The sequence below is a fragment of the Streptomyces sp. NPDC091387 genome, from assembly GCF_044756945.1.
In the GTDB taxonomy this organism is placed as follows: domain Bacteria; phylum Actinomycetota; class Actinomycetes; order Streptomycetales; family Streptomycetaceae; genus Streptomyces.
Genome location: NZ_JBIVTZ010000005.1, coordinates 1 through 57,205, shown reverse-complemented (window position 1 = coordinate 57,205; position 57,205 = coordinate 1). Strand labels below are relative to the sequence as shown.

51 protein-coding genes and 2 pseudogenes (1 of these 53 cut by a window edge) are annotated in these 57,205 nt (G+C 71.0%); 36 read left to right on the top strand and 17 right to left on the bottom strand.

All coding sequences use genetic code 11. From position 1 onward, the window contains the following. The 9 genes from carB to ACIQM0_RS11805 form a co-directional block, all read left to right on the top strand. Positions 1–1,421, top strand: partial view of a carbamoyl-phosphate synthase large subunit gene (gene carB, locus ACIQM0_RS11845; protein ID WP_401285851.1) — the final stretch only. 1,888 nt of this gene lie to the left of the window's left edge; only the last 1,421 of its 3,309 coding nucleotides appear in the window; its start codon lies beyond the left edge, outside the window; its stop codon occupies positions 1,419–1,421. 70 nt (positions 1,422–1,491) lie between these two features. Continuing rightward, positions 1,492–2,601 carry a quinone-dependent dihydroorotate dehydrogenase gene (locus ACIQM0_RS11840; protein ID WP_401285850.1) on the top strand — a complete coding sequence of 370 codons (1,110 nt, stop codon included), beginning with the start codon at positions 1,492–1,494 and terminating at the stop codon, positions 2,599–2,601. Beyond that, a complete protein-coding gene (gene pyrF, locus ACIQM0_RS11835) occupies positions 2,598–3,437 on the top strand; it encodes an orotidine-5'-phosphate decarboxylase (protein WP_401285849.1) in 840 nt (279 codons plus the stop codon). Before ACIQM0_RS11840 ends, pyrF begins: the two co-directional genes overlap by 4 nt. A 245-nt stretch (positions 3,438–3,682) precedes the next feature. After that, complete coding sequence (locus ACIQM0_RS11830; protein ID WP_018524251.1) at positions 3,683–4,006, top strand: integration host factor; 324 nt, start codon at positions 3,683–3,685, stop codon at positions 4,004–4,006. 38 nt (positions 4,007–4,044) lie between these two features. Further along, positions 4,045–4,662: a guanylate kinase gene (gene gmk, locus ACIQM0_RS11825; RefSeq protein WP_401285848.1), complete on the top strand. Its 618-nt coding sequence runs from the start codon at positions 4,045–4,047 to the stop codon at positions 4,660–4,662. A gap of 90 nt (positions 4,663–4,752) precedes the next feature. Then, a complete protein-coding gene (gene rpoZ, locus ACIQM0_RS11820; RefSeq protein ID WP_003970369.1) occupies positions 4,753–5,025 on the top strand; it encodes a DNA-directed RNA polymerase subunit omega in 273 nt (90 codons plus the stop codon). A gap of 146 nt (positions 5,026–5,171) precedes the next feature. Continuing rightward, the gene (coaBC, locus tag ACIQM0_RS11815; RefSeq protein ID WP_401285847.1) at positions 5,172–6,374 is read left to right on the top strand and encodes a bifunctional phosphopantothenoylcysteine decarboxylase/phosphopantothenate--cysteine ligase CoaBC; all 1,203 of its coding nucleotides are present in this window, start codon (positions 5,172–5,174) and stop codon (positions 6,372–6,374) included. Positions 6,375–6,616: 242 nt separating this feature from the next. Then, positions 6,617–7,825 (top strand): methionine adenosyltransferase, encoded by a 1,209-nt coding sequence (metK, locus tag ACIQM0_RS11810; RefSeq protein ID WP_363027765.1) that lies wholly within the window; start codon positions 6,617–6,619, stop codon positions 7,823–7,825. Positions 7,826–7,988: 163 nt separating this feature from the next. Further along, on the top strand, positions 7,989–10,133 hold the full coding sequence (locus ACIQM0_RS11805; protein WP_401285846.1) for a primosomal protein N': 2,145 nt from the start codon (positions 7,989–7,991) through the stop codon (positions 10,131–10,133). 83 nt (positions 10,134–10,216) lie between these two features. On the opposite strand, the gene ACIQM0_RS11800 is transcribed toward ACIQM0_RS11805, so the two are convergent. Beyond that, positions 10,217–10,762: a hypothetical protein gene (locus tag ACIQM0_RS11800; RefSeq protein ID WP_401285845.1), complete on the bottom strand. Its 546-nt coding sequence runs from the start codon at positions 10,760–10,762 to the stop codon at positions 10,217–10,219. 230 nt (positions 10,763–10,992) lie between these two features. Between ACIQM0_RS11800 and fmt the strand changes: the two genes are divergently transcribed. From fmt to ACIQM0_RS11750, 10 genes are all read left to right on the top strand, one after another. After that, positions 10,993–11,925 carry a methionyl-tRNA formyltransferase gene (fmt, locus tag ACIQM0_RS11795; protein ID WP_363027771.1) on the top strand — a complete coding sequence of 311 codons (933 nt, stop codon included), beginning with the start codon at positions 10,993–10,995 and terminating at the stop codon, positions 11,923–11,925. 95 nt (positions 11,926–12,020) lie between these two features. Beyond that, on the top strand, positions 12,021–13,454 hold the full coding sequence (locus tag ACIQM0_RS11790) for an RsmB/NOP family class I SAM-dependent RNA methyltransferase (RefSeq protein WP_401285844.1): 1,434 nt from the start codon (positions 12,021–12,023) through the stop codon (positions 13,452–13,454). Positions 13,455–13,651: 197 nt separating this feature from the next. After that, a complete protein-coding gene (queC, locus tag ACIQM0_RS11785) occupies positions 13,652–14,353 on the top strand; it encodes a 7-cyano-7-deazaguanine synthase QueC (RefSeq protein WP_401285843.1) in 702 nt (233 codons plus the stop codon). After that, complete coding sequence (gene queE, locus ACIQM0_RS11780) at positions 14,350–14,985, top strand: 7-carboxy-7-deazaguanine synthase (RefSeq protein WP_401285842.1); 636 nt, start codon at positions 14,350–14,352, stop codon at positions 14,983–14,985. The genes queC and queE overlap by 4 nt, the downstream gene beginning before the upstream one ends. Next, positions 14,985–15,503 carry a 6-pyruvoyl trahydropterin synthase family protein gene (locus tag ACIQM0_RS11775; protein ID WP_401285841.1) on the top strand — a complete coding sequence of 173 codons (519 nt, stop codon included), beginning with the start codon at positions 14,985–14,987 and terminating at the stop codon, positions 15,501–15,503. The genes queE and ACIQM0_RS11775 overlap by 1 nt, the downstream gene beginning before the upstream one ends. A 48-nt stretch (positions 15,504–15,551) precedes the next feature. Further along, positions 15,552–16,202: a GTP cyclohydrolase I gene (gene folE, locus ACIQM0_RS11770; protein WP_401285840.1), complete on the top strand. Its 651-nt coding sequence runs from the start codon at positions 15,552–15,554 to the stop codon at positions 16,200–16,202. Positions 16,203–16,318: 116 nt separating this feature from the next. After that, positions 16,319–17,206, top strand: coding sequence for a class I SAM-dependent methyltransferase (locus ACIQM0_RS11765; protein ID WP_401285839.1), 888 nt, complete (start codon positions 16,319–16,321; stop codon positions 17,204–17,206). Between the two features lie 88 nt (positions 17,207–17,294). Further along, the gene (locus ACIQM0_RS11760; protein WP_401285838.1) at positions 17,295–18,392 is read left to right on the top strand and encodes a glycosyltransferase family 4 protein; all 1,098 of its coding nucleotides are present in this window, start codon (positions 17,295–17,297) and stop codon (positions 18,390–18,392) included. Positions 18,393–18,573: 181 nt separating this feature from the next. Then, a complete protein-coding gene (gene rpe / locus ACIQM0_RS11755) occupies positions 18,574–19,257 on the top strand; it encodes a ribulose-phosphate 3-epimerase (RefSeq protein ID WP_363027787.1) in 684 nt (227 codons plus the stop codon). 164 nt (positions 19,258–19,421) lie between these two features. Next, positions 19,422–20,438: a sugar-binding domain-containing protein gene (locus ACIQM0_RS11750; protein ID WP_363027812.1), complete on the top strand. Its 1,017-nt coding sequence runs from the start codon at positions 19,422–19,424 to the stop codon at positions 20,436–20,438. 69 nt (positions 20,439–20,507) lie between these two features. Here ACIQM0_RS11750 and ACIQM0_RS11745 read toward each other — a convergent pair whose 3' ends face one another. Continuing rightward, positions 20,508–21,524 carry a terpene cyclase gene (locus ACIQM0_RS11745; protein ID WP_401286122.1) on the bottom strand — a complete coding sequence of 339 codons (1,017 nt, stop codon included), beginning with the start codon at positions 21,522–21,524 and terminating at the stop codon, positions 20,508–20,510. A gap of 307 nt (positions 21,525–21,831) precedes the next feature. Between ACIQM0_RS11745 and ACIQM0_RS11740 the strand changes: the two genes are divergently transcribed. The 5 genes from ACIQM0_RS11740 (at position 21,832) to ACIQM0_RS11720 (ending at position 28,312) form a co-directional block, all read left to right on the top strand. After that, complete coding sequence (locus ACIQM0_RS11740; protein WP_363027788.1) at positions 21,832–23,298, top strand: GuaB1 family IMP dehydrogenase-related protein; 1,467 nt, start codon at positions 21,832–21,834, stop codon at positions 23,296–23,298. Between the two features lie 220 nt (positions 23,299–23,518). Then, on the top strand, positions 23,519–24,976 hold the full coding sequence (locus tag ACIQM0_RS11735; RefSeq protein ID WP_401285837.1) for an aldehyde dehydrogenase family protein: 1,458 nt from the start codon (positions 23,519–23,521) through the stop codon (positions 24,974–24,976). Between the two features lie 138 nt (positions 24,977–25,114). Next, positions 25,115–25,570, top strand: a complete 456-nt coding sequence (locus ACIQM0_RS11730; protein WP_363078040.1) for an Lrp/AsnC family transcriptional regulator — start codon at positions 25,115–25,117, stop codon at positions 25,568–25,570. A 196-nt stretch (positions 25,571–25,766) separates the two neighbouring features. Then, the gene (locus ACIQM0_RS11725) at positions 25,767–26,564 is read left to right on the top strand and encodes a carbon-nitrogen hydrolase family protein (RefSeq protein WP_401285836.1); all 798 of its coding nucleotides are present in this window, start codon (positions 25,767–25,769) and stop codon (positions 26,562–26,564) included. A 47-nt stretch (positions 26,565–26,611) separates the two neighbouring features. Continuing rightward, positions 26,612–28,312 (top strand): flavin monoamine oxidase family protein, encoded by a 1,701-nt coding sequence (locus ACIQM0_RS11720; RefSeq protein WP_401285835.1) that lies wholly within the window; start codon positions 26,612–26,614, stop codon positions 28,310–28,312. 6 nt (positions 28,313–28,318) lie between these two features. Here the strand turns inward: ACIQM0_RS11720 and ACIQM0_RS11715 are convergent, their stop codons facing one another. From ACIQM0_RS11715 to ACIQM0_RS11670, 10 genes are all read right to left on the bottom strand, one after another. Then, positions 28,319–29,167, bottom strand: a complete 849-nt coding sequence (locus tag ACIQM0_RS11715; protein WP_401285834.1) for a fumarylacetoacetate hydrolase family protein — start codon at positions 29,165–29,167, stop codon at positions 28,319–28,321. Positions 29,168–29,224: 57 nt separating this feature from the next. Next, the gene (locus ACIQM0_RS11710; RefSeq protein WP_401285833.1) at positions 29,225–30,250 is read right to left on the bottom strand and encodes a hydroxyacid dehydrogenase; all 1,026 of its coding nucleotides are present in this window, start codon (positions 30,248–30,250) and stop codon (positions 29,225–29,227) included. Beyond that, a complete protein-coding gene (locus ACIQM0_RS11705; RefSeq protein ID WP_401285832.1) occupies positions 30,234–31,289 on the bottom strand; it encodes a dihydrodipicolinate synthase family protein in 1,056 nt (351 codons plus the stop codon). Before ACIQM0_RS11705 ends, ACIQM0_RS11710 begins: the two co-directional genes overlap by 17 nt. Positions 31,290–31,297: 8 nt before the next feature. Beyond that, entirely contained in the window at positions 31,298–32,326 is a 1,029-nt protein-coding gene (locus ACIQM0_RS11700; protein ID WP_401285831.1) for an NAD-dependent epimerase/dehydratase family protein, read from the bottom strand. Between the two features lie 8 nt (positions 32,327–32,334). Next, on the bottom strand, positions 32,335–33,282 hold the full coding sequence (locus tag ACIQM0_RS11695) for a carbohydrate ABC transporter permease (RefSeq protein WP_401285830.1): 948 nt from the start codon (positions 33,280–33,282) through the stop codon (positions 32,335–32,337). 2 nt (positions 33,283–33,284) lie between these two features. Continuing rightward, positions 33,285–34,190, bottom strand: a complete 906-nt coding sequence (locus tag ACIQM0_RS11690) for a sugar ABC transporter permease (protein ID WP_363027803.1) — start codon at positions 34,188–34,190, stop codon at positions 33,285–33,287. Positions 34,191–34,296: 106 nt separating this feature from the next. Next, the gene (locus ACIQM0_RS11685; RefSeq protein WP_401285829.1) at positions 34,297–35,553 is read right to left on the bottom strand and encodes an ABC transporter substrate-binding protein; all 1,257 of its coding nucleotides are present in this window, start codon (positions 35,551–35,553) and stop codon (positions 34,297–34,299) included. Between the two features lie 47 nt (positions 35,554–35,600). Then, positions 35,601–36,857, bottom strand: a complete 1,257-nt coding sequence (locus tag ACIQM0_RS11680) for a Gfo/Idh/MocA family protein (protein ID WP_401285828.1) — start codon at positions 36,855–36,857, stop codon at positions 35,601–35,603. A 32-nt stretch (positions 36,858–36,889) separates the two neighbouring features. Continuing rightward, a complete protein-coding gene (locus ACIQM0_RS11675) occupies positions 36,890–39,037 on the bottom strand; it encodes a peptidase C14 (protein WP_401285827.1) in 2,148 nt (715 codons plus the stop codon). Between the two features lie 208 nt (positions 39,038–39,245). Next, on the bottom strand, positions 39,246–40,103 hold the full coding sequence (locus ACIQM0_RS11670) for an IclR family transcriptional regulator (protein WP_401285826.1): 858 nt from the start codon (positions 40,101–40,103) through the stop codon (positions 39,246–39,248). Between the two features lie 288 nt (positions 40,104–40,391). Between ACIQM0_RS11670 and ACIQM0_RS11665 the strand changes: the two genes are divergently transcribed. The 7 genes from ACIQM0_RS11665 to ACIQM0_RS11635 all read left to right on the top strand — a co-directional run bounded on the left by ACIQM0_RS11665 (position 40,392) and on the right by ACIQM0_RS11635 (position 49,311). Continuing rightward, positions 40,392–41,762 carry an aspartate aminotransferase family protein gene (locus ACIQM0_RS11665; protein WP_401285825.1) on the top strand — a complete coding sequence of 457 codons (1,371 nt, stop codon included), beginning with the start codon at positions 40,392–40,394 and terminating at the stop codon, positions 41,760–41,762. Next, positions 41,762–42,949, top strand: coding sequence for a mandelate racemase/muconate lactonizing enzyme family protein (locus ACIQM0_RS11660; RefSeq protein WP_401285824.1), 1,188 nt, complete (start codon positions 41,762–41,764; stop codon positions 42,947–42,949). The genes ACIQM0_RS11665 and ACIQM0_RS11660 overlap by 1 nt, the downstream gene beginning before the upstream one ends. After that, entirely contained in the window at positions 42,946–43,791 is an 846-nt protein-coding gene (locus tag ACIQM0_RS11655; protein ID WP_401285823.1) for an amidohydrolase family protein, read from the top strand. The genes ACIQM0_RS11660 and ACIQM0_RS11655 overlap by 4 nt, the downstream gene beginning before the upstream one ends. 221 nt (positions 43,792–44,012) lie before the next feature. Beyond that, entirely contained in the window at positions 44,013–44,852 is an 840-nt protein-coding gene (locus tag ACIQM0_RS11650; RefSeq protein WP_401285822.1) for an SDR family NAD(P)-dependent oxidoreductase, read from the top strand. 74 nt (positions 44,853–44,926) lie between these two features. Then, positions 44,927–47,062 (top strand): peptidase C14, encoded by a 2,136-nt coding sequence (locus ACIQM0_RS11645; protein ID WP_401285821.1) that lies wholly within the window; start codon positions 44,927–44,929, stop codon positions 47,060–47,062. After that, positions 47,059–47,991, top strand: coding sequence for a GNAT family N-acetyltransferase (locus ACIQM0_RS11640; RefSeq protein ID WP_401285820.1), 933 nt, complete (start codon positions 47,059–47,061; stop codon positions 47,989–47,991). The genes ACIQM0_RS11645 and ACIQM0_RS11640 overlap by 4 nt, the downstream gene beginning before the upstream one ends. A gap of 204 nt (positions 47,992–48,195) precedes the next feature. Then, complete coding sequence (locus ACIQM0_RS11635; protein WP_401285819.1) at positions 48,196–49,311, top strand: glycoside hydrolase family 6 protein; 1,116 nt, start codon at positions 48,196–48,198, stop codon at positions 49,309–49,311. A gap of 4 nt (positions 49,312–49,315) precedes the next feature. Here the strand turns inward: ACIQM0_RS11635 and ACIQM0_RS11630 are convergent. Beyond that, a pseudogene (locus ACIQM0_RS11630) lies at positions 49,316–49,510 on the bottom strand (nitrate reductase); the annotation flags it as partial. A gap of 197 nt (positions 49,511–49,707) precedes the next feature. Here ACIQM0_RS11630 and ACIQM0_RS11625 point away from each other — a divergent pair. Then, the gene (locus ACIQM0_RS11625; RefSeq protein ID WP_401285818.1) at positions 49,708–50,667 is read left to right on the top strand and encodes an MBL fold metallo-hydrolase; all 960 of its coding nucleotides are present in this window, start codon (positions 49,708–49,710) and stop codon (positions 50,665–50,667) included. A 174-nt stretch (positions 50,668–50,841) separates the two neighbouring features. Here the strand turns inward: ACIQM0_RS11625 and ACIQM0_RS11620 are convergent. Next, positions 50,842–51,135: pseudogene (locus tag ACIQM0_RS11620) on the bottom strand (IS630 family transposase); the annotation flags it as partial. On the opposite strand from ACIQM0_RS11620, the gene ACIQM0_RS11615 reads away from it, so the two are divergent. The 3 genes from ACIQM0_RS11615 to ACIQM0_RS11605 are packed head-to-tail and all read left to right on the top strand — an operon-like array spanning position 51,094 to position 52,448. Further along, positions 51,094–51,330, top strand: a complete 237-nt coding sequence (locus tag ACIQM0_RS11615) for a hypothetical protein (RefSeq protein WP_401285817.1) — start codon at positions 51,094–51,096, stop codon at positions 51,328–51,330. The pseudogene ACIQM0_RS11620 and the gene ACIQM0_RS11615 sit on opposite strands and share 42 nt — an antisense overlap. Next, positions 51,324–52,163 carry a hypothetical protein gene (locus ACIQM0_RS11610; protein WP_401285816.1) on the top strand — a complete coding sequence of 280 codons (840 nt, stop codon included), beginning with the start codon at positions 51,324–51,326 and terminating at the stop codon, positions 52,161–52,163. Before ACIQM0_RS11615 ends, ACIQM0_RS11610 begins: the two co-directional genes overlap by 7 nt. A 27-nt stretch (positions 52,164–52,190) precedes the next feature. Continuing rightward, the gene (locus tag ACIQM0_RS11605; protein WP_401286121.1) at positions 52,191–52,448 is read left to right on the top strand and encodes a tyrosine-type recombinase/integrase; all 258 of its coding nucleotides are present in this window, start codon (positions 52,191–52,193) and stop codon (positions 52,446–52,448) included. 159 nt (positions 52,449–52,607) lie between these two features. Here ACIQM0_RS11605 and ACIQM0_RS11600 read toward each other — a convergent pair whose 3' ends face one another. The 3 genes from ACIQM0_RS11600 to ACIQM0_RS11590 all read right to left on the bottom strand — a co-directional run bounded on the left by ACIQM0_RS11600 (position 52,608) and on the right by ACIQM0_RS11590 (position 55,748). Continuing rightward, entirely contained in the window at positions 52,608–53,993 is a 1,386-nt protein-coding gene (locus ACIQM0_RS11600) for a uracil-xanthine permease family protein (protein ID WP_401285815.1), read from the bottom strand. Between the two features lie 181 nt (positions 53,994–54,174). Continuing rightward, positions 54,175–54,414, bottom strand: coding sequence for a hypothetical protein (locus tag ACIQM0_RS11595; protein ID WP_401285814.1), 240 nt, complete (start codon positions 54,412–54,414; stop codon positions 54,175–54,177). A gap of 104 nt (positions 54,415–54,518) precedes the next feature. Then, the gene (locus tag ACIQM0_RS11590) at positions 54,519–55,748 is read right to left on the bottom strand and encodes an MFS transporter (RefSeq protein ID WP_401285813.1); all 1,230 of its coding nucleotides are present in this window, start codon (positions 55,746–55,748) and stop codon (positions 54,519–54,521) included. A gap of 154 nt (positions 55,749–55,902) precedes the next feature. Here ACIQM0_RS11590 and ACIQM0_RS11585 point away from each other — a divergent pair, with 154 nt between their 5' ends. Then, the gene (locus tag ACIQM0_RS11585) at positions 55,903–57,081 is read left to right on the top strand and encodes an ROK family transcriptional regulator (protein ID WP_401285812.1); all 1,179 of its coding nucleotides are present in this window, start codon (positions 55,903–55,905) and stop codon (positions 57,079–57,081) included. The last annotated feature ends 124 nt before the right edge of the window (positions 57,082–57,205 follow it).

Here is a 57,205-nt window from a genome sequence, read left to right as displayed (position 1 = left end):
ACGCGGAGTCCCTCGCGGGCCCGATCGCGGGTGTCATCGTGCAGCTCGGCGGCCAGACCCCGCTCGGCCTCGCCCAGGCGCTCAAGGACAACGGCGTGCCCGTCGTCGGCACCCCGCCGGAGGCGATCCACGCCGCCGAGGACCGCGGCGCCTTCGGCCAGGTCCTGGCCGAGGCAGGTCTGCCCGCCCCCAAGCACGGCACCGCCACCACCTTCGCCGGGGCCAAGGCCATCGCCGACGAGATCGGCTACCCCGTCCTCGTACGCCCCTCGTACGTGCTCGGCGGCCGCGGCATGGAGATCGTGTACGACGAGACCCGGCTCGCCTCGTACATCTCCGAGTCCACCGAGATCAGCCCCACCCGGCCGGTCCTGGTCGACCGCTTCCTCGACGACGCGATCGAGATCGACGTCGACGCGCTCTACGACGGCACCGAGCTCTACCTCGGCGGCGTCATGGAGCACATCGAGGAGGCCGGCATCCACTCCGGGGACTCCGCCTGCGCACTGCCCCCGATCACCCTCGGCGGCTACGACATCAAGCGGCTGCGCGCCTCCACCGAGGGCATCGCCAAGGGCGTCGGCGTACGCGGACTGATCAACATCCAGTTCGCGCTCTCCGGAGACATCCTCTACGTCCTGGAGGCCAACCCGCGCGCCTCGCGCACCGTCCCCTTCACCTCGAAGGCGACCGCGGTCCCGCTCGCCAAGGCCGCCGCCCGGATCTCGCTGGGCGCGACCGTCGCGGAGCTGCGCGAGGAGGGCCTCCTGCCGAAGCACGGCGACGGCGGCACCCTGCCGCTCGACGCGCCGATCTCCGTCAAGGAGGCCGTCATGCCGTGGTCGCGCTTCCGCGACATCCACGGCCGCGGCGTCGACACGGTCCTCGGCCCGGAGATGCGCTCCACCGGCGAGGTCATGGGCATCGACTCGGTCTTCGGCACGGCGTACGCCAAGTCGCAGGCCGGCGCGTACGGCCCGCTGCCCACCACGGGCCGCGCCTTCATCTCGGTCGCCAACCGCGACAAGCGCTCGATGATCTTCCCGGCCCGCGAGCTGGTCGCCCACGGCTTCGAGCTGATGGCCACCTCCGGCACCGCGGAGGTGCTCAAGCGCAACGGCATCAACGCCCGCGTCGTGCGCAAGCAGTCCGAGGGCGAGGGCCCCAACGGCGAGAAGACCATCGTCCAGCTGATCCACGACGGCGAGGTCGACCTCATCGTCAACACGCCGTACGGAACCGGCGGCCGGCTCGACGGCTACGAGATCCGCACCGCGGCCGTCGCCCGGTCCGTACCGTGCCTGACCACGGTCCAGGCGCTCGCCGCGGCGGTCCAGGGCATCGACGCCCTCAACCACGGCGACGTGGGCGTCCGTTCCCTCCAGGAACACGCGGAACGTCTGACCGCGGCCCGCGACTAGAGAAGCCCAGCAGGGGGACACCGGAAACGGTGTCCCCCTCTTCTTCGTGAGAACACCGAGGACACCCCCGATGTACAAACTCTTCTTCCAGCTGGTCTTCAAGCGCATGGACCCGGAGCAGGCCCACTACGCCGCGTTCCGGTGGATCCGCCTCGCCGCCCGCGTCCCCGTCCTGCGCACCTTCGTCGCCGCCGCGCTCGCCCCCCGCCACCGGGAGCTGCGCACCGAGGCCCTCGGCCTGCGGATGCACGGCCCCTTCGGCCTCGCCGCCGGCTTCGACAAGAACGCCGTCGCGATCGACGGCATGTCGATGCTCGGCTTCGACCACATCGAGATCGGTACGGTCACCGGCGAGCCGCAGCCCGGCAACCCCAGGAAGCGGCTGTTCCGCCTCGTCGCGGACCGCGCGCTGATCAACCGCATGGGCTTCAACAACGAGGGCTCGGCCGCCGTCGCGGAGCGCCTGGCCGCCCGCGTGCCGGTCTTCCGGACCACGGTCGGCGTCAACATCGGCAAGACCAAGGCCGTCCCCGAGGCCGAGGCCGCCGCCGACTACGTGAAGTCCACCGAGCGGCTCGCCGCCCACGCCGACTACCTCGTCGTCAACGTCTCCTCGCCGAACACGCCGGGCCTGCGCAACCTCCAGGCCACCGAGTCGCTGCGCCCGCTGCTGTCCGCCGTGCGCGAGGCCGCCGACCGGACCGTCACCGGGCGCCGGGTCCCGCTGCTCGTCAAGATCGCCCCCGACCTCGCGGACGAGGACATCGACGCGGTCGCCGACCTCGCGGTCGAGCTGGGCCTGGACGGCATCATCGCCACCAACACCACCATCGCCCGCGACAGCCTGGGCCTGAAGTCCTCACCGACCCTGACCGGGGAGACCGGCGGGCTCTCCGGCGCACCCCTCAAGGAACGCTCCCTGGAGGTCGTGAGCCGCCTCTACGCGCGCGTGGGCGACCGGATCACCCTGGTGGGCGTCGGAGGCATCGAGAACGCCGAGGACGCCTGGCAGCGCATCCTCGCCGGCGCCACGCTCGTACAGGGCTACAGCGCCTTCATCTACGAGGGCCCCTTCTACGCCCGCGCGATCCACAAGGGCCTGGCCGCCCGTCTGGCCGCCTCCCCGTACGCCACCCTCGCCGACGCCGTCGGCGCAGAAACCAGGAAGGCCGCCCGATGACCCAGGAACCCTTCGGCGCACGGCTGCGCCGGGCCATGGACACCCGTGGCCCGCTCTGCGTCGGCATCGACCCGCACGCCTCCCTGCTCACCTCCTGGGGGCTGAACGACGACGTGGCGGGCCTGGAGCGCTTCACCCGTACGGTCGTGGAGGCGCTGGCCGGCCGGGTCGCCGTCCTCAAGCCGCAGTCGGCGTTCTTCGAGCGCTTCGGCTCGCGCGGCATCGCCGTCCTGGAGAAGGCCGTCGAGGAGGCCCGGGAGGCCGGCGCACTGGTCCTGATGGACGCCAAGCGCGGTGACATCGGCTCCACCATGGGCGCCTACGCCGCCACCTACCTCGACAAGGACTCGCCGCTGTTCTCCGACGCGGTCACCGTCTCGCCGTACCTCGGCTTCGGCTCGCTGCGGCCGGCGCTCGACGCGGCCGCGCTCTCCGGTTCCGGGGTCTTCGTACTCGCCCTCACCTCCAACCCGGAGGGCGCCGAGGTGCAGCGCGCCACCGCGGCCGACGGCCGCTCGCTGGCCCAGCTGATGCTCGACCACATGGCGGCCGAGAACGAGGGGGCCACCCCGCTCGGCTCGGTCGGCGCGGTGGTCGGGGCCACGCTCGGCGACGCGGGCGCGGACCTCGCGATCAACGGTCCGCTGCTCGCGCCCGGCATCGGCGCGCAGGGCGCGACCCCCGCGGATCTGCCGGGGGTCTTCGGTGACGCGGTGGGCAATGTGCTGCCCAGCGTGAGCCGGGGCGTGCTGCGCCACGGTCCGGACGCGGCAGGGCTGCGCGAAGCCGCCGAGCGGTTCGCGGACGAGGTCCGCGCGGCCGTCTCGGACGGCTGACCATCCCACGTAACAGCGTGTTGACGTAATCCTGACCAAAAATCTCGGCTGTTATGCCGGGAATGTCCCGGTCGGCAAAGGCTGACCAGGACTTTTAGTCTGTTCTCGCTGACTCCGGCGGCCTTGGCCGCTAGTCTCCGTCGAGAGCCAACGCGCACAGGTTGTTCGTTGCTCACCAGGTGAGGGGCGATCCAGTTGCCTCACCGGTCCGTATCCGACAGATCGACATCCGAGGTGACGTAGGCGTGGCTCTTCCGCCCCTTACCCCTGAACAGCGCGCAGCCGCGCTCGAAAAGGCCGCCGCGGCTCGCCGGGAGCGGGCCGAGGTCAAGAATCGACTCAAGCACTCCGGCGCCTCCCTCCACGAGGTCATCAAGTCGGGCCAGGAGAACGACGTCATCGGGAAGATGAAGGTCTCCGCCCTGCTCGAGTCCCTGCCCGGCGTGGGCAAGGTCCGCGCCAAGCAGATCATGGAGCGGCTCGGCATCTCCGAGAGCCGCCGGGTCCGGGGTCTTGGCTCCAACCAGATCGCATCCCTGGAGCGTGAGTTCGGCGGCAGCGCCGCCTGACGTTCTCAGGCACTCCTGAGAACCTGGATAATCGCTCCATGGCTGCAACATCCCGGGGGACGTCCCCCGCACCCCCGGACGCACGTCCGCGGCTGACCGTGCTCTCCGGCCCCTCGGGGGTCGGCAAGAGCACGGTCGTCGCGCATATGCGCAAGGTCCACCCCGAGGTATGGCTCTCGGTGTCGGCGACGACCCGCAAGCCCCGCCCCGGTGAACGCAACGGAGTCCACTACTTCTTCGTGGACAACGAGGAGTTCGACAAGCTGATCGCCAACGGCGAGCTGCTGGAGTGGGCCGAGTTCGCCGGCAACCGCTACGGCACGCCGCGCCGCGCCGTGCAGGAGCGGCTGGAGGCGGGTGAGCCGGTGCTGCTGGAGATCGACCTCCAGGGTGCCCGGCTCGTCAGGCAGTCGATGGCCGACGCCCAGCTGGTCTTCCTGGCGCCGCCGAGCTGGGACGAGCTGGTCCGCCGGCTCACCGGCCGCGGCACCGAGGCGCCCGAGGTGATCGAGCGCCGTCTCGGCGCGGCCAGGATCGAACTGGCTGCCGAATCCGAGTTCGATACGACGCTTGTCAATACCTCCGTCGAGGATGTGGCACGTGAGCTGCTAGCCTTGATGCTGGAGGCTTCCGGCCACCGTGCCGCCGGCGACTGAACGAACGCGTCGCACCGACACGGGACCGCACCACACAGCCCCTGACTGTCAAAGATTTCTTTGATCTTCACCCCCTTCGGAAGGCAGAGAGTGTCCTCTTCCATCACCACGCCCGAGGGCATCATCAACCCGCCGATTGATGAGCTCCTCGAAGCAACCGACTCGAAGTACAGCCTCGTGATCTACGCCGCCAAGCGCGCGCGCCAGATCAACGCGTACTACTCGCAGCTCGGTGAGGGACTCCTCGAGTACGTCGGCCCGCTCGTCGACACCCACGTGCACGAGAAGCCGCTCTCGATCGCACTCCGCGAGATCAACGCGGGCCTGCTCACCTCCGAGGCCATCGAGGGCCCCGCGCAGTAAGCAGGAAAACGCACCTTCACCACAGGCCCGGCGGTCTCCACCGCCGGGCCTGTGGTGTGTCCCGGGGCGGCAGACCGGCGTCCGCGACGGTGAGGCAGCATGGAGGCGTACGGGGCCGAGTACGTATCCGAGTGCGGGGAGACGCAGTGGAGAAGCCGAAGGTCGTTCTGGGCGTCAGCGGGGGCATCGCCGCCTACAAGGCGTGCGAGCTGCTGCGGCGGCTGACCGAGTCCGGCCACGACGTACGGGTCGTGCCGACCGAGTCGTCCCTCCACTTCGTGGGCCCGGCCACCTGGTCGGCGCTCTCCGGCCACCCGGTGTCGACCGAGGTCTGGAACGACGTCCACGAAGTGCCGCACGTGCGGATCGGGCAGCACGCCGACCTCGTCGTCGTCGCCCCCGCCACCGCCGACCTGCTGGCGAAGGCCGCCCACGGGCTGGCCGACGACCTGCTCACCAACACGCTGCTCACCGCGCGCTGTCCGGTCGTCTTCGCGCCCGCCATGCACACCGAGATGTGGGAGCACCCGGCCACCCGGGAGAACGTCGCCACCCTGCGCCGCCGGGGCGCCCTCGTCATCGAGCCCGCCGTCGGCCGGCTCACCGGCGTCGACACCGGCAAGGGCAGGCTGCCGGACCCGGCGGAGATCTTCGAGGTCTGCCGCCGCGTGCTGGCCCGCGGCCCCGTCGCCCCCGACCTGGTGGGCCGCCATGTGGTGATCAGCGCGGGCGGCACCCGGGAACCGCTCGACCCGGTCCGGTACCTCGGCAACCGCTCCTCCGGCAAGCAGGGGTACGCGCTCGCCCGCACCGCGGTCGCCCGCGGTGCGCGGGTCACGCTCATCGAGGCCAACACCGGCCTGCCCGACCCGTCCGGGGCCGACGTCGTCCGGGCCGGGACCGCTATGCAGCTGCGCGAGGCCGTGCTGAAGGCGGCGGCGGACGCGGACGTCGTGGTGATGGCGGCGGCGGTGGCCGACTTCCGCCCGGCCGAGTACGCCACGGGGAAGATCAAGAAGAAGGACGGCCAGGAGCCCGCCCCGATCACGCTCGTCCGCAACCCGGACATCCTCGCCGAGGTCGCCGCGCGGCGCGCCCACCCGGAACAGATCGTGGTCGGGTTCGCGGCCGAGACCGACAACGTCCTGGCCAACGGGCGCGAGAAGCTCCGCCGCAAGGGCTGCGACCTCCTGGTGGTCAACGAGGTGGGGGAGCGCAGGACCTTCGGCGCCGAGGAGAACGAAGCGGTGGTGCTCGCGGCCGACGGCGGCGAGACCCCGGTGCCGTTCGGGCCCAAGGAGGCGCTCGCCGACACGGTCTGGGACCTCGTGTCGCCGCGTCTTGCATGAATTTCCCGTGTCCTCGCCCGGCAGGTCGGATCCCTTGGGAAACAGGGCTTCGACAGGGCTTTCCGGCGCCGCCGGAGGGCATCCGGGCCGCCGTGCCGCGTGTCACAGAACTCCCAAAGGGCGAGACACGTTGTCCGACAGCCGGAGCCGACCGATAAACTGGTCCCGGACCTTACCGGGCGCAGCTCCCGGGCCGTCCGCCAAATGATCAGCCAGCAGCCGCTGCAACCCCAGGGAGCGATGTGTCCCGCCGTCTCTTCACCTCGGAGTCCGTTACCGAGGGTCACCCCGACAAGATCGCTGACCAGATCAGCGACACCATTCTCGACGCACTTCTCCGCGAGGACCCGACGTCGCGTGTCGCCGTCGAGACCTTGATCACCACAGGTCAGGTGCATGTTGCGGGTGAGGTCACGACCAAGGCCTACGCCCCGATCGCCCAGCTGGTGCGCGACAAGATCCTCGAAATCGGTTACGACTCCTCCAAGAAGGGCTTCGACGGCGCCTCCTGTGGCGTCTCGGTGTCCATCGGCGCGCAGTCGCCCGACATCGCGCAGGGAGTCGACACCGCCTACGAGAAGCGGGTCGAGGGCGACGAGGACGAACTCGACAAGCAGGGCGCCGGCGACCAGGGCCTGATGTTCGGGTACGCCTGCGACGAGACGCCCGAGCTGATGCCGCTGCCGATCCACCTCGCGCACCGGCTGTCCCGCCGCCTGTCCGAGGTCCGCAAGAACGGGACCATCCCGTACCTGCGTCCCGACGGCAAGACCCAGGTGACCATCGAGTACGACGGTGACAAGGCCGTCCGTCTCGACACGGTCGTCGTCTCCTCGCAGCACGCCAGCGACATCGACCTCGACTCGCTCCTCGCGCCCGACATCCGCGAGTTCGTCGTCGAGCACGTGCTCGCGCAGCTGATCGAGGACGGCATCAAGCTGGACACCGAGGGCTACCGCCTGCTGGTCAACCCGACCGGACGTTTCGAGATCGGCGGCCCGATGGGCGACGCCGGTCTGACCGGCCGCAAGATCATCATCGACACCTACGGCGGCATGGCCCGCCACGGCGGCGGTGCCTTCTCCGGCAAGGACCCGTCGAAGGTGGACCGCTCGGCCGCGTACGCGATGCGCTGGGTCGCCAAGAACGTCGTCGCCGCGGGCCTCGCGGCCCGTTGCGAGGTACAGGTCGCCTACGCGATCGGCAAGGCCGAGCCGGTGGGCCTGTTCGTCGAGACCTTCGGCACCGCGGTGATCGAGACCGAGAAGATCGAGCACGCCATCGGCGTGGTCTTCGACCTCCGCCCGGCCGCGATCATCCGCGACCTCGACCTGCTCCGCCCGATCTACGCCCAGACCGCCGCGTACGGCCACTTCGGCCGCGAGCTTCCCGACTTCACGTGGGAGCGCACGGACCGGGTGGACGCACTGCGCAAGGCCGCGGGCCTGTAGGTCCCCGGTCGACGCCCTCGGGGGCGCACCTTTCCGCCGGAGCCCGGACGCCTCATCGGTGTCCGGGCTCCGGCGTTTCTCCCCGTCGGAACGGGCGGGCCCGGCGTGGGGCCGGGGCGGGCGCCGCCGCGCGCTGTCAGTGGCATCTGGTAGGAATTTGGCTGTGAGCAGCGACAACGAGCGGTCCGACGAGCCCGGCACCGGGGCGCCGGAGCAGCTTGCGCTGATTCGGGAGACGGTGCGCCAGGCCAAGGTGCCCCGGGCCAAACCACGGACCTGGCGGGGGGCAGCCCTCGCCGCCGAGCTGCCCGTCGCCCGTGTCCTGGTGAACAAGGGCGCGCTCCATCTCGACCAGTACTTCGACTACGCCGTCCCCGAGGAGCTCGACGCCGACGCGCAGCCCGGGGTGAGGGTGCGGGTGCGCTTCGGTGCCGGCGGGCGCAATGTCCGGGGCGGGCGGCGCGAGGGCGGCGGGCTGATCGACGGATTCCTGGTCGAGCGGCTGGCCGAGTCCGACTACAGCGGCGCACTGGCCGCGCTCGCCTCCGTCGTGTCGCCCGAACCCGTCCTCGGGCCGGAGCTGCTCGGCCTCGCGCGGGCCGTCGCCGACCGGTACGCGGGCAGCCTCGCGGACGTCCTCCAGCTCGCGGTCCCGCCGAGGAACGCACGGGCCGAGTCCAGACCGTCTCCCGAACCGCTGCCGCCGCCCCCGGCGCCCTCTCCCGGCACCTGGGCGCGGTACGGGCAGGGCGCGGCGTTCCTGGAGGCGCTCGCCTCGGGCGGCGCGCCCAGGGCCGTGTGGACCGCGCTGCCGGGCCCGCACTGGCCGGAGGAGATCGCCAGGGCCGTCGCCGCGACCCTCGCGTCGGGGCGCGGCGCACTGGTCGTCGTCCCCGACGGACGGACCGCCGGGCGGGTCGACGCCGCACTCTCCGGGGTCCTCGGGGAAGGCCGTCACGCCCTGCTGACCGCCGACTCCGGGCCCGAGAAGCGGTACCGGGAGTGGCTCGCCGTACGGCGCGGTTCCGTCCGGGCGGTGGTCGGGACGCGGGCCGCGATGTTCGCCCCGGTCGCCGACCTCGGCCTGGTCGCCGTCTGGGACGACGGGGACTCCAGCCACAGCGATGACAACGCCCCCTTCCCGCACGTCCGCGAGGTCCTCGAACTACGGGCCGCGCACAGCAGGTGCGCCTTCCTGCTCGGCGGGACGAACTGCACCGTGGAGGCCGCCCAGCTGGTGGAGAGCGGCTGGGCACTGCCGCTGCGCGCCGACCGGGAACAGACGCGGATCGCGGCGCCCCTGGTGCGTACCGTCGGCGACGGCGAGCTCGCGCGGGACGGCGCCGCCCGGTCCGCGAGGCTGCCGAGCCTCGCGTGGCAGACCGTGCGGGACGGACTGCGCAGCGGCCCGGTGCTCGTGCAGGTGCCGCGTCGCGGGTACGCCCCGCGACTGGCCTGCGAGCGCTGCCGGGAGCCCGCGCGGTGCCGGCACTGCGCGGGGCCGCTGGAGGCGCCCGACCAGCAGGACCTGAACTGCGCCTGGTGCGGCCGGGCCGAGACGTCCTGGCACTGCGTCGCCTGTGGGGCCCGCCGGCTGCGCGCGCAGATCGTCGGCGCCCGCCGGACCGCGGAGGAGCTCGGCCGGGCCTTTCCCGCCGTGCCGGTGCGGACCTCCGGGCGCGACCACGTGCTGGACTCCGTACCGGACCAGCCCGCGCTCGTGGTCAGCACCCCGGGCGCCGAACCGGTCGCCGAGGGCGGGTACGCGGCGGCGCTGCTGCTGGACGGCTGGGCGATGGTCGGCCGCCCCGACCTGCGGGCCGGGGAGGAGGCGCTGCGCCGCTGGACGGCCGCCGCGGCGCTGGTACGGGGGCAGCCCGAGGGCGGCACGGTGGTGATCGTCGCCGAGCCGACGCTGCGGCCGGTGCAGGCCCTGGTGCGCTGGGACCCGGTCGGGCACGCGCGCCGAGAGCTCGCGGAACGGGCCGAGCTGGGCTTTCCGCCGGTGTCCCGGATGGCTTCGGTGACGGGGGAGCCGCAGGCGCTCGCCGCGTTCCTGGCCGCCGCGGAACTCCCGCCGGACGCGGAGGTGCTCGGTCCGGTGCCGGTCCCCGGCAGTGAGCCGGGACGGCCCCGCAGGCCCTTCGACGCACCGCCGGGGGAGACCTGGGAGCGGGCCCTGGTCCGGGTGCGTCCGGGCAGCGGGGCGGCTCTGGCGGCCGCGCTGAAGGCGGCGCAGTCGGCGCGGATGTCGCGGGGCGGTGGAGGCGTGGTGCGGATCCGGGTGGATCCGCCGGACATCGGCTGACGGCGCGGGCGGCCGGGCCGGGGCCGCGGTGGCGCGGTACGGCTGTGCCCCGCCGGGATGCGGCGGGGTACAGCCGCACGGCGTCAGCCGTTGCGCGGGCCCGGGAAGGCCCCCGGGCGCAGGTCCTCGCGCAGGGACGGGCGGTCCGCCGACGGCTGCGGGGGCATCGAGCGCGCGGCCGGCACCGCGGGCAGCGCGGGGGCGGCGGGGGAGCCGGGAACCACCGGCACCGGCCGCTGCTCCACGGGCTCGGCGGCCTCGGCCGCCAACGGCTGGGGGGTGGCACGCCGTGTGCCGTAGCGGCGGTGGACCGCCTGCTTGGTGACTCCCAGTGCGGAGCCCACCGCGTCCCAGGAGAAGCCCAGCGAACGGTCGAAGTCCACTGCCGCCGTCACCAGGGTCTCGACACTGTCGCGCAGTTCCTGCGCCAGCCTGACGGTGGGGGCCGGGGCCCTGCCGTAGACGACGAAGCCCGCGGACGGGCCGGAGCGGCGCGGACGGTAGACGTTGCCCAGTTGGGCGGTGAGGGTGCGCAGCGCGTCCACCTGCCGCCGGACCCGCTCGATGTCCCGCACCAGAAGATGCAGGCTGGCCCGCGCTTGGGCGTCGTGGGTTGCGTGGTCGGCCATGAAGAAGCCTCTCGAACCGGCGTTGAAAGGGATCGGGCCGCACCGTGGCGGCTCGCTTCGGTCAATCTCTCTTGACCAACGCCTCAGCCGGGGATGTGGTCACGCTCCGGGGGCGTATACGCCCCTGCGAGGGGCGCGCAATGGTGCGTACGCCCCCCGGCCGCCGGGCCCATAGACTTGTGCGTTGCTCGTCACCGTAACGTTTCGGCCTGAGAGGCAGTCAGCCACCCATGAAGCTCGTCTTCGCAGGCACCCCCGAGGTAGCCGTACCCGCACTCGACGCCCTGATCGCCTCCGGCCGGCACGAGGTCGCCGCCGTCGTGACCCGGCCCGACGCGCCCGCGGGGCGCGGCCGCCGGCTGGTCGCCAGTCCCGTCGCCGAACGGGCCGAGGAGGCCGGGATCGAGGTCCTCAAGCCGGTCAGGCCGCGGGACGAGGACTTCCTGGCGCGGCTGCGGGAGATCGCCCCGGACTGCTGCCCGGTCGTCGCCTACGGGGCGCTGCTGCCCAGAACCGCGCTCGACGTGCCCGCCCGCGGCTGGGTCAACCTCCACTTCTCGCTGCTCCCCGCCTGGCGCGGCGCCGCACCCGTGCAGCACGCCGTCATGGCGGGCGACGAGGTGACGGGCGCCTCCACCTTCCTGATCGAGGAAGGGCTCGACTCCGGGCCCGTGTACGGCGTCCTCACCGAGGAGGTCCGGCCCACCGACACCAGCGGTGATCTGCTGACCCGGCTGGCGTTCGCCGGGGCCGGGCTGCTCGCCGCCACCATGGACGGCATCGAGGACGGCACCCTGCACGCCGTACCGCAGCCCGACAGCGGTATCACCCTCGCGCCGAAGATCACCGTCGAGGACGCCCAGGTCCAGTGGTCGGCGCCCGCACTGCGCGTCGACCGGGTGGTCCGCGGCTGCACCCCCGCCCCCGGCGCCTGGACCCTCTTCCGCGGGGAACGGCTCAAGCTGATCCAGGCCGTGCCCGTCCTGGACCGGACCGATCTGGCGCCCGGCGAGCTGTCCGCGGCCAAGAACAACGTCCACGTGGGCACCGGATCGCACGCGATCGAGCTGCTCTGGGTCCAGCCGCAGGGCAAGAAGCCGATGCGTGCCGCGGACTGGGCGCGCGGGGTGCGCATCGTTCCCGGCGAGCTCGTGGGGATCTAGGGATCCAGGGATCCCGTCGGGACGGCGGAGCGGGGCGGGGCGGGGACGTAGGCTGGGGCAGTTCGCCCTCTCACCATCAGCGGAGCACCTTTCACGTGAACGACCAGCCGCGTCGCCGTCCCGCCACCCCGCACCGCCGTCCGCAGAAGGACCCGGTCCGGTTCCTCGCCTTCGAGGCCCTCAGGGCCGTCGACGAACGCGACGCGTACGCCAACCTCGTCCTTCCCCCGCTGTTGAAGAAGGCACGCGCCAAGGGGGACTTCGACAACCGGGACGCGGCGCTGGCGACCGAGCTGGTCTACGGAACGCTGCGCCGGCAGGGCACGTACGACGCGATCGTCGCCGCCTGCATCGACCGGCCGCTGCGCGAGGTCGACCCGCCGGTCCTGGACGTGCTGAACATGGGCGTGCACCAGCTGCTCGGCACCCGTATCCCGACCCACGCCGCGGTCTCCGCCAGTGTGGAACTGGCCCGGGTGGTGCTCGGCGAGGGACGCGCCAAGTTCGTCAACGCCGTCCTGCGCAAGGTCTCGGCGGACGACCTCGACGGGTGGGTGGCGCGGGTCGCCCCCTCGTACGAGGACGACGCGGAGGACCACCTCGCGCTCGTGCACTCGCATCCGCGCTGGGTCGTCTCCGCGCTCTGGGACGCCCTCGGCGGCGGCCGCGCCGGCATCGAGGACCTGCTGGAGGCCGACAACGAACGGCCCGAGGTCACGCTGGTCGCCCGCCCCGGCCGCTCCACCACCGATGAGCTGCTCGACGCGCTCGGCGAGGAGAACGGGCTCCCGGGCCGCTGGTCGCCCTACGCCGTGCGGATGGCCGAGGGCGGCGAGCCCGGCGCCCTGACCGCCGTGCAGGAGAGCCGGGCCGGTGTCCAGGACGAGGGCAGCCAGCTCGTCGCCGCCGCCCTCGCCAACGCGCCGCTGGAGGGCAGGGACACCCGCTGGCTCGACGGCTGCGCCGGCCCCGGCGGAAAGGCCGCCCTGATGGCCGCCCTCGCGGCCGGACGCGGCGCCACCCTGCTGGCGGCCGAGAAGCAGCCGCACCGGGCCCGCCTCGTCGAGCGCTCCCTCGCCGGCAACCCCGGCCCGTACCAGGTGATCACCGCCGACGGCACCCGCCCGCCGTGGCGGCCCGACACCTTCGACCGGATCCTGATGGACGTCCCGTGCTCGGGCCTCGGCGCGCTGCGCCGCCGGCCGGAGGCCCGCTGGCGGCGCCGCAAGGAGGACCTGGAGAGCTTCGCGCCGCTCCAGCGCGGTCTGCTGCGCGAGGCGTTGAAGGCCGTACGGATCGGGGGCGTCGTCGGGTACGCCACCTGCTCCCCGCACCTCGCGGAGACCCGGGTGGTCGTCGAGGACGTACTCAAGGGCCGCGGCGGGGCGCCGGTCGAGGCCGAGTGGGTGGACGCCCGTCCGCTGATGCCCGGGGTGCCCGCCCTGGGCGACGGACCGGACGTCCAGCTGTGGCCGCATCTGCACGGCACGGACGCGATGTACCTCGCCGTGCTGCGGCGTACCGGCTGATCGCACCGGCTCCCCCGTGGGTTCGCCTGCCCGATGTCCCTTTCCCGGGATATGAAAAGAAGGCGAATGCCAACAGAATATTGAATTACTTTCCCGGCTTTGCCATATGTTTAATGAGGCGGCCGATTGGGTGACTTTTTCTCCGCGCATGTATATGCAAGAAGTGTCCTTGCTCGCGCGGGCGAAAGGTACATGCTATGGCAGAATCGGCGATCGTACTCCTCAGTGGCGGCCTGGACTCGACGACCACCCTGGCGGTGGCGAAAGACCGGGGATTCACTCCCTACGCTCTCAGTTTCAGCTATGGACAACGGCATTCCGTCGAATTGGCCGCCGCCCGGAGGGGCGCAGAGCGGCAAGGGGTGGAGCGGCACGTCGTCGCGGACATCGACCTCCGCGTCTTCGGCGGTTCCGCGCTGACCGATGCCGGCGTCGACGTTCCCAAGGGGCGCGGCGAAGCGGAGATGGGGGAGGGCATCCCGGCCACGTACGTGCCGGCCCGCAACACGATCTTCCTGTCGTTCGCGCTCGCCTACGCGGAGGTCGTCGGGGCCGCGGACATCTTCACCGGAGTCACGGCCGTCGACTACAGCGGATACCCCGACTGCCGGCCCGAGTACCTGGAGGCCTTCGAGGCGATGGCCAACCTCGCGACCAGATCGGCGGTCGAGGGGGAGCGCCGGATCACGCTGCACTCGCCGCTGCTGCACCTGTCCAAGGCGGAGATCATCCGCACGGGAACCGCTCTCGGCGTCGACTACGCGCTGACCTCCAGTTGCTACGACCCCGACGACAGCGGGCGGGCCTGCGGTCGCTGCGACACCTGCCTGCTGCGGCTGAAGGGCTTCACCGAGGCCGGACTCCCCGACCCGATCACCTATCAGGGCGCGCCCGCATGACCTACCGGGTGAAAGAGATCTTCTACACGCTCCAGGGCGAGGGGCGGCACGCGGGACGGCCCGCGGTCTTCTGCCGCTTCTCCAACTGCAATCTGTGGACCGGCCGGGAGAAGGACCGCCACCGGGCCGTCTGCGCCTTCTGCGACACGGACTTCGTCGGTACCGACGGTGAGAACGGCGGCCGCTTCGCTACCCCCGAGGCGCTGGCCGACACCGTCCTGGAGCAGTGGGCACCCCGCACCGAAGCCCAGCGGTTCGTTGTCTGCACGGGCGGAGAGCCGCTTCTCCAGCTCGACGCCCCCGCCGTCGAAGCCCTGCACGACCGCGGCTTCATGGTCTCGGTCGAGACCAACGGAACCAGGGTGCCGCCCCCGGGCATCGACTGGTTGTGCGTGAGCCCGAAGATCGGCTCGCGGATGGTCGTGGAGCGCGGCGACGAACTCAAACTCGTCTACCCCCAGCGGCACGGCGACCCCGCACGGTTCGAGCACCTGGACTTCGACTCGTTCCGCCTCCAGCCGATGGACGGACCGGACATCGCCGCCAACACCCGCGCCACCGTCGAGTACTGCCTGGAGCACCCGCTGTGGAACTTCTCCCTGCAAACCCACAAGTACCTCGGAATTCCCTGATGGGCGCGGTACATCCGCCGGAGTTATCCGAAGGCCCGAAGGCGGCGCATTCGGTATCGGTACGGCACAACTTCGAGACCGCGCACCGGATTCCGCATCTGGTCGGCAAATGCGTCAACCTCCATGGCCATTCCTGGTGGATGGAGGCCACCGTCACGGCCCCGCTGCTGGACCGGGGGACAGTGGTCGAATTCGGGGCCTTCAAGGGCCGGGTCAGAGCCTGGATCGACACCCACCTCGACCACGGGGCCATGCTCGGAGCCGACGACCCCCTCGCGGGCATCCTGGCCGAGCACCACAGCAAGGTCTTCCGCTTCGGCGCGAGCGACCCCGGCCCGGCGGAGCGCTTCGCGGTGGGTCTTCCCCATCCGACCGTCGAGGCGGTGGCCGAACTGCTCGCACGCGTGGTCGGCCAGGCCCTCCGTGAGCTGTCCGCCGCCGCCGGCGCCTTCGTCAGCGAGGTCGTCGTGAGCGAGACACACGTCAACACCGCGGGATGGCGCCATGCCCGGACCTGACCCGTCCGGCGGCCGTTCCTCCGTGTCACCCGTTCAGGAATGGTGCGCATGACCATCACGAGCCAGCCGAGCACGGCGGAAGCAGAGACGGACCCGGCCGTAATCGTCGCCCCGGGCGAACCTGCCTTGGCACAGGCCACCGCACACGCGAGAGAGATGTTCTCGGCCCTGGGCATCGACTGCGACACCACCTCGACCGAACAGACCCCGCACCGGTTCGTCACGGCTCTGGCCGAGATGACCCGCGGACTCCACCTCGACCCGGACCGTCATCTGCGGGTCCAGTTCCCGCCCGAATCCACGGACCAGGGAGTCATCGCCGCCGTCGACGTCCCCTTCGTCGCCCTGTGCGAGCACCACGTCCTGCCGTTCGTGGGCCGGGCGACCGTCGCCTATCTCCCCCGGCCCGACGCCCACATCGTCGGCCTGTCCAAGCTCGCCAGGCTCCTCCAGGAGTACAGCGCGCGCCCCCAGGTGCAGGAGCGGCTGGGCGGTCAGGTCATCGACGCCCTCACCCGGAATCTGGACTCCCTCGGCGCGGCCTGTCTGATCCGTTCCGAACACGCCTGCATGACCCAGCGCGGGGCCCAGGCGCATGGCGCGGTGATGGTCACCACCCACCTGACGGGCCGGTTCAGCGCCGACCCGGGCCTGCGCGCACAGGTCCTCGCTCTGGCACCGACCCGCACCGGAGGCTGACGTCCACCGGAGCGGCGACGCACACCGGCCGATGCCGCCCGACGAGACGGCGCACACGGCCCGGACGGCGCGTTGCGACCCGACCGACTGTCCCGCGACAGGCACAGGAGAACGCCTTGCCCACCCCCACACCCACCGCAGTCACTCCGTCCGTCACCGATGTCCTGGAGGTGCGCCGCCACCCCCTCTGCGGGCCTTCCGACCGGATGCCGGCCCGCTACCGGGGGCCCCACCGCCTCGGCCACGCAGGCTGGCTGGGTTTCACCGGACGGCTGGAGCGCCGCGAGGAAATCGCCCTCGTCCGCAGTGCGACCGCTGCCAGTCACCGCGTCCTCGATGTCGGCGGGGGAACCGGCGAACTGACCCGGGCCGTCGCGAGCCAACTGGGCCGCTGCACCACCGTCGAACCGCACGGCTCCCGGGTCGCCACGCTCAACGCGCACGCCGGCGACAGCCGCACCGGGACGGTCGAGCCCGTCCCCGGGCACGCCGAGTCGCTGCCCTTCCCCGACCGGAGCTTCGACGCGGTGCTGGCCGCCTGGGTCCTTCCCTATGTGGACGACCTGGAACAGTCCGTACGCGAGATGGCGCGGGTGTGCGACATCGGCCACCCCCAGGCCCGGGTCGTGCTGATCGGCGGAGCCCCGGACAACGAACTCGTGGGCCTGCTCAACGAGACCTGCGTACCGCTCACCGGCGAACCCCTCGACCATCAGGGATTCCTGCTGGCCACCGCCGCTGAAATCCTCGCCCCGCTCGGATTCCGGCACTTCTCGCTGCACCGGACCGAGGCCGCCCTGCACTTCCCTGAGACCGCACCGGAGGAACGGGTCCACGCCGCCGCCAGATCCCTGGTCGACCTCTGGTACGAGGACCATCCGCGCGCCCCCGACATGCGACGGGCCATCGCCCCCGCGCTCCGTCGCCATTTCGCACGACGCCCCCACGCCATCGGCGATCAGGGCGTCGCGCTCATCGCCCGCCCCAACCCGCCCCAGGAATAACCACGTTGTCGCCGGGCCGGGGCAAGCTGCCTTCCGCCCCCCGGCCCGGCACCCTTCCCACGCACCCGGCCACGGAGGACCACCCCGCGTGAACATCGCCTTCGTCCTGTTGACGCACAATCCCAGCGAACCTGCCGGGATCGAGCGCAGCGTCGCTTCGCTCGCCGACGGTCTGCGCGAACTGGGCCATCACGCCGTGATCGTGGCAGCCGGCCCGGCCACCGGCGCGGACGATCCCCACCTCCTGCGGCTCGGCAGCCTGACCCTGCCCCGGCCGATCGTCTACGACGAGGCACTGAACCTGCTCGCAGATCCGGAACCGGTGTGCCGCGAAGTCCGCCGGCTTCTGCGCGAGCACGACGTGGACCTGGTGTGCTGGGTCGACGCGGTCGTGGGCCTCGGCTACCTCGCACCCGCGCCGCCCGGGGTGCGCACGGCTCTGATGGTCCACTTCCTGCGCACCGACGCGCGCATGCTGGAGAGCCTCGCCCACCACCCGGACACCGTGCTGACCGTCAGCGACTTCCTGACCGACGAGGCCCGCCGGGCCGGACTCGACACGGAAGGCTGGCTCTCGCTGCCCAACGCCCTGCCCCGGCAGGGCACCGCGCCCCCCGAGGGCGAGCGTGAACGGCTGCGCCGCGGCGGTCCGGTGCGGACACTGGCCCGCGCCGATCCGCAGAAGGGGATCTCCGAACTCCTGCGTGCCCTTCCCCGCGACTTCGGCCGCCCGGTGGACATCGTGCTGGCCTCGGCCGGATTCGAGTTCCGGACCGGCATGCAGGACCGGGTGATCGCGGAGTGCCGCGCTCTGGCCGCGTCCCTGCCGGACGTCTCGATCCTCCCCGCCCTGCCCTGGCAGGAGGTCCAGCCCTTCCTGGCGGACGCCGCCGTCGCCGTGCTGCCCTCGGTTCTCCCCGAGACGTTCGGCAACGTGGCCGCGGAAGCACTCTCGGTGGGAACCCCGGTGGTGGGCTACGGACTCGGGCACCTGCCCACGCTCACCGGCGCGGCCGGCCGGATGCTGGATCTCGTCGACGGACCCGAACGTCTGTGGCGGGCCACCGCCGAACTCCTCGACGACCCGGACGCCTACCACGCCGCCGCACGGCAGGCGCCCCTCCAGGTCGCCGAGCACACCCCCGCGCGCATCGCGGAGGCCTTCCTGAGGGCCACCGGCCTCTGAGGAGGTCCCTGATTCATGGCGAGGACACCGCCCGCCGACGACGCGGACGTCGGGGAACGGCCGCTGTCCTGGTGATCGTCCGGGGGCGATAAAGCCGGGAATGTGCGAACCGTAATGATCCCGTGAGGCTTTGGAGCGCACCGAAGCGGGGAAGTGCCGCAGAACATGGCAGGCTGGACCCATGGCCCAGATCAACCCCAGTATTCTCTCCGCCGACTTCGCACGCCTCGCCGACGAGGCGCAGGCCGTCGAAGGCGCCGACTGGCTCCACGTCGATGTCATGGACAACCACTTCGTGCCCAATCTGACCCTCGGCGTTCCGATCGTGGAATCGCTCAGCAGGGCCACGGCCACGCCGCTGGACTGTCACCTGATGATCGAGGACGCGGACCGCTGGGCCCCGCAGTACGTCGAGGCGGGGGCGGGATCCGTCACCTTCCACGTGGAGGCCGCGGCCGCCCCCGTGCGACTGGCGCGCGAGATCCGGGCCAAGGGCGCCCGCGCTTCCATGGCGCTCAGGCCGGCGACGCCCATCGAGCCGTACGAGGACCTGCTCCCCGAGCTCGACATGCTGCTGATCATGACGGTGGAGCCGGGGTTCGGGGGCCAGTCCTTTCTGGACATCATGCTGCCGAAGATCCGCCGCACCCGTGAGCTGATCTCCCGGCACGGTCTCGAACTGTGGCTCCAGGTCGACGGCGGGGTCTCCGAGTCGACCATCGAGCGGTGCGCCGAAGCGGGCGCCGACGTCTTCGTCGCGGGCTCCGCCGTGTACGGCGCCAAGGACCCGGCCGCGGCGGTACGGGCCCTGCGCGCCAAGGCCGACGGAGCCATCGCCTCGGCGGAGTGGGCGTGCGGCCACTGACGCGGGCGACGGAGCAGGCAGCCGCTCCGGCCCCCGATCGCCGGTCGACCCGGCCAAGGGCAGATGAACGCGGTCCGACGGGACCGATCAAGGATCGCCGTATCTGACAGGATGAACGGCGTATCGAGAGCGTGAACAGCAGTGAGGAGAACGCGGTGTCTGCAATGTCGGCGGGCCGGTCCGCCCTGCGGATGGGGCCCGCGGAGCTGGTGCAGGCGGCGGCCATGGCCCGCCGCTTCTACCTTGAGGGCAAATCCAAGATCCAGATCGCCGAGGAGTTCGGCGTCAGCCGCTTCAAGGTCGCCAGGGTCCTGGAGACGGCGCTGGAGCGTGACCTCGTACGGATCGAGATCCGGGTCCCGGCCGAGCTGGACGCCGAGCGCTCCGACGCGCTCCGCGCCCGCTACGGGCTGCGCCACGCGGTCGTGGTCGAATCCCCGGCCGAGGAGCAGGACGACGCCGCCGACCCGGAGAACCTGGGCGAGGTCGCGGCCGATCTGCTGGGCGAACTGGTGAACGAGGGCGATGTGCTCGGGCTCGCCTGGGGCCGGTCCACCATCCACATGGCGGCGGCCCTGGACCGGCTCCCGCCGTGCACGGTCGTGCAGCTCACCGGGGTGTACGACGCGGGGACCGCCGAGCGCGGCTCGGTCGAGGCGGTCCGGCGGGCCGCCCAGGTCTCCGGCGGCGAGGCCCACCCGATCTACGCACCGATGCTGCTGCCCGACCCGGCCACCGCCGCCGCGCTGCGCCACCAGACCGGGATCGCCCGCGCCTTCGAGTACTTCGACAAGGTGACGGTCGCGGCGGTGTCCATCGGCTCCTGGGAGCCCGGCATCTCCACGGTCCACGACATGCTGTCGGACGAGGAGCGCGGGCACTACGCCTCGCTCGGCGTCGCCGCCGAGATGTCGGCACACCTCTTCGACTCGGAGGGCCGCCGGGTCGGCCGGGACCTCGGAGAGCGCTGCATCACGGTCGAGGCGGACCGGCTGCGCCGGATCCCCGAGGTGGTGGCGATCGCGGGCGGCCAGCGCAAGGCCGCGGCGATCGGAGCGGTGCTCAGGTCCGGCCTGGTCACCAGCCTGGTGACGGACACCGCGGCGGCCGACTACCTGCTGACCGACTCGCCCGCGCCGCGCAGGCCCGCGCTGGACCGGGCCGACCCGGACGGGGAGTGAGCGAAGGACGCGGGGGTGCGGGCGGTGACACCGCCCGCACCCCCGCGTCCTTGACGCCCCAGATCCGGGTCAGTCCTGCCGGACGCCCAGGACCGCCGCCTCCAGGTACTGCTCAGGCTCCTTGTACTGGCTGACGTCGGCCGGGTTGTACCGGGGTGTCTGCCGGGACCAGTCGAGATTGCCACGCATCCAGCTCCGCATCCCGTCCAGATACGGCTTCAGCATCCAGTTGAGCTGCGGATACGCGGTGAGCAGCCCGGCCTCCGCGCCGAGGAAGCGCTCGGTCTCCGCGGCGATCTCCGCGCAGACGTGGTCGAGCGACTGCTGCTTGCCGTACCCGCGGTGGTGCCGGACCAGATGGACGAGGTTGTGGATCTCGCCGAGGACCTGCTCCTTTTCGTAGGAGTACACGTCATTGGCCCAGCACACGACGTTGCACGAGGCCTCCAGCGCGGTGATGAACCGGGCGTCGTTGTGGATCGACTCGGGCGCCTCGATGCCGGCCACGATCTCGATCAGGTCCATGCAGACATGTATCGCACCGGTGTGCCGGCGCTTCTCGATGTACGTCGCCTCGGCCGGGACCACGCCGTCGGCCCGGTTCCCGGCCTCCCAGGTGGTGGCGGTCGTGAGGTACGTCATCAGGTGATAGGTGAAGCGCCGCCGCCACTGCGGTGCGGCGGCCGGCACCGTGCGTGCCCAGAGATCGACGAGGGCGACGACGGCGGCCGGCAGCTCCTCGCCGGGCGGTGTGCCCGTTCCGTCGACCACGGACTGCATCAGGGCGACCACGCTGCGCACCCGGTCCGGACTGCGGCCGAGGTGGCCGTCGTCCAGCTGGTCGTCGACGAGAAACAGCCAGACGAACCAGTCGGCGACAAGGTCCAGATTCTCACTGTCGGCGGTCGGGTAGACCATGCCCACGAAGGCCCCGAAGTCCGCCTGCTCGAAGCGCTCCCTGGCTGAATCCCGGTGCACCAGACCGGTGTTGCGGGTCCAGGCGTCGAGGTGTTCCCGTACGTGCCCGACATGCGGGTTCGTCTGCTGGGGGAACGGGCAGTAGATGTCCGGCAGTTCGCTCTCCACGGGTGGGTCGTGATCCTCTCCGGTCGTGCGTATGGCGGAAGTTGTGCCCATTCCGCCAGTTCCTCCGGGGCGTGTGGCTGACCCTCGGGACCTGCGGGTTTGAAGCTACCCGACCCCTTGTCACCAGGTCCAGGGATGATGATCCCGAATGATCGGGATGCCGTACGGGTAGGGTCTGTGGGCAAGGCAGGTTCCACTTGCCCGGGACTCCCGGTCCTGTTCCTCGGAGGAACATACGAGCGCGGGAGTCATTTGTTGTGTCATCGTGGAAACGACCTGCGCCATTTCGTATGAAAATATGAGTGTTATGCGTTTTCTTGAGCCCGGCACCGGTCGCTACACAGAGTCCCCCGCGGTCCCGTACGACCTCACGTACGACGATGTCTTCATGGTTCCGGGCCGCTCCGCGGTCGGATCACGCCAAGGGGTCGACCTGTCCTCGCCCGACGGCACCGGCACCACCATCCCGCTCGTCGTCGCGAATATGACGGCTATCGCGGGCCGCCGGATGGCCGAAACGATCGCCCGTCGCGGCGGGCTCGTCGTCATCCCGCAGGACATCCCGATCGAGGTCGTCACCGAGGTCATCGCCTGGGTCAAGACGCGCCACCTCGTGCTCGACACCCCCATCGTGCTGGCCCCCGGCCAGACGGTCGCCGACGCGCTGTCCCTGCTGCCCAAGCGCGCCCACGGCGCCGGCGTCGTCGTCGACAGCGAGCGGCGGCCCGTCGGCGTGGTCACCGACCACGACCTGACCGGCGTCGACCGCTTCACCCAGCTCTCCGAGGTCATGTCCAAGGACCTGGTGCTGCTCGACGCGGACATCGACCCGCGTGACGCGTTCAACAAGCTCGACGGTGCCAACCGCAAGCTCGCCCCGGCGGTCGACGCGGAGGGCCGGCTCGTCGGCATACTCACCCGGAAGGCGGCACTGCGCGCGACGCTGTACACCCCGGCCACCGACGCGGGCGGCAGGCTGCGGATCGCCGCCGCCGTCGGGATCAACGGTGACGTGGCCGGCAAGGCCAAGCAGCTCCTCGACGCCGGCGCCGACACCCTGGTCGTCGACACCGCGCACGGTCACCAGGAGTCCATGATCAGCGCGGTCCGCGCGGTCCGGGCGCTGGACCCCGAGGTGCCGATCGTCGCGGGGAACATCGTCGCCGCCGAGGGTGTGCGCGACCTCATCGAGGCCGGCGCCGACATCATCAAGGTCGGTGTCGGACCCGGCGCCATGTGCACCACCCGGATGATGACCGGTGTGGGCCGGCCGCAGTTCTCCGCGGTCCTGGAGTGTGCCGCGGAGGCGAAGAAGTACGGCAAGCACGTCTGGGCGGACGGCGGCGTCCGCCACCCGCGCGACGTGGCCATGGCGCTCGCCGCGGGCGCGTCCAACGTGATGATCGGTTCCTGGTTCGCCGGGACGTACGAGTCGCCCGGCGACCTCCAGCAGTCCGCCGACGGCCGCTTCTACAAGGAGTCCTTCGGCATGGCGTCCGCACGCGCCGTGAAGAACCGCACCTCCGACGAGTCGGCGTACGACCGGGCCCGCAAGGCGCTCTTCGAGGAGGGCATCTCCACCTCGCGGATGTTCCTGGACCCGTCGCGTCCGGGCGTCGAGGACCTGGTCGACTCGATCATCGCGGGCGTCCGCTCCTCCTGCACCTACGCCGGTGCGGCCTCCCTCGCGGAGTTCGCCGAGAAGGCGGTCGTCGGTGTGCAGAGCGCCGCCGGTTACGCCGAGGGCAAGCCGCTGCACGCCAGCTGGAGTTGATCCCGCACCACCGCACCATCCGTGCCCCTTCCGGCCGTTCGCGCCGGAGGGGGCACGGGCGTTCCCGGGGAGCCGGCGGGCCTTCCCGGAGGGCTCGCGCGGGCCGTTTCGGTTGTCCGGATCCGGGTACCTGTGAAAGCTTTCACGCTTTCCAACTCACTTGAAGATTAAGTAATATGAATCTCAATCAGCTGCCCGCCACTCTGCGGTAAGGGATCTCATGTCCTTCTTCACTGACCTGGCCCATCAGTACATCGACGGTGAGTGGAGGCCGGGCAAGGGGTCCTGGGACATCATCGACTTCAACCCCTTCAACGGGGAGAAGCTCGCCTCGATCACGGTCGCCACGGCCGACGAGGTGGACCAGGCCTACCGCGCGGCCGAGACCGCTCAGCAGGCGTGGGGCGACACCAACGCCTACGCCCGGCGCGCCGTGCTGGAGAAGGCGCTGCGGATCGTCGAGGACCGCGAGGCCGAGATCGGTGACGCGATCGTCGCGGAGCTCGGCGGCACGCGTCTGAAGGCCGCCTTCGAGCTGCATCTGGCCAAGGAGTTCCTGCGCGAGTCGATCCACCTCGCGCTGCGGTCGACCGGGCAGATCCTGCCCTCGCCGACCGAGGGCAAGGAGAACCGGGTGTACCGCGTGCCCGTCGGCGTGGTGGGTGTCATCAGCCCGTTCAACTTCCCCTTCCTGCTGTCGCTGAAGTCGGTCGCCCCCGCGCTGGCACTCGGCAACGCCGTGGTGCTCAAGCCGCACCAGAACACGCCGATCTGCGGCGGCACCCTGGTGGCGAAGGTGTTCGAGGACGCCGGACTGCCGGCCGGCCTGCTGAACGTGGTGGTCACCGACATCGCCGAGATCGGTGACGCACTGCTGGAGCACCCCATTCCGCAGGTCATCTCCTTCACCGGCTCGGACAAGGTCGGGCGGCACGTAGCGACCGTGTGCGCGGCCAACCTCAAGCGTTCCGTGCTCGAACTCGGCGGCAACAGCGCGCTCATCGTGCTCGATGACGCCGATGTCGACTACGCGGTCGACGCGGCGGTCTTCAGCCGTTACGTGCACCAGGGGCAGGTCTGCATGGCCGCCAACCGGATTCTGGTCGACCGCGCGGTGGAGCAGGAGTTCACCGAGAAGTTCGTGGCCAAGGTCGCCTCGCTGCGCGTCGGCGACCCGGCCGACCCGGCGACCCAGATCGGTCCGCTGATCAACTCCACCCAGGCCGAGGCGATCGCCGCGCTCGTCGACCAGACCGTGGAGGCCGGTGCGACCGCCCTGCTGCACGGGCGGGCCGTCGGCAATCTCGTCAGCCCCTCCGTGCTGACCGGCCTGGCGGCCGACTCGCCGGTGCTGTCCCAGGAGATCTTCGGCCCGGTCGCGCTTCTCGTGCCGTTCGACGGCGAGGACGAGGCGGTCCGGATCGCCAACGACACCCCGTACGGGCTGAGCGGCGCGGTGCACACCGGCAACGTCGAGCGCGGTGTCCGGGTCGGGCAGCGGATCCGTACCGGCATGATCCACATCAACGACGGCACCGTCCACGACGAGCCGATCGTCCCCTTCGGCGGCGAGAAGAGCTCCGGGCTCGGGCGGCTGAACGGCGACTCGATGCTCGACGCCTTCACCACCCAGAAGTGGATCTCCGTGCAGCACGGACGCTCGCGGTTCCCGTTCTGACCCCGCTCCACCTGCGGTGAGCGCGCCCTGACGGGCGGGCCCATGGTCTACTTCGGGGGCGGCACCGCCGCCCCCGAACCGGCCGTCGCCATGGCCGTCACCCGGCCATCGCCCTCGCAGAGAAGTGATCCGTACGACGTGCGACTGAACGACCTCGACGAACGCATCGTCCACGCCCTCGCCGAAGATGCCCGTCGCTCCTACGCCGACATCGGCTCGATCATCGGGCTGTCCGCGCCCGCGGTGAAGCGCCGGGTGGACAGGCTGCGCGCCGAGGGCGCGATCACGGGATTCACCGTGCGGGTGGATCCGGCGGCGCTCGGCTGGGAGACCGAGGGGTTCATCGAGATCTACTGCAGCCGCAACACCTCGCCGGAGTCGATCAAGCACGGTCTCGCCCGCTATCCGGAGGTCGCGTCGGCGTCCACGGTGACCGGGGACGCCGACGCCATCGTTCAGGTCTTCGCGGCGGACATGCGCCACTTCGAGCAGGTGCTGGAGCGCATCGCGGGCGAGCCGTACGTGGAGCGGACGAAGTCCGTGCTGGTGCTCTCGCCGCTGTTGCGGCGGTACTCGTCGGGGTCGCCCGCCTAGCCGGTGCGGGGGTGCCCGGGAGAGCTGGGTCACGTTCGTGGCCTGCGGAAACGTGAGGCGCAACGAATCGTTGCGCAGGGCCGCTCGGGCGCAATGGATCGACGGTCCATGCGCAACGGTCGCGCCTTGTCCGGGGGTGAGCGGGGACCGTACCGTCAATACGTCCCCGCCCCGCCCGCACCGCCCGAGGTCTGCCATGCCGCCGTTGCGCACCGCCCTGCTCCAGAGCTCCGGACATCCGGGCTCGGTGGCCCGGAACATCGAGGTGCTCGACGACGCGGCACGGCACGCCGCCGCCGGCGGGGCCCGGCTCCTCGTCTGTCCCGAGATGTTCCTGACCGGGTACGCGATCGGGGACGACGTGTCCCGGCTGGCCGAGGCCGCCGACGGGCCCGCCGCGCGAGCCGTCGCCGGGATCGCCGTACGGCACGGCATCGCCGTTCACTACGGCTACCCGGAGCGGGACGGCGACACCCTCTACAACGCCGCCCAGCTCATCGGACCCGACGGCACCGAGCTCGCGAACTACCGCAAGACCCATCTCTTCGGTGACTTCGAGCAGCGGTGGTTCACCCCCGGCGAGCAGCCGCTCGTCCAGGCCGAGCTGGACGGCGTCCGCGTCGGGCTCCTGATCTGCTACGACGTCGAGTTCCCGGAGAACGCACGGGCGCACGCACTCGCCGGCACCGATCTGCTGCTGGTGCCCACGGCGCTGATGCACCCCTTCCCGTTCGTCGCCGAGTCCGTTGTCCCGGTCCGTGCCTTCGAGAACCAGCTGTACGTCGCCTACGCCAACCGGACCGGCTCCGAGGGCGAGTTCGAGTTCGTCGGGCTGAGCTGCCTGGCCGGCCCCGACGGAACCGTCCGCACCCGTGCCGGACGCGGCGAGGAGCTCGTCCTCGGGGACGTGGACCCGGCGCTGCTGACCGCGTCCCGGGCCGGCAACCCGTATCTGCGCGACCGCCGCCCCGGTCTGTACGGCTCCCTCGTCTGAGCCCGCCGCACCGCTCACTCACCTTTCCCGCAAGGAGTCCGTACCCCATGACGTCCACGGTGCCCACCGCTGTCCAGCACACCGAGGCAGCCCCGCCGATCACCATGTTCGGGCCGGACTTCCCCTACGCGTACGACGACTTCCTCGCGCATCCCGCCGGGCTCGGACAGATACCGGCGACCGAGCACGGCAGCGAGGTCGCGGTCATCGGCGGCGGGCTCTCCGGGATCATCACCGCCTACGAGCTGATGAAGATGGGCCTCAGGCCCGTGCTCTACGAGGCCGACCGGATCGGCGGACGGCTGCGTACCGTCGAGTTCGACGGCTGCACGGTGGACGGGCAGCCGCTCACCGCCGAGATGGGCGCGATGCGCTTCCCGCCGTCCTCGACCGCGCTCCAGCACTACATCGACCTGGTCGCACTGGAGACGAAGCCGTTCCCCAACCCGCTCTCCCCGGCCACCCCTTCGACCGTGGTCGACCTGAAGGGCGCGTCGCACTACGCCCGGACGATCGACGACCTCCCGCAGATCTACCGGGACGTGATGGACGCCTGGAACAGCTGCCTGGAGGAGGGCGCCGACTTCTCCGACATGAACCGGGCGATGCGCGAGCGCGACGTGCCGCGGATCCGGGAGATCTGGGCCCGGCTCGTCGAGAAGCTCGACAACCAGACCTTCTACGGCTTCCTCTGCGACTCGGAGGCCTTCAAGTCCTTCCGCCACCGCGAGGTCTTCGGGCAGGTCGGCTTCGGCACCGGCGGCTGGGACACCGACTTCCCCAACTCCATCCTGGAGATCCTGCGCGTCGTCTACACCGAGGCGGACGACCACCACCGCTCCATCGTGGGCGGCAGCCAGCAGCTTCCAGTGCGCCTCTGGGAACGCGAACCGCAGAAGATCATCCACTGGCCGCTCGGCACCTCGCTGGCCTCCCTGCACGACGGGGAGCCGCGGCCCGCGGTGACCCGGCTGAACCGCACCGCCGGGAACCGGATCACCGTCACCGACGCCTCCGGCGACATCCGCACCTTCCGGGCGGCCGTCTTCACCGGGCAGTCCTGGCTGCTGCTCTCCAAGATCGCCTGCGATGACGCGCTCTTCCCGATCGACCACTGGACGGCGATGGAGCGCACCCACTACATGGAGTCCTCCAAGCTGTTCGTCCCCGTCGACCGGCCGTTCTGGCTGGACAAGGACGAGACGACGGGCCGCGACACCATGTCGATGACGCTCACCGACCGGATGACGCGCGGCACCTACCTCCTGGACGACGGCCCGGACAAGCCGGCCAGCATCTGCCTCTCCTACACCTGGTGCGACGACAGCCTGAAGTGGCTGCCGCTCTCGGCGACCGAGCGCATGGACGTGATGCTGAAGTCGCTCGGTGAGATCTATCCGGGCGTCGACATCAGGAAGCACATCATCGGCAACCCGGTGACGGTCTCCTGGGAGAACGAGCCCTGTTTCATGGGTGCGTTCAAGGCCAATCTGCCCGGCCACTACCGCTACCAGCGGCGGCTGTTCACCCACTTCATGCAGGACCGGCTGCCCGCCGACAAGCGGGGCCTGTTCCTGGCGGGCGACGACATCTCCTGGACGGCCGGCTGGGCCGAGGGAGCCGTCCAGACCGCGCTGAACGCCGTCTGGGGCGTGATGACCCAGTTCGGCGGTGCGACCGATGCGGCCAACCCCGGCCCCGGAGACGTCTTCGACGAGATCGCCCCGGTCGAACTCCCGGAGGACTGAGGGCGGTTACGCGGGCCGGCAGACGCTGCGCTGCCGGCCGAGGCCGGAGATCTCGACCTCCATCACGTCGTCCGGGCCCAGGTACGGGAAGCGGCCGGACAGGGCCACGCCCTGCGGCGTACCGGTGTTGATGATGTCGCCGGGCTCCAGCACCAGGTACTGCGACAGGTGGTGCACCAGATGCGCCACGCTGAAGATCATGTCCGCGGTGGAGGAGTCCTGCCGGGGCTCCCCGTTGACATGGCTGGTCAGCCGCAGCCGCTGCGGGTCACTGACCTCGTCGGCCGTGACCAGGACCGGGCCCAGCGGGTTGAACGTGGCGCAGCTCTTGCCCTTGGACCACTGGCCGCCCGACTCCTCCAGCTGGAAGGCGCGTTCGGAGACGTCGTTGCTCACGGCGTAGCCCGCGATGTGGGCGGCGGCGTCGGCGGGGGAGTCCAGGTAGGAGGCGCGGCGGCCGATGACGACGGCCAGTTCCACCTCCCAGTCGGTCTTCTTCGAGCCGCGCGGGATGAGGACGTCGTCGTACGGGCCGACGACCGTGTTCGGGGACTTGTAGAAGAGGATCGGCTGCTCGGGCGGCTCGGCACCGGACTCCGCCGCGTGGGCCGCGTAGTTCTGGCCGATGCACAGGAGCGCGGAGGGCCGGGCCACCGGGGCGCCGATCCGCTCCCCGGTGATGTCGGTCTCCGGGAGCTTCGGCTCGGCGGGGATCAGGTGCGGGTTCTCGGCCAGCGTGGCGAGGAACGCGCCGTCGATGTCGTCGGTGATGCCCGACAGGTCGTAGTGGCGGCCCTCGGGGCAGACGACGACCGGGCGCTCATGGCCCGGCTCGCCTATGCGCATCAGTCGCATGACGGGTGGATCTCCTGACGGGTACGGGTACGGGGGGCGTTACGGGTACGGGGACGGTCAGCGCAGCCTGACGAGGGCGTCGGCGGTGACGGCGTGGACCGGGGGACGACCGGCGAGCAGTCGCAGCACCTCGTTGGCGGCGCTGGTGCCGAGCCGCTGCCGGCACTCGACGCTGCCGGCCGCCTGGTGCGGGGTGAGCAGTACGTTCGGCAGGGAACGGAAGGGGTGGCCGGCGGGCAGCGGTTCGGCGTCGAAGACGTCGATGGCGGCGTCCAGCCGGCCCGTGGTCAGTTCGGCCAGGAGCGCGTCCTCGTCGACCAGCCACGACCGGGCGGTGTTCACCAGGCCGGCGCCGTCCGGCATCAGCGCCAGCTGCTCGGCGCCGATCATCCGGTGGGTCTCCTCGGTGACCGGCGCGTGCACGGCCACGATCCGGCTGCCGGAGAGCAGCGTCTCCAGAGGTACGGACTCCACGCCCAGCGTCCCGGCGTCGGCATCGGACAGGAACGGGTCGGTGACGCGCACCCGCGCCCCCATCGCCCGCACCATCCGGATGTAGGCGCGCCCGGTGCGGGAGGCGCCGATCACTCCGATGTCGCTGCCGTGGATCTCGTGACGCGGCGGTGCCTCGCTCGCCGCCGCCCAGTCCTGCCCGCCGCGCAGGGCGTGGTCGAAGCGCTGGATGCGGTGGAGCAGCGAGAGGGTGAAGGCGAGCGCCACCTCGGCGACCGGGCGGGCCATCTCGTCACCGGCCTGGGTGACCAGGATGCCCCGCCGGAACACGTCCTCCGTGACATAGGGGGCGACCGCGGAGCCGGTGTGCGCCACCAGCTCCAACCGGTCCGCGTGGCCGAGGAGTTCGGCGTCCACCTTGGGTGCCCGCCACGAGGTGATCAGCGCCCGCGCGCCGGGCAGCGCGGCCGCGACCGCCGCCCGGTCGCTGTGGTCGTCGATGACCGTCAGCCGCGCGGCCCGCTCCAGCTCCTGCCACACCTCGGCGGTGAAGAACTGGGCGCGCAGGTGCGGCGGTACGGCGACGACCACCCGGGAGGAGCGGTCGGCGGTTTCAGGAGAGCCAGGCATCGAGGTGCTCCGCAACGAAGGCGTCATCGGTCAGCCAAGGGTAGGCCGCGGCCACCCGGGTGATCTCCTCGGCCTGTCCCGGGGAGAGCGTCTCGGCCGGGTCCAGGCAGCGGCGGTTCGCCAACAGGCCCTGGCGGCGCAGCACTTCGTGCACCCCGGCGATACAGCCGCGGAACGCGCCCCGTATGTCGAAGACCGCGCTGTTGGCGTCGGTCAGCTCGGTGCGGCGGGCCAGGCAGCGGACCATCGCCGCGTGGTCCCCGGCGCGGGCCCGGCGGACGTCGTCGAGCAGGGTCGCCGCAGAGCTCGTCCACACCGCCCACTGGCCGAGCAGTCCGCCCGCGAACCAGCGCTGCGCGCCGTCCGCCGTTGTGTACGGGGTGAGCAGGTCGCCGATGATGTCGTCGTCGTTGCCGGTGTACAGCGCGACCTCGCCGGACCGGTCCGCGGCGGCAACGGCCCGTACGACATCGGCGGTGCGGTAGCGGTCGAACGGGGCGATCTTCACCGCGACGGTGTTCGGCAGGTCGGTGAACGCGGACCAGAAGCCGGGCGACAAGTACCGGCCGCCGACGGCCTCCTGGAGGTAGAAGCCGATGACGGGCAGGACCTCGCCGACCGCCCGTGCGCGCTCCAGCAGCCCCTTCTCGTCCGCACCGGGCACGGCCGGGCTGAGCAGTACCGCGTCGTAGCCGAGCTCGGCGGCGGTGGTGGCCTCCGCGACGGCCTGCGCGGTGTAGCCGCAGGCACCGGCGACCTTGACGAACGGCCGGCCGGCCTCGGCGTCGATCGTCTCGGCCGCGAGCTCCAGGACCGGCCGGAACAGACCGACCCCGGGCTCGCGGATCTCGAACTGCGTGGTGTGGACGGCGACTGCGGCGCCGCCCGCGCCGGACGCCAGGTAGTAGCGGGTGAGCGCGCGCTGCCGGCGTTCGTCGAACGTGCCGTCCGCGTGCAGCGCGAGCGGGTGCGCGGGTATCGCCGCGCCCCGGGCGAGCAGTTCCAGAGCGGGGGTGGACAGGCGGGAGGGAGTGGACATGGAGTGGATCAGAACCTTCCGTCACGTACCTGGAACTTGGTGGGCTTGCCGGACAGCGGCAGCCCGCGCCGCAGCCAGTCGGCCTGCCATTCGACGAGGGTGCGCAGCGCGACGTCCGGGTAGCCGAAGAGGGCGTGGCAGCGGCTCGCGTCGGAGAGCAGCGCGGTGGGCGCCTCGGTCCCGGCGAGGACCGGCTCGCGGTCGAACTCCTCGCCGAACCACTGCGCGATGCGGCGCACCGAAGCGGTCTCCGGGCCGGTGAGGTTGAGGGTGAAGGCCTCGCCGCCGGTCGCGTGGAGCAGCGAGCGCAGCGCGACCTCGTTGGCGTACCCCTGCCACACCATGTTGGCGTGACCGGTCGTCACATCGACTGGCTCGCCCGCCTGTACGCGGTAAGCGATGTCGGCGAGGACGCCGTAGCGCAGGTCGACGGCGTAGTTGAGGCGGATGTTGGCGACCCTGGTGCCGAGGGTCAGTGCCGCGTGGTCGAGGATCCGCTCCCGGCCGAGGCACGACATGGCGTACTCGCCGACCGGGCCGACCGGGTCGGTCTCGGTGCAGCCGCCCGAGGAGACCGGCACCAGCGGGTAGACGTTGCCGGTGGAGAACGCGGTGATGCGCGACCCCGACCAGCGGCGGGCCACCCGGTCCGGCATCGCGGCGTTCACCGCCCAGGCGAGCGAGGGCGCCCCGGCGGAGCCGAACTTGGCGCCGACCATGAAGACGACGTTCCCGGCATCGGGGAGCCGGGTCAGATCGGCGGCCGGGTCCATCAGGTCGAAGGCGACCGTGCGGACCCCGGCGGCCTCCAGCTCGTCGGCGGCGGCCCTGTCGGACCAGCGGGAGACCGCGTACACGGTCACGTCCGTGCGGCCGGCGGCGTCCAGCGCGCGGCGGGCCAGCCGGCACAGGCTGGGTCCCATCTTGCCGCCCGCGCCGAGGACCAGCAGATCGCCTTCGAGGCGGCCGAGGTCGGCGACGAGCGCGGGGGAGGGGGTGGCGAGCCGCTCTTCGAGTGCGGCCTCATCGGTGAACATATACCTGGCTATCCCTTGATTCCGGACGCGGTGACGCCCTCGGTGAAGTAGCGCTGTCCCACCATGTACGCGGCGAAGATGGGGACGAACGCGATGACGGAGCCGGAGAGCACCACGTTGAGCGGCACGTTCTGCTGCTGCAGCGAGGCGATTCCGACGGTGAGGGTGCGCATGTCGGTCGACTGGCCTATCACCAGTGGCCACAGGAAGTCGTTCCAGTGCCAGAGGAAGACGAAGACCCCGAGCGTGGCGAGGATCGGCTTCAGCAGCGGCAGCACGATCCGGTAGAAGATCTGCCACTCGCTGCACCCGTCGAGCCGGGCCGCCTCGAAGAGTTCGTCCGGCAGTCCCTGGATGAACTGCCGCATCAGGAACACCGCCTGGGCGTTGGCCAGGGTCGGCACGATCAGTCCCCAGTACGTGTCGACGCCGCCGAGCTTCGCGATCATCGCGAACGTCGGGATCATCGTGACGTGGTACGGGACCATCACCATCGACAGGAACGACCAGAACATCGCCTCCCGGCCCGGGAAGCGCTTCTTGGCGAACGCGTACCCGGCGAGCGAGGCGAGCAGCAGCACGCCGACGACGGAGACGACCGAGTACATCAGCGTGTTGAACAGCCAGCGCGGCACGTCCTGGGCGCCCATGACGGTGTCGTAGGCCTCGCCGGTCAGCGGCCAGGGCAGCAGACTGCCGGGGAAGTCGACCGCGGCGGACGGCTTCAGCGAGAGCACGACCATCGCGTAGAACGGGAAGACCGTCACCAGCGCGGCCACCGTCAGCAGCGCGCCGCGGCCGATCCGGCCGGTCCGGGTGGAGCGCATTCCGTACGGGACGGTGTCCTGCTCGGAGAGTTTGCGCAGCTTGCGGATCGCCCGGCGCTCGGCCCGGTCCGGGGCTGCGGGGGTCTTGGGGGCGGGCGGGGCCTTCATCTCTTCGGGTGCCGCTGTCATGGTCACTGGTCCTTCCCGATCACGAGCCGCTGGATCACCGCGACGACCACGGTCAGCACGAAGAGCGCGACACCGATGGCGGCGGCGTAACCCAGGTCGAAGTACTTGAAGCCCGCGTCGTAGAGCTGGAAGACGAGCGTGTAGCTGGCGTTGGCCGGCCCGCCGCCCGTCATGGTGTAGACGGCGTCGAACACCTGGAACGAGGCGGTCGTCTCGATCACCGCGAGGAAGAACAGGGCGGGCTTGAGCTGCGGCAGCACGATGTAGCGGAACCGCTGCCAGGGGCCGGCCCCGTCGGTGAGGGCGGCCTCCTCCAGCTCGCGCGGGATGTCCTGCATCCGGGCGAGCAGGATGAGCATCCCGTAACCGAAGCGGGACCAGACGCCGACGAGCGCGAGCGCGGGCAGCACCAGCACGTCGTCGGAGAGCCAGGAGCCCTCGGACATCCCGAACCAGCCCATCAGGGTGGACCACGGGCCGCCCGTCGAGAAGATCCAGACGAAGACGGTGGCGGCCAGCACCAGTGAGGTGACGACCGGCAGGAAGAACACCGAACGGAAGAACTTGGCGCCGCGGAACGCGCGGCGGGTGATCAGGGCCAGGGACACCGACGCGAGGAGGGTGCCCGGCACGGCGATCACGGTGTAGAGGACCGTGACCTTCAGCGCCTGCCAGAACAGCGGATCGGCCCACAGGCGGGTGAAGTTGTCGAGCCCGACGAAGCTCCCGCCGCCGGTGAGGGAGTAGTCGGTGAAGCTCATCAGCACACCGGCGACGCCCGGACCGAACCGGAAGGCGAGGAAGAGCAGGAAACACGGGAGGACGAAGAGCAGGCCGATCCGGGCCTCGCGGCGCGCCTGCGGCCCGCTGCGACGGCCCCGGCGGGTGGGTTCCGCGACGACTGCCACGGGGATCTCCTTGCGGTACGGGGGAATTGCGGGGGATCGGGGGCTGTGCCCCCTGGGGGCTGCGGGGCCGGGGTCCGGGTGCGGCCGGACCCCGGCCCCGCAGCGGTCAGCGGCCGAGCATCGCCTGCGCGGCCTTCTGTGCGGCGTTCAGCGCGTCCTGCGGGCTCTTCTTGCCGAGCAGGGCGGCCTGGATCTCCGGGGCGAGCACGCCCTGGACCTCGCGCGCCTTGTCCTGGAGCGGGCCCACGTCCATGCTCGGCAGCGTGGCGCCGACGGCGGTCTGGAGCTTGTCGTCCGGGTACAGGTCGCCGCCTGACGTGCGGGCCGGGAAGTAGCCGGCGGCCTTCTGCAGGCCGGCCGCGTTCTTCGACTCGGCGACGAAGTTCAGCCAGTCGCCGGTGTTCTTCTTGTCGGCGCCCTTCAGCATCGCCAGCGCGCCCACGGTGCCGTAGCCGACGGACGCGGTGTCCTTCAGCGGCGGCTGGACGACGATGTTCTCCTTGCCCCAGAAGGGCTCGACGTCCGCCGGGGTGTTCTGCCAGGTGCAGGCCACCTTCCCCTTGGCGGTCGGGGTCTGCTCCAGCTTGGGGGTGGTCGTGACCAGGTCCCGGTCGGTGTAGCCGTCGTTGACGAGCTTCTTCAGGTACGTCAGGGCCTTGACGCCGGCCGCGTCGTTGAAGGTGACGTTCTTGCCGTCCTCGGAGAAGACGTCGCCGCCGGCCTGCCAGAGCAGCGGGTAGAAGGTCATGTTCAGCGTCTGCTGGGTGTCACCGCTGTAGCTGGTGGCGTAGTAGCCCTTCTTCTTCAGCTTCGGGGCCAGCGCCTCCAGATCCGCCCAGCTCGACGGGTAGGTCTTCTCACCGATCGCGGCGAACACGCGCTTGTCGCAGATCAGCGGGTTGGCGCTGGTCAGGATCGGGGTGGCGACCGGCTTGCCGTCGACCGTGACGGACTTCAGGGCGAAGTCCGTGTAGTCCGACTTGGCGGAGGCCGGCATGTAGTCGTCGGCCGGGACGATGCTCTTGGTGTACTTCGGCAGCTGGTCCGGGATCAGGTAGACCGCGTCGGGGCCCTTGCCGGAGGCGATCGCGGTGGCCAGCGCGGTGTCGCGGTTGGCCCACGGGAAGGTCTCCACCTTCACCTTGACGCCTTCGTGCTTCTTCTCGAAGGCCTTGACCAGGCCGTCCCAGTACGCCTTGTTCTTGGCCTCGTCGAAGATGACCGGGTAGGTCCACATGGTCACGGTGTTGTCGTCGCTGCCGCTGCCGGAACAGCCGGCCAGCACACCGGCGGCAAGCGCGGTGGCCAGAACGGGGGCGGCGAGGGCGCGGACTCCGGAACGGCGGGTGAGGAGACGGGACATGAGGTGGTCCTCCGAGGACATGAGGGTGGGGCGAGCAAGAAGGGGTGTCACGTGGCCGGGACCGTCTGGACGGTGCCGGTGTGCCGGGCGCGTTCGGCGGCGAACGCCGCGAGGTGGCTGCCGAGCGAGGTGGCGGGACCGGAGCGGACTGCCCCGGAGTCACCGGTGGCGACCGCGGTGACGAACGCCTCGACGAGCGCGGCGTCCCCGCCGCCGTGCCCGTCGGCCGCGTTCGAACCGGATGCGCCGAGTTCGTGGACGGCCGACTCGCCGGTCCGGAAGTCCTGCACCGTGACCCGCTCGCCGTCACCGATGAGCCAGCCGTGCGAGCCGAAGATCCGGGTCTGGCGGTGGGTCTGCTCGGTGAACGCGACCATCTGGAAGGTCGCGGTCACCCCGTCCGTCAACTGCATGGCGAGGACCTGGTGGTCCACCACGTCGTTGTCGCTCCGGTAGACGCAGACCCCGTACGGGCCCTCGCGCAGGGCCTGGACGAGACCGGCCTCGTCGGTCGCCTCCGTGACATGGGTGACCGGCCAGACCGCGCCCTTCTCCCGCAGCGTCGGCATGTACAGCTTCAGCGCGCTGTACGGGCAGCCGGACTCGACCGCGCAGTCGAGACAGCGCTCCGCGGACCCGGCCGGGGCGCTCGAAGGCCGGAAGTGCTTCAGCCCGCCGAAGCCGGTGACCTGCTCGATCCGGCCGCCCATGACGTACGTGATCCAGTCCAGGTCGTGGCAGGACTTGGCGAGCAGCATCGGGGAGGAGCCCTTCTCGCTGCGCCAGGGCCCGCGCACATAGCTGTGGGCGTAGTGCCACCAGCCGACCGGCTCCAGATGGTCGAGCGAGACGAGCTGCCCGAGCACACCGGAGTCCACGACCTCCTTCACCAGGTCGGTGTAGGGGGTGTACCGCATGACGTGGCAGACGGCGAACAGCACTCCGGCCCGCTCCACCCCCTCGACGATCCGCCGGGTCTCCTCCTCGGTCGGGGCGAGCGGCTTCTCGGCGAGGATCGCGTAACCGGCCTCGGCCAGGGCCAGCACCGGTTCCACATGGAAGCGGTCCTGGGTGGCGACGATGACGGCGTCGGCGATGCGGTTCTCCACGAGCGGCCGCCAGTCGTCGAACTCGACGGGTGCGCCGGCGGCCGCCCGCGCCGCGGGGCGCGGATCGGCGACGGCGACGAGCTCGGCACGCTCCGGGTGCGCCTTGATCCACTCGGCGTACGTCAGACCGCGGTTGCCGGCGCCGACGAGTGCGACGCGTACGGGCCGGCCGGTGATCGGGGTATGCGTGGACACGGGGAATCCCTGGTACTCGATGGGCGGGGTGTTCAGAAGCGCAGCGTGGCTGCGGTGTGGGCGACGCGGTCGCCCTCGTCCGGGAGCGCCGTGCGCTCGGTGCCGTCCTCGACGCAGCCGGTGTGCAGCAGATGGCTGGGGCCGCCGAACGCCGCGGGCCGCAGTTCGAGCCGGCCACCGGTGAAGGTGGAGCCGGTGGCCCGGTAGCGGTTGGGGCCCTCGGTGAGCAGCACATGGGCGGTGCCCTTGGGCGCGGTCGAGTCGAGGCCGCCGAGCTGCCAGTCGACGGTGCGTCCGGAGCCGGTACGGGCCAGCAGGGCGCCGTCCTTGTTGGTGCCGGACAGCCGCGTTCCGTCGACGCGCAGCCGCTGGTCCTTCGCCGAGGTCAGCTTGAGACCGGTGTCGCGGAGTTCGCCGCCGAGGACGGTGACGTCGGTGTGGGCGAGCGAGACCGGGGCGGTGTCCGCGGAGCCGGTCAGCGTGCACTGGTCGACGACGAGCGGTCCGGTGCCGTTGAACACCGCGCCGTCGACGCCCTTCAGCGTGGTGCGCTTAAGGGTGAGCGGGGCGGTGACGTTGGCCTGGGTGATCTCCGCGCCCGCCGCGAAGGCGAAGGAGGAGTCCGCGATCACGTTGGGCCGGGAGGACAGGTCGGAGGCCCGCGAGACGATCAGCGGACCCGTCGCCGTACAGCCCCGCATCTGCACGCCGTCCGCGTTGACCCAGAGCATTCCGGAGCCGGCCAGGGACTTCTTGCCGATGACCAGGACGTCCTCGAGCGTCAGATCGGTGATCTTGACGCGGGCCACGAACCAGGAGCAGGCGTGCCGGCGTACGGTGATCCGCTTGGCCCGGCCGCCCCAGGCCGCGCCCGAGTTGGCGAAGGTCATCAGCCCGGAGTTGCCGGTGTACGTGAGGTCGTGCTCGAACTGGCCGTGCGTCACGAAGGGGCCCTCGTCGTCACCGTCGCCGTGGCAGTTGGTGACGTAGCAGTAGGCCGAGGCCGTGAAGTCGTTGAGGTGACGGGCGTTGGAGGTGTGACAGTCCTCCACGTGCCCGTACAGGCAGTAGATCTGCTGGGTGAGGTAGCCCGCGCCGCCGTAGGTGACGGACTTCGGGTTGGTCAGCGAGCACTGCTCGGTGCGGTAGTACGTGCACCAGCGGCGCATCACCACCGGCCAGAACGTGCCGATGGCCTCGATCCCGGAGACGTCGCAGCGCACCGCGTACTCGTAGGCGACCGGGTGCGAGCCGGTCATCTCGTCCTCGCCCCAGCCGTGGAAGACCATGTTGCGCACATGGGCGCGGTCCACGGGTTCGATGCGGGTCCAGGTCAGCGTGCGGCCGGCGGCCAGGTCCCAGCCGATCTGGTAGTTGACCCGGATGCGGGTGGCGTCGACGACGTCGGTGACCTGGACGAGCCGCTGGATCTCCTTCTCGTACTGTCCCGACAGGGCGTTGATCTCCACCGCCCACCACTGGCCGACCGCGAACCTCGACGAGTCGCCGACCTCGAAGAGGTCCGAGAGGTCCGGCATCGCCGCACTCAGGCTGTGTTTGAGGGTGGTGTCGGTGCTGGTGCCGCGGAAGGAGAGGACGGCGCCGAAGGGGTTGTCGTGGGTGTTCTTCTCGATGCCTGTGGTGTGGATGTGGTGTCCGCCGAAGTCGAGTTCGATGTTCGAGCGGTCGAAGAGGTGGCGCTTGGTGAAGAGGAGGTCGGTGTGGGCTTCGATGCGGTGGACGGTCTTGTCGTTGACCATGGCGTCGAGTGCGGCGTCGGCGGGGGTTTTCGCGTCGGAGTGGCCGAAGGTGCGGAAGTCGAGCGTTCCGGTGTGGAGCTGGTGCCAGCGTCCGGTCCTGGCCCCGGTGGGGGCGATGACGGTGCCGCCGTTGTGTGTGGTGGTGGAGTTCTTGTTCCAGCGCAGGGCCATGGCGCCGCCGTCGCCGGGGGCGTGGTAGCCGGCCAGCAGGATCTGGGTGCCGTCGGCGAGCGGCTTGGTGTTCAGGGCCCGTAGCGCGGCGACGGTGTCCAGGTTCAGGACGTCACCGGTGTGTGCGGGTGCGGCCTGGGCGGACCCGGTGGCCACGGCCGAACCGGCCATGACCAGACCGGCGAGACCCGAAGCCCGCAGCAGATTCCGGCGGGACGATGCAGAGGTGGAGTGGTGCGGAACGCTCATGCGGACTTCGCCTTCCAAGAAGCGCGACAAGTGAGGGAGCGTTCCTGCGGTGGACTGCCCTGAGGCGGATGGCTGAAAAGGGTCCGGCCGTCGGATGTTCACGACGCGGTGGGCAGGCGTCGGAATCGGACCGGGAGGGGTAAATCGGCGGTGACGGGTGAGTGTCACCGCGGTTGGCAGGGAACCTACGGCGGGTTGTGCCGATCGGTCAAGACCCGATTTCGTCGGAATGCGCCGCGGCGGTGTCCGAAGTGTCGTCCTCCGGGTCGTCGACCCAGCCCAGGGAGAGGCTGATCCGGCGGGCCGAGTCCCGCACCTGTCCGCCCAGTTCCTGGTAGCGCCAGGCCGGCAGGCCGAGCTTGAGACCGGTGATGGAGACGGCTCCGGCACACACCGAGCGGTCGTCGAAGACCGGTGCGCCGATGCAGATGATGCCCTCGGCGTCCTCCTCGTCGTCCAGGGCGTAGCCGACCCGGGCGATGTCGCGCAGATGGGACAGGAAGGTCGCCTGGTCGGTGATCGTGCGGGACGTGCGCCGAGGGAGCCCGAACCGCTCGACGATCGAGGCCGCCTCGCCCGGCGGCACCGCCGAGAGCAGCGCCTTGCCCAGGCCCGTGCAGTGCGGCAGCTCGCGCTGGCCCATCCGCAGGTCGAGCCGGACGCGCTGGTCGAGCTCGACCTGGTCCACCACGACCGCGTGGCCGTCCTCGGGGACGGCGAGCCTGGAGGCCATGCCGGTGGCCCGGGTGAGTTCGCGCAGGACGGGGTGGGCGACCCCGCGCAACGAGACCTGGGACCTGGCCCGGTCGCCGAGCCTGGCCAGGCTCATGCCGAGCCGGTAGCGGCGGTTCATGCCCTCGCCGTCGTCCGAGACGAGGCCGTAGGCGCGCAGGGTCTGGAGCATGCCGAATGCGGCGCTCTTGGAGATGGAGCAGACCTGGCCGACCTCGGTGACGCTCAGGCCGTTCCCCTGCGAGGGAGCGGCGAGAGCTTCGAGGATGTCGGCTGCCCTGGCCACGCTCTTGACCCAGTACTTCGGTTCTTCAGGGGCAGCACTGTTCGTCATAGCAGAACAGACTAGTGCCTTTGAGGCCCCGGAACGTACGTCCGAGTCAAGGAAAGCCCGGAATCAGGGCCTTGAGTGGCCGAAAGGGGGTTGACCGACTCCAGGGGCGGACGTAACATCCAGGCACTGTTCGGCTCTACAGAACAGTGTTCTGAAAAAGTGAAACGCAGTACCGAGCACCACGGATCACCTCTTCCTGCGGCGACTGCCGGGCGGATGGCGCCAGGGACTCACGGGCCGGGCAGGGCCCGCGAAAACCGACGACTCTCGACGCAAGGAGCAAGCACCATGAGTTCAGGCCCGGTAGGCAACGAATCCGGAGCCCGACTCGCCGAACGCGCCCGCCAGGTCGTACCCGGCGGCGTGAACAGCGGTCAGCGCAGCGTTCCCGGACTGACCGACCTGGTCGTCACCGGAACCGACGGCGCACGGTTCCGTACCGCCGACGGACGCGAGTACACCGACTTCCACTCGGCGTTCGGCCCGCCGCTGCTCGGCCACAACGACCCAGACGTGGCCGCCGCGACCGCCAAGGCAGGCGCGACCCTCGGTCACATGGGTGTCGGCGTCACCGAGGGCGAGGTCCTCCTCGCCGAACAGCTCACCGAACTGATCCCCTCGATCGAGAAGGTGCTGCTCACCAGCACCGGCAGCGAGGCCACGTTCCACGCGCTGCGCGTCTCCCGCGCCGCCACCGGCCGCCGCCTCGTCGTCAAGTTCCAGGGCTGCTACCACGGCTGGCACGACTCGGTCAGCCTCAACGTCATCTCCGCGCCCGAGAAGGTCGGCGGACACGACCCGATCTCGACCGGCATCCTGCCCGAGGTCCTCGAAGCCACCCTCGTCCTGCCGTTCAACGACAGCGAGGCCGTCCGGCGCACCTTCGCCGAGCACGGCTCCGACATCGCCGCCGTCATCGTCGAGCCCGTCCCGCACAACGTCGGCGCCCTCCTCCCGTACCAGGAGTTCCTGACCGCACTGCGCGAGGAGACCACGAAGGCCGGCAGCGTCCTGATCTTCGACGAGGTCATCACCGGCTTCCGCCACGGCCTCGGCGGCTGGCAGGAGATCTCCGGCGTCATCCCCGACCTCACCACCCTCGGCAAGGCCATCGCCAACGGCGCCCCCGTCGGCGCGATCGGCGGCCGCGCAGACCTGATGGACCTCTTCTCCACCCGCCCCGGCGCCCCGGCCTTCTTCGCCGGCACGTACAACGGACACCCCTCCGTCGTCGCCGCCGCCCTCGCCACCCTGCGCAAACTCCGCGAGGAGCCGGTCCACGACCACGTCTTCCGGCTCGGCGGCCGCGTCCGCAGCGAACTGACCGGACTGTACGAGCGCCTCGGGGTCCCCGCCGTCGTCACCGGCTACGGCTCCGTCTTCGTCAGCTACTTCATGCCGGGCGAGGCGCCCCGCACCTACGCGGACCTGCTGAACAACGACGCCTCGCTGTTCGTCGGCTACCGCCGCGAACTCCTGGAGCACGGCCTGTTCGAGCTGCCGCTCAACCTCAAGCGCAGCCACATCAGCTACGCGCACACCGATGCCGACGTGGACCGCCTCATCGAGGGCACAGAGGCCGCGGTCAAGGCCGTCCTCGCCGACGGGGGCGCCCGCGACCTGGAGAACACCTCCACCATGGGCGGGGCGACCCGCTGATGCTGACCGTCAACCGCACCCGCCCCGCCGGCCCCGCCGGACGGATCACCCGCGTCGAGACCCTGATGCTCGGCACCTCCTGGCGCGACTTCGGTTATGTCCGGGTCCACACCGACGAGGGCCTGTCCGGCATCGGCGAGATCACCCACCCCTACCGGGTGAGCGAGGTCTGCGCGCTCACCGAGGCCATCGCCGGGCGGCACCTGATCGGCGCCGACCCCTTCGACATCGAGGAACTCTGGCTCCGCGTCTACCAGGGCGACTTCCTGCGCGGCGGCGACATGGGCGGCATCGCCCTGTCCGGCCTCGACCAGGCGATGTACGACCTGATGGGCAAGGCGCTCGGCGTCCCCGCCTACCGGCTGACCGGCGGCGCCTGCCGGGACGACGTCCGCGTCTACGCCAACGGCTGGTACACCGGTGAGCGCGAGCCCGAGACCTTCGCCGCCAAGGCGAAGGAGACGGTCGCGAAGGGCTTCACCGCCCTCAAGTTCGACCCGTTCGGCCCCGGCCTGCACGAGCTGGAGCGCGCCGAGCTGCGCCGTTCCATCGACCTCGTGGCCGCGGTCCGGGAGGCCATCGGACCCGACATCGACCTCTTCATCGAGGGCCATGCCCGGTTCGCCATGCCGACCGCCGCCCGGCTGGTGCGGGAGCTGGAGCCCTTCGACATCGGCTGGTTCGAGGAGCCGATGCCCTGGACCCACATCGAGCGGTACGCGGAACTGCGCCGGCGCGCCGCGTTCCCGATCTCCGGCGGTGAGCACTTCCACAACCGCTACGAGTACAAGCAGCTCTTCGCCACGAACGCCGTCGACATCATCCAGCCCGATCTCTCCATGGCCGGCGGCTTCACCGAGGTCAGGAAGCTCGCCGCGATCGCCGACACCCACGGCATGCTCGTGGCCCCGCACAACTCCAACTCCCCGCTCTGCACCACCGTCTCGGTGCACGCGGCGCTCGGAATCCCCAACTTCAAGATCCTCGAAACCTTCGACGGGCTCCTGGAGCCGTTCGTCTTCGACGCACTCAAGGGCACCCTCCCGATGGAGGACGGCCGGATCGGCCTGCCGACCGCCCCGGGGCTCGGCGTCGAACTCGTCGACGAGGTGTTCGAGGAACACCCGCCCAGCCACCGCTTCTGGAACATGTTCGCGGACGGCTGGGAGAAGCGGAACCGCACATGATCGTCGACGTCCACTCCCATCTCTTCCGGCACAGCCACGACTTCACCGACCCGTTCAGCTCCGACTCCGCCCGCGCCCACGCGGGCGAGGTCGACCTCACGGTGAAGTGGGAGGAGTACGCCGCCACCGCACCCGAGTCCACCCGCACGATCGTCGTCGGCGGCAAGGCCCGGCGCAGCGGGCTCTGGGTGGACGACGCCGCCGTGGCCGCGTACGTCGGAGAACACCCCGACCGGCTCATCGGCTACCTGGCGCTCGACCCCACCCAGCCCGGCTGGCAGGAGGAACTGCGCTACGGCCACCAGGAGCTGGGCCTGCGCGGCATCAAGCTGATGCCGATGTACGCGGGCTTCGACCCGGCCGCGGAGGAGTACGACGAGCTGTACGCGTACGCCGAACGGCACGGGCTGCCGCTCCTGGTGCACACGGGCACGACCTTCGTGTCCAGTGCGCCGCTGGAGTGGGCGATGCCCCGCCACCTGGACGCCGTCGCCATCCGCCATCCCGAGCTGCGGATGGTCCTGGCCCACCTCGGCCACCCCTTCGAGGGCGAGTGCATCGCGGTCATCCGCAAGCATCCGCACGTGTACGCCGACCTCAGCGCCCTGCACTACCGGCCCTTCCAGCTCTGGCACAGCCTGCGGCTGGTCCAGGACTACGGGGTCTTCCACAAGGTGCTGTTCGGCAGCGACTACCCGTTCACCACGGTCGACGACTCGGTGAAGGGGCTGCGGGAGATCGCCCGCGTCCGCGGCATTCCGGGGCTGCCGCCGCTGGACGCGGACGCGATCGAGGAGATCATCCACCGGCCCTCACTCGATCTGCTGGGCCTGAACGGCTGACCTGGCCGTTCCCACGAACTGCCGGTACGGTGCCCGGGTTCACCCCCCTGTCCACGGGCGCCGGCCGGTAGCCGGGCCGCCGCGCAACACCCAAGTGTCCCCCGCGCGGCGGTCCGGACCCTTTCGTTCCGTACCCGCACCATTCGGTTCCGCACCCGCAGCATCTGGTTCCGTACCCGCACCATTCGGTTCCGTACGTCTCCGCCTGGAGGATCCCCGCCATGACCGCAGCCGTCCCGCCCCGTGGAACCGACCGCTTCGACCTGACCGGCCGCACCGCGATGGTGACCGGGGCCGCCCGGGGCCTGGGCCGGTCCTTCGCCGTCGGGCTCGCCGAGGCGGGTGCCGACCTGGTGCTCGTCGACCTCCCCGGCGCCGAGGGCCTCACCGAGACCGCGGCGGAGGTCGAGGCCCTCGGGCGGCGCTGCCGCACCTACGGCCAGGACCTCGCGGACATCGAGGCGCTGGCGGGCTTCGTCGACGCCGTACGCGCCGAGACCGGGCCGCTGCACATCCTGGTCAACAACGCGGGCACGGCGGCGCTGGAACGCTTCAACGAGATCACCCCGGCCAGTTGGTCGCACATCATGCGGGTCAACGTGGACGCGGTGTTCTTCCTCAGCCAGCGCATCGCCGAACACATGACGGCGGACTCCGTCGCCGGCCGCATCATCACCATCACCTCGAAGAACGCCCTGGTGGCCGAGGCCGGACTGGCCCACTACAACGCCTCCAAGGCCGCCGCCCAACTGCTCACAGAGACCCTGGCGGTCGAACTCGCCCCGCACGGCATCACCGCCAACACCCTCGCCCCGGGCATGGTCGAGACCCCCATCGACGGCGAGTTCCCCTTCGACCGGGAGGCCTTCGAGTCCGCGTACCGCGAGCGCATCCCGCTCGGCCGGTACGCGCGGCCCGACGAGTGCGTGGGCGCCCTGCTGCTGCTCGCCTCGGACGCGGGGGCTTACCTCACCGGGGCGCGGATCGTCGTGGACGGCGGGGTGCTGGCCGACCAGATGCCGCGGATGCGCTTCATGCCGCCGTACCGCAACACGATCTGACCGCGACCGGGCGGCAGCCGGTTCCCTTCGAGTCCCATCGAGCACGCACCGACCACGCGAGGAGCACCTCCGTCATGTCCGCCTCTGCATCGTCCCGCCGGAATCTGCTGCGGGTTTCGGGTCTCGCCGGTCTGGTCATGGCCGGTTCGGCCGTGGCCACCGGATCCGCCCAGGCCGCACCCGCACACACCGGCGACGTCCTGAACCTGGACACCGTCGCCGCGCTGCGGGCCCTGAACACCAAGCCGCTCGCCGACGGCACCCAGATCCTGCTGGCCGGCTACCACGCCCCCGGCGACGGCGGCGCCATGGCCCTGCGCTGGAACAAGAAATCCACCACCACGCACAACGGCGGCACCGTCATCGCCCCCACCGGGGCCAGGACCGGACGCTGGCACCAGCTCCACACCGGAACGCTCGACTTCCGCACCTTCGGCCACTCCGACGCGAAAGCCCCCGCCGACGCCGCACTCGACGCCATGGTCAACGACAAGACCGTCCACCGCATCGAAGCCCACACCGACCTCCTCTTCACCAAGCGCCACCTCTTCGACCGCTCGAACATCGAACTCGACTTCGGCGGACACCACATCCACACCACAGGCATCGAGAAGAACACCCACGACAACCCCTTCGGCGCCGTCCTCTCCTTCCGCGGCACCATCACCGACACCACCGTCAAACACGCGCTGTCCGGCAAGGTCATCGAGCTCACCGACACCTTCCCGGTTCCCGACGCGAAGGCCTTCGCGGTCGGCCAGTGGTGGGCGGTGCAGGTCGACCCGGTCGCGGGCGGCGGCGGTGACGAGCGCGAGCTCCAGAAACTGGTCGAGATCACCGAGATCGTCGACGTGGGCCACATCAGGATCGGCTACCTCAACGGCTGGGAACTCGCCGCGGGCCGCACCCTCACCTGGACCCGCGTCGAACCGGTCCGCAACACCCACATCCGCAACATGCTCTTCGAGGGCGCGGGAACCGACGAGTACACCGGCTCCCACCCCGTCAGCTTCGAGTACGCGGTCGGCTGCGACGTCTCCGGCATCCACGCCACCGGCACCTTCTGGCCGGTCGTCATGCGCCGCTGGTGCACCCGCTTTCGTACCGAGGACTGCTCGCTGAAGAACCCGCCCACCGTCGAGTACGGCGGCGCGGGCTACCTCACCCAGCAGATCTACTGCCTGTACGGCCGGGTCGCCGACTGCACGACCAGCAATGTGCGCCATCTCAACGACCTCACCGCCTCCGCCTACTGCACCGTCGTGAACTGCCACGGTGACGGCGACGACGCGGGCGGCAACCCCTTCACCACCCACGGCCAGTACGAGCACGATCTGCTCTTCGACGGCAACTCCGGGCTGATGGACATAGCCAACTCGGGTGCCCAGTGGGGTATTTCCGCCAAGCGGATCACCGTACGCAGACATGTCTGCTCCTGGTTCACCGCCAATACGAAGATCACCGATCTCACCCTCGAAGACGTCACGGTGATCGCGCGCCCCACCTTCGACCAGGCCGGCACCCTCACCGTGAACGCCGACGGGGCCCAGGTGCGCGGCTGCACCGCGAAGACCTTCGCCGTCGCCCAGCGCTCGGACCGCTCCACCCGGCCGACCACCATCAGCGACTGCGCCTTCGAACCGCCCGCCGGAGCCGTCCTCGTCCAGACCCCGGTCACCGCGCCCGTCCACTTCGTGCGCTGCACGTTCAAGGGCGTCGACGGCGTCGTCCTGCGCGGTGCGGGCCCCGTCCACTTCACCGACTGCACCGTCACCGGCGCCGACGACGCGGCCCCCCTCTCGGTGGGGTCGGCCGATCTCCGCTTGGACGGCGGTACGTTCCACAACACCGGCATCGAACTCAGCGGAGTGCGCGACCAGCGGATCACCGTCACCGGAGGCACCAGGATCACCGGCGGCAACAAGGCCAAGGCGCTGCTCGGCCGGGCGGCCGGCTCCGGGACCACCACCTGGGACCTCACCGGCCTCAGCAGCACCGCCGCCGGAGCGGACACCGCACATGTCCGTATCGCGGACGGCACCAATCACTACGCGGCGACCGGGAGCCGCTTCACCGGCGGAGTCCTCCACCTCGCCCCGGACGCCCTGGACTCGGTCCTGCACACCGCGTGCGTGGAGGACGGTACGCGGCGCGGGGCGATGCCCGAGGACGGCGACCGGGTGCGCACGGACGGGAACCTGATCCTGTGAGCGCCACCGTCCGCACCGCCACGGCGGCCGACGATCCCGGGCTGTCAGCCCTGTGGAAGCGGTGTTTCGAGTCCCCGCACCTGGCCGCCCTGCACGCGCTCGACCTGGACCGCCACCGGCACACGTTCGTCGCGCAGAACGACGCGGGGGAGGGGATCGACGCGGTCGTCGTCTACGTACCGAGGCTGATCCGGGACGCGGACGGCACCCCGCGGCGCGTCGGCGGCATCGGCAGCGTGGCGACCCGCCCCGAGGCCAGGGGGCAGGGGCTGGTGCGCCGGCTGCTGGTGGCGGCGGAGCGCACCATGACGGCCGAACAGTGCGCCTGGTCCCTGCTGTTCACCGGGACGCCGGGTGTCTACCGGGGCTCGGGGTGGCAGGAGTTCGCCAGCACGTACACGGAGGGGACGCTCGCCGCCTCGTCCGCTCCGGAGCCCTACCCGGTCCGTGCGGCCACGGCTCGGGACGCCGTGGAGGTGGCCGCGCTGCACCACGCGTACAACGCGAAGCGGCCGCTCAGCTCGCTGCGGGCCCCTGAGGACTGGGCGGTGCGCGTGCCGGCCTGGTACGGCGCGTTCGAGCAGTCGCTCGTGGCACGGGACCCGGTTTCCGGCGCGCTCACCGGCTGGATCGTGGCGCGGCACGCGGGGGACGGTGTGGAGGTGCGCGAGTTCGCGGGTGCGGACGGGTGCCTGGGGCCGCTGTTCGCCGCCGTCGCCTCCCGGGGCCGGGCGGCGGGGCTGACCCGGGCCCGGGTCCGGATTCCCGTCACTCCCGGAGTGCGCGCCGCGCTCCCCGCCCTGCTGGCGGACGCCCGGCAGGTCACCGAACACGTGGGGATGGCACGGCCGTTGCACGCCTCGGCCGAGTCGGTACGGGCCACGGTCACGGCGCCCGGTGCGGTCCACTGGTACGGCGACTGCTTCTGAGCCCCGACCGGAACCCGTGAGGCACCCCCGACTCCTCCGGCCGCACCACGGGAGCGGCCGTCCGCCCATAGGCTCGCGGTGGCGCCGGACGGCAGCGTGGCCCGGCGCCGGGGAGGGGAACGAGGAGTGTCGGGCATACGTCAACAACGCCACACCGTACAGAGGGAGTTGAGGCAGCGCAGACGACGTGCCCGCCGTCAGGCCATGGCCGTCGTCGCCTCCGCCGTGGTGGCCGTCGGTACGGCGGCCGGGGTGATCTCCGCCGTCGCGGGGGAGGGGAAGCGGGCCACGGCACGCCCCGGCGTCACCGCGTCGCCGACCGTGGCGCCGCTGCCCGGGGTGCCCAGCGCGACGGCGACGCCTGACCCGCCGCCCTCGTCGGCGTCCGACGCCCCGCATCCGGTCCGGTCGCGGAAACCGGCCCCGCCCCGGTCGTCCCACAGCCCTGCCGTCCCGTCCGGCGGCGGGCTCTACCGCCATCCCGGCTCCCAGGTCCTGGACTGGGTCGCCGGTCACCGCAGCGACCCGCGGCGCCCGTTGATCGAGGCACGGATCGCGGCCAGGCCCGCCGCCGTCTGGTTCGCCGCCTACAACCCGGGAGCCGTCACCGGGCAGGTCCGGGCGGTGACCGCGGCAGCGGCCGGGGCGGGACGCACGCCGGTGCTGGTGCCGTACGCCATCCCGGACCGGGACTGCGGAGGCGCCTCACAGGGCGGCGCGCCGGACCTCGGAGCGTACGACGCGTGGATGCGGGAGTTCGCGGCCGGGCTCGGCGACGGACCGGTGATCGTGATCCTGGAACCGGACGCCATCGCGCTCTCCGACTGCCTCCCGGCAAGTGAACGGGCGGCGCGCAACGCTTCACTGGCCCGAGCGGGCCGCGCCCTGCACGCGGCGAACCCGAGGGCGAGGGTCTATTTCGACGGCGGCCATTCGGGGTGGCACCCGGCCGCGGAACAGGCCGCCGCGCTGCGGGCGGCCGGTGCGGCGGACAGCGGCGACGGCATCTTCACCAATGTGTCGAATTTCCACCGCACGGCGGACGAGGCCGGCTACGCCCGCCGGGTGCTGGCCGCGCTCGGCGGACCGGCGCGGCTCGGTGCCGTCATCGACACCAGCCGCAACGGCAACGGGGCGCCGAAGGCCGGGGAGTGGTGCGATCCCGACGGCCGGGCGCTCGGCAGGGCGCCCACGACCGACACCGGCGAGACCCGGATCGACGCCTATCTGTGGGTGAAACTGCCGGGCGAGTCCGACGGCTGCAAGGGCGCGGCCGGCACCTTCAGCCCCGACTACGCGTACCGGCTGGCGACGGGCTGAGCGGTCAGGCCCCGCCGGCCGGCGGCTTCTCGTCGTAGTCGGACGTCCCCGAGTCGAGCAGGGGCTCCTGGGTCTTCAGATGGGCGGGCGCGAAGGCCCGCAGTACGTGGTAACCGGTGATCACGACGATGGTGCCGAGCGCGATACCGCTCAGCTCGAAGTTGTCGGACACCTTCAGGCTGACCCCGCCGACCCCGACAGCTCGAAGCCACCTGGCAGGACGTCAAAAGTGGCGCCCGGGTGAGCCGAGCGCACCGGAACTCGCTTTTCTCGCGGGGGAATCGGCACGCTGAACCCGCGAACTGACGTCGTCCCGCTGCGGCCCGGCCCGCCCACGGTGATACTGACGAGGCGACATTCAGGCTTTCCGGATGGGTAGTTGAGCGAGGGCGAGGCATGGGCACCGAAACCGAACACCACCGCCCGCGCGTGACGGCCGTGCTCCGGGGCCTGCGAGCGCCCAGCCTCGCGCCGTGGACGCACCTGTGCGAGCCACCGGCGCCGCCCCGGCCGGGAGCGCTGCGCACCGTGTTCCTCGGCGTTTCCACGATCCTGCTCGACGACGGTGACACCGCGATCCTCACCGACGGGTTCTTCAGCCGCCCCGGCCTCCTGCGCATGCGGTTCGGGCGTCTGCGCCCGGACCGCACTCGCATCGCCGCCGGCCTGCATCGGGCCGGCATTGATCGCCTCGATGCCGTGTTCGTCGTCCACTCGCACTACGACCACGCTCTGGACGCCCCCGAAGTGGCCGCGGCCACGGGCGCCCGGCTCATCGGTTCACCATCCACCCGTAACATCGCCCGAGGGCAGGACTTTCCCGACGATCGCTTCCAACCGGCCGTCACCGGCGCACCGTTCACGATCGGGCGCTTCACGCTCACCGCCCTGCCCGCCCGGCACAGCCCGGGCGACCTTGCCCCCGGCCGGATCGACCGGCCACTGCGGCCGCCGGTCCGCGCCACGGACTACAGGACCGGCGATTGCTACACCCTCCACGTGCGGCACGGCGGACGCGCACTCCTGGTCCACGCCAGCGCGCACAGTCTGCCCGGCGCCCTCGACGGTCACTTCGCCGACACCGTGTACCTGGGGATCGGCGCGCTCGGCAAGCAGGACGAAGCGTTCCGGGAGGAATACTGGCACCGGCTGGTCACAGCCACGGGCGCCCGGCGCGTTGTCCCCATCCACTGGGACGATTTCTTCCGCCCCCTCGACCGCTCTCTGAGACCCTTCCGTGGTTTCCTGGACGACTTCACGGCCACCATGGGATTCCTGACCCGCAAGGCCGAACAGACGGGAGTCGCCCTGGCCCTGCCCGTGATGGGCCGGCGGGCCGATCCGTGGCCGCTCTGACCGGTATTGCTGCGGGCGCAGCCTGCCGGGCCGCTGCGGCGGCGCACGCTGCTTGGCAGGTCACGCGGATGACTGCGAATCCTCACCCACGAGGAGAAGAAAGCGTTCTGGGTCTTCGCCCGACCACGACGTGGTCCTGGCCAAGCTAGTGTGATGCGCCAGAAATCCTGATGGTTAGTTCTGCCCTGTCTGCTGGCTATCGGTTCCGACCTTGGCGAGGTAATCGGCGAGGGAGTTGAGGATCTCGTCGGCGGTCTTGGTCCAGGTGAAGGGCCTTGGGTTCTCGTTCCAGGTGTCGATCCATGCGGTGATGTCGTCCTCCAGGGCCTTCACGGACCTGTGGACGCCGCGGCGAATGAGCTTGTCGGTCAGTAGGCCGAACCACCGCTCGACCTGGTTCATCCAGGAGGAGCCGGTCGGAGTGAAGTGGATGTGGAAGCGGGGGTGTTTGCCCAGCCAGGTTTTGATCTCGACGACATCGACGACCTTGGAGACGAACTGCGGGTCGGTGGACAGTTTGAAGGAGTCCTGCAGGTGCGGCTTGAGGTCGAACTTCTTCCAGATCCGGCCGATGGTCGACGCACCAACTCGGCACGCTCTTCCCCTGACAACGTGATCTTCACAGCAGAAGGGCCGGGATGTGACATGACAACAGGGTGCTGACTAACCATCAGGATTTCTGGCGCATCACACTAGCGGAGACGCAGACCGACGCGCGGCGAGGAGAGTTCGTCGATGCGCGCGATGGCGCGATCAGCCTTCGCGAGTACGTCGAGAAGCACTGGTGGCTGTCCCAGGTGCACCCTGCTCAGACGCTGGAAAGCATGCGGCACCGGATTTGGGGGCATGTGCTGCCGCAGCTCGGAGAGCTGGCGCTCAAGGACATCGGCGTCGCGGAGCTGCGTAGGTGGTCGGCCGATGTGCAGCGGTCACTGGCATCAAGCACGGCGTATGTCGCATGGGTGTACCTCAAGGCGATCATGCAAGCTGCCGTCGAGGACAAGCGCCTGTTCCGTAACCCGTGCAAGGGCAGCAGTTCGATCAAGCCGTCGAAGAAGCCGGAACGCAAGGCTCGCGCCTGGCAGCAGGATCGCGTTGATGCCGTACGCGGGGCGCTGGCTGACCCGTACCGGATCGCGCTCGACCTCGGGGTCGGGCGCGGGCTCCGACAGGGTGAGGTGTTCGGGTTCAGCCCAGGCGACGTTCGCGGTGACTCCGTGCACATAGAGCGGCAGATCCTCATGTACAAGTCGCAGCTGTACTTCGGTCCGCCCAAGGGTGGCAAGGAGCGCGACGCGCCCCTGCCGAAGGTTCTCGCGAAGCGGCTCCTCATGCACCAGGAGCGCTTCGAGTCGATCGACGTGACACTGCCCTGGCTGGATCCCGAGGAGCCCGACCTCGCACGAGAGGACCGGCGCAAGGTGACCGTCCCGCTGCTCGTCTACACCGGGCGACGTGGTGCGATCAACCGCACCACCTGGAACACCAAGGCGTAGAAGCCCGCGCTCGCCGGCGCCGGAGTCATCCCGCCGCTGCCCGCACAGCAGCCCGGCGAGAAGCCGTCGCGAGTCCGGGAACCCAGCCGAGAGCACGGCGTCCACGCCCTGCGTCATACATGTGCCTCGGTGATGCTCGAAGCCGGAGAGCCGATCGTGTCGCTCGCGAAGTGGCTGGGTCACTCCGATCCGGCGTTCACACTCCGGACCTGCACGCACTTCATGCCGCAGGCCGGCTCTCGTGGGCTGTCCGCGATCGAGGCGTGGTTCACGGATCTTGGCTGAAAGTTCCTGAGAAGTCCCAGAGGGCGAAGAACGCCAGCCGGGTGCCGGTATACGTGCAGGTCAGAGCGTGATCGCTCCCTGAGTGCGACAGAACCCGGCGTTCAGTTAGACGGCGGCCGTTGCGAGAGCTCGGCCTGATGGTCTCGGGCATGCCCGCGATCAAGATCCGCCCGGTCGGCCGCGGTCGTACCCCGGGTTGCCAGATTCGGCGAGCGGGGGCTCGTCCTTCATGTGCGCAGGAGCCAGGGCCCGAAGGGCGTGGTAGCCGACAACCACGATCAACGTCCCCAGGGCGATGCCGCTGAGCTCGAAGTTGTCGGTAAGCGTCAGGCTGACGTTGCCGATTCCCACGATGAGTCCCGCGGCCACGGGCACGAGGTGGAGCGGGTTGGAGAGGTCGACGCGGGAGCGGACCCAGATCTGTGCGCCCAGCAGGCCGATCATGCCGTAGAGGATGACGGTGATTCCGCCGAGGACTCCGCCGGGGATGGCGGCCACGACGGCACCGAATTTCGGGCAGAGCCCGAACAGGATCGCGAAGCCGGCGGCGCACCAGTAGGCAGCGGTCGAGTAGACGCGGGTGGCGGCCATGACGCCGATGTTCTCGGCGTACGTGGTCGTGGCGGGGCCACCGACCGACGTCGCCATCACAGTGGCCGCACCATCGGCCATGATTGCCGTGCCGAGCTTGTCGTCCAGCGGGTCGCCGGTCATCTCGCCTACAGCCTTCACGTGCCCGGCGTTCTCGGCGATGAGCGCGATGACGACAGGCAGAGCCACGAGAACCGCGGAGAGGGAGAAGCTCGGGGCGTGGAAGGTGGGAAAACCGATCCAGTCGGCCTTGGCCACCCCCGAGAGGTCAAGGCGCCAGTGGTCGACCGCTTCGGTCCCTCCGGCGGGGGAGTGGATCTTGCCGAAGACGCGGTCGAAGACCCAGGAGATCAGGTAGCCGAAGGCCAGGCCGAGGAAGATCGCGATACGGGACCAGAAGCCACGCAGGACGACAAGGGCGAAGCCTGTGAAGAGCATGGTGAGCAGCGCGGTCCACTGATCCTGGGGCCAGTAGGTGCCGGCGGTGACGGGGGCCAGGTTGAACCCGATGAGCATGACCACCGCGCCGGTGACCACCGGCGGCAGGACGGCGTGGATGATGCGGGCGCCCAGGGCGCGAACGATCGCCCCGCACAGGAAGAGGACCGCTCCCACGACCAGCAGTGCCCCGGTGAGGGTTGCCGCGTCGCCGCCCTGCGTCTTGATGACGGCGGCCACGCCGATGAACGACAGGCTGCTGCCGAGGTAGCTGGGGATACGGCCACGGGTGATGAGCAGGAAGAGGATGGTGGCCGCACCGGATGCCATGACGGCGAGGTTGGCGTCCAGGCCCATCAAGATCGGGGCGACGAAGCAGGCCCCGATCATGGAGACCACGTGTTGCGCGCCGAGGCCGGCGGTGCGCCCCCAGGTGAGCCGCTCATCCGGTCGTACGACCTCGCCCGGTGCGAGGCTCTTGCCGTCGCCGTGCAGCTTCCAGCCGAAGCCCGCCATGGTCTTGCTCCTTGTGTGTTGCTGGGGTGGTGCTGAGATTCGCCGGCTGGACCGGGGGTTCGACGATCAGCGGACCACGCGGTTCAGGCGCATGCCGACAGGCCTGGCCGTGAGGGTGGGGATTCGACCTGCGCCGTCGTATTCTGCGGGGGAGCGCTGGTCTCCGCACTCATCATGGGGTTTACGGCGCGACGAAGGACGCCCCGAACATCGCGACCACGTGCTGGGCGCCGAGCCCGAACGTACGGGGCCAGGTGAGCCGTTCGTCCGGCCGGACCACGGCTCCCGGTGCCGGGGTCTTTCCGTCGCCGCGCAAGGTCCAGCGCACGCCGAGGCCGCCCATGGTTGCTCCCTGTGTGGAGGTGCGGCCGGCCGGTGCCTCGCGGGGCACGGCGCGGACCGCGGAAATGATCAGCGCCATGTTAGTGCCGGCTGGTCACCTGCCTCCGGCCGGGATCCGGGCACGAAGGCACCGGGCCGCGGACCGCCGCGCCCGGTGCCCGGACGGCTCGGGGCGCGGGCGGCTCAGGGGCGCGGCTCGGCCGCGGCGGTGCCCGGAACGCCGTCCGAGGAGGACACCGTCTTGCGGTCGCCCGCCCGCAGCACACCGGCTCCGAGCACCAGCCCGAAGGCCAGCACCGACACCAGACCGAAGGAGACGATCAGCGAGGTCGCCTCGGCGAGCGAGCCGATCGCCGACGGGGCGATCAGGCCCGAGGTGTAGGTGATCGTCGCGACACCCGCGATCGCCTGGCTCGGGTTGGGGCCGCTGCGCCCCGCCGCCGCGAAGGTGAGCGGTACGACCACGGCGATGCCGAGGCCCATCAGACCGAACCCGCACATCGCCAGGGCCGCGTTGGGCGCGGTGACCACCAGCACCCCGCCGACCGTGGCGAGGGCGCCGCCGGTCCGTACGGTCCGCACCGCGCCGAAGCGGTCGACGACCCGGTCGCCGGCGATCCGGGCCACCGCCATGGTCAGCGCGAACGCGGTCGTCGACGCGGCCGCCAGACCCGCGGAACTGCCCAGGACGTCCCGGAGGTAGATCGCCGACCAGTCCAGGCTGGCGCCCTCCGCGAACACCGCGCAGAAGCCCACCGCACCGATGATCAGGGCCGACTTGGGCGGCAGGGCGAAGCGAGGCGGCGCCTCGGTGTCCGGCTCGCTGCGCAGGTCCAGCACCCGCCGGCAGGCGAGCAGGCCGAGTACGGTGAGGACGAGCGCGGCGATGACGTGGTGCAGCCGCGCGTCGGCCCCCAGATGGGCGGCCACCGTGCCCGCAGCCGAACCGATCAGGGCGCCCACGCTCCACATCCCGTGCAGCCCGGACATGATCGACTTGTTGAGGCGGTTCTCCACCTCGACCCCGAGCGCGTTCATCGCCACGTCCGACATGCCCGCCGACGCCCCATACACCAGGAGCGCCCCGCACAGCGTCAGCAGGTTGGGGGCCAGGGCGGGCAGGATCAGCGCCAGGGTCCACAGCATCAGCAGCCCGCGCAGCGCGGTCCGGGCGCCGAAGCGATGGCTGATCGCACCGGCCAGCGGCATCGCGAGCGAGGCGCCGATCGCCGGGAAGGCCAGGGCTATACCGAGCTGCCCCGCGCTGACCCCGGCGTGGTCCTGGATCCACGGCACCCGCGTGGCGAAGCTGCCGGTCACCGCGCCGTGCACGGCGAAGACCGTGGCGACGGCATACCTGGCGCGCCTCACCTGCTCCATGCTGAAGACCGTTGCCGTGGAATCCGTCGTCATACCGCCGTGCCCTCCCCTGGGAAATGTCCGATGCCGCGGTTCCGACGCCCCCGGCGCCCTTCTCCACGATGCGGGCAGTAAACTATCAGGAACCCTGCCTGATAAATAGACTGTGCCGGCACCGACCGCGGCGGCGGTCTGGAAGGATCCCGGCATGCCCGCATCACCGAGCACCGCCAGGGCCATCAACGACCGGCTCGCCCTGCGGCTCCTCCAGCAGGACGGCCCGCTGACGGCCACACAGCTGAAGACCTTGACGGGGCTCTCCCGGCCCACCGTCGCCGACCTGGTCGAACGGCTTCAGGGAGCGGGGCTGGTCCGGGTGGTCGGCGAGTCCGGGGCCGAGCGCCGCGGACCCAACGCCCGGCTCTACGGGATCGTCGCCGACCGCGCCCACCTGGCCGCCCTCGACGTGCGTACCGACAGTGTCGCCGTGGTCGTCGCCGACCTCCTGGGCGCGACCCTCGCCGAGGCCACCCTGCCGATCGGCAGCGAGACCGCCACCGACGACGCCGTCGAGCAGGCCGTCGGCCTCGTGGAACGCACCGCGCGCCGGGCGGGCACCGCGCCGCTCCACAGCGTCGGGATCGGTGCCCCCGGTCTGATCGACCCGGTCACCGGGGACCTCCGCGACACCACAGGCCTGCCGGCCTGGCACCGCACCCTGGTCAGGGCGCTCCAGCAGCGGCTGCCCGCGACCGTCCTCGTCGAGAACGAGACCAATCTCGCCGCCGTCGCCGAACACCGCGTCGGAGCGGCCCGCGACCGCGACACGTTCGTCCTGCTGTGGCTCGGACACGGCGTCGGCGCGGCCGTCATGCTGGACGGGAAGCTGCGCCGCGGAGCCTCCGGCGGCGCGGGCGAGATCGGCTTCCTGCCGGTCCCCGGCACCATCGGCACGCCCTCTGCCGTCAACTGCGACGGCGGGTTTCACTCCCTGGTGGGCTCGGTGCCGCTCTGTGAACTGGCCGCCGTCCACGGCATCGCCACCCCGGCCGACGGCCGGGAACCGGGCGCGGCGGTCGCCGTGCGCTCGGCCCTCGCGGGCGCGGGCGACAGCGAGGCGTTCCTCGGCGCCCTCGCCGACCGGCTGGCCCTGGGCGCGGCAGCCGTCGCCTCGGTCCTCGACCCGGGGTGTGTGCTGCTGTCGGGCGAGGTCGGCCGTGCGGGCGGCGACGCGCTGGCCGCACGGGTCGAGGAACGCCTGGCCATGATGTCTCCGCTGCGCACCGAGGTCAGGGCCGGTCTGCTCGGCGGAACGGCGGTCCTGCGCGGCGCGCTGCTCGCGGCGCGGGAGGCGGCGCAGGACGCGCTGTTCGGCGCGGCGCTGTGACGGTGCGGGGTCCTTGGGGTGCGGGTTTTTGTCCTCAATCGCCGGACGGGCTGGTTGGTGCGGGTGCCCCCGCGGGGTGCGCCTGGCGTGCGGGTGGGGGTTCGGTGCCCCTCCGGGGCGTCTC

Coding starts and splice junctions, on each gene's coding strand:
- ACIQM0_RS11685 (WP_401285829.1), bottom strand. CDS start 35,553: ATGTCCCGTCTCCTCACCCGCCGTTCCGGAGTCCGCGCCCTCGCCGCC.
- ACIQM0_RS11670 (WP_401285826.1), bottom strand. CDS start 40,103: ATGACGAACAGTGCTGCCCCTGAAGAACCGAAGTACTGGGTCAAGAGC.
- ACIQM0_RS11725 (WP_401285836.1), top strand. CDS start 25,767: ATGCCGCCGTTGCGCACCGCCCTGCTCCAGAGCTCCGGACATCCGGGC.
- ACIQM0_RS11735 (WP_401285837.1), top strand. CDS start 23,519: ATGTCCTTCTTCACTGACCTGGCCCATCAGTACATCGACGGTGAGTGG.
- pyrF (WP_401285849.1), top strand. CDS start 2,598: ATGACCCAGGAACCCTTCGGCGCACGGCTGCGCCGGGCCATGGACACC.
- ACIQM0_RS11700 (WP_401285831.1), bottom strand. CDS start 32,326: ATGTTCACCGATGAGGCCGCACTCGAAGAGCGGCTCGCCACCCCCTCC.
- ACIQM0_RS11740 (WP_363027788.1), top strand. CDS start 21,832: ATGCGTTTTCTTGAGCCCGGCACCGGTCGCTACACAGAGTCCCCCGCG.
- ACIQM0_RS11720 (WP_401285835.1), top strand. CDS start 26,612: ATGACGTCCACGGTGCCCACCGCTGTCCAGCACACCGAGGCAGCCCCG.
- ACIQM0_RS11585 (WP_401285812.1), top strand. CDS start 55,903: ATGCCCGCATCACCGAGCACCGCCAGGGCCATCAACGACCGGCTCGCC.
- ACIQM0_RS11655 (WP_401285823.1), top strand. CDS start 42,946: ATGATCGTCGACGTCCACTCCCATCTCTTCCGGCACAGCCACGACTTC.
- queE (WP_401285842.1), top strand. CDS start 14,350: ATGACCTACCGGGTGAAAGAGATCTTCTACACGCTCCAGGGCGAGGGG.
- ACIQM0_RS11600 (WP_401285815.1), bottom strand. CDS start 53,993: ATGGCGGGCTTCGGCTGGAAGCTGCACGGCGACGGCAAGAGCCTCGCA.
- gmk (WP_401285848.1), top strand. CDS start 4,045: ATGGCTGCAACATCCCGGGGGACGTCCCCCGCACCCCCGGACGCACGT.
- ACIQM0_RS11705 (WP_401285832.1), bottom strand. CDS start 31,289: ATGTCCACTCCCTCCCGCCTGTCCACCCCCGCTCTGGAACTGCTCGCC.
- fmt (WP_363027771.1), top strand. CDS start 10,993: ATGAAGCTCGTCTTCGCAGGCACCCCCGAGGTAGCCGTACCCGCACTC.
- ACIQM0_RS11590 (WP_401285813.1), bottom strand. CDS start 55,748: ATGACGACGGATTCCACGGCAACGGTCTTCAGCATGGAGCAGGTGAGG.
- ACIQM0_RS11625 (WP_401285818.1), top strand. CDS start 49,708: ATGGGCACCGAAACCGAACACCACCGCCCGCGCGTGACGGCCGTGCTC.
- ACIQM0_RS11665 (WP_401285825.1), top strand. CDS start 40,392: ATGAGTTCAGGCCCGGTAGGCAACGAATCCGGAGCCCGACTCGCCGAA.
- ACIQM0_RS11840 (WP_401285850.1), top strand. CDS start 1,492: ATGTACAAACTCTTCTTCCAGCTGGTCTTCAAGCGCATGGACCCGGAG.
- ACIQM0_RS11695 (WP_401285830.1), bottom strand. CDS start 33,282: ATGACAGCGGCACCCGAAGAGATGAAGGCCCCGCCCGCCCCCAAGACC.
- rpe (WP_363027787.1), top strand. CDS start 18,574: ATGGCCCAGATCAACCCCAGTATTCTCTCCGCCGACTTCGCACGCCTC.
- ACIQM0_RS11715 (WP_401285834.1), bottom strand. CDS start 29,167: ATGCGACTGATGCGCATAGGCGAGCCGGGCCATGAGCGCCCGGTCGTC.
- ACIQM0_RS11645 (WP_401285821.1), top strand. CDS start 44,927: ATGTCCGCCTCTGCATCGTCCCGCCGGAATCTGCTGCGGGTTTCGGGT.
- ACIQM0_RS11675 (WP_401285827.1), bottom strand. CDS start 39,037: ATGAGCGTTCCGCACCACTCCACCTCTGCATCGTCCCGCCGGAATCTG.
- queC (WP_401285843.1), top strand. CDS start 13,652: ATGGCAGAATCGGCGATCGTACTCCTCAGTGGCGGCCTGGACTCGACG.
- ACIQM0_RS11660 (WP_401285824.1), top strand. CDS start 41,762: ATGCTGACCGTCAACCGCACCCGCCCCGCCGGCCCCGCCGGACGGATC.
- ACIQM0_RS11710 (WP_401285833.1), bottom strand. CDS start 30,250: ATGCCTGGCTCTCCTGAAACCGCCGACCGCTCCTCCCGGGTGGTCGTC.
- ACIQM0_RS11635 (WP_401285819.1), top strand. CDS start 48,196: ATGGCCGTCGTCGCCTCCGCCGTGGTGGCCGTCGGTACGGCGGCCGGG.
- ACIQM0_RS11595 (WP_401285814.1), bottom strand. CDS start 54,414: ATGGCGCTGATCATTTCCGCGGTCCGCGCCGTGCCCCGCGAGGCACCG.
- ACIQM0_RS11750 (WP_363027812.1), top strand. CDS start 19,422: ATGTCGGCGGGCCGGTCCGCCCTGCGGATGGGGCCCGCGGAGCTGGTG.
- ACIQM0_RS11800 (WP_401285845.1), bottom strand. CDS start 10,762: ATGGCCGACCACGCAACCCACGACGCCCAAGCGCGGGCCAGCCTGCAT.
- ACIQM0_RS11775 (WP_401285841.1), top strand. CDS start 14,985: ATGGGCGCGGTACATCCGCCGGAGTTATCCGAAGGCCCGAAGGCGGCG.
- ACIQM0_RS11650 (WP_401285822.1), top strand. CDS start 44,013: ATGACCGCAGCCGTCCCGCCCCGTGGAACCGACCGCTTCGACCTGACC.
- folE (WP_401285840.1), top strand. CDS start 15,552: ATGACCATCACGAGCCAGCCGAGCACGGCGGAAGCAGAGACGGACCCG.